The sequence below is a fragment of the Streptomyces glomeratus genome (assembly GCF_021462825.1).
GTDB classification, from domain to species: domain Bacteria; phylum Actinomycetota; class Actinomycetes; order Streptomycetales; family Streptomycetaceae; genus Streptomyces; species Streptomyces glomeratus.
Genome location: NZ_JAKEEB010000006.1, coordinates 1 through 57671, shown reverse-complemented (window position 1 = coordinate 57671; position 57671 = coordinate 1). Strand labels below are relative to the sequence as shown.

Here is a 57671-nt window from a genome sequence, read left to right as displayed (position 1 = left end):
ACACATTGGCCCGCTTCACCTCGGTCCGCAATCAACTGCTCAACCAGTCGCCGGAACTGCGCGACTGCTGAGACACCCGAAGCCGTACGCTTGCCGCTCTGTACACGGGAGGTGCATCTGTACCGGAGCGGCAAGCTCCCGCCGGGCCCGGGGCCCGGCCCGGCGGGCTCATCGGAGCTGGGGGAGCACCTCGGCACCCAGCCTGCGCACGTTCTCCTCCGTCGCCGCGAGGTCCCCGGAGCCCTCGACGAGCAGAGCGAAGCGGTTGATGCCCGTCCGCTCGGAGGTCGCGGTGAGCCGGTCGGCGCACAGCCGTGGGGTGCCCACCGGGTGCAGCCCGCAGAGCAGTTCGGTGTACGCCAGCGGGTCCCGCATCGTCCGGGCCCGGCCGTCGACCGTCACATGCGCGTCGAGTCCCTGCTTCAGCCAGCCCGGCATCGCCTTCGTCAGGGTCTCCACCGCGTCGGTGCGGCGGTCGGCGATCTGGCAGACGCCGGCCGAGACATGAGCGGCGCGGGCGACCACGTCCCCGTCGATCCCGGCCGCGTGCGCGCAACTCCGCCACAGCGCGACCATGTCCGCCTTCTCCTCGTCCCCGACATGCATGCCGAGGAGCATCGGCAGACCCCGCTCCGCCGCCAGCCGTACGCTCGCGGGTGAGGTGCAGGCGACGACGACCTCGGGGCCCTCGGTGTCGGTGAGCGACTCGGACGGGCGGGGCACGACCGGGACTTCACGGAAGGTGAATCGTTCCCCCTGAGCGGCGACGGACGGTTCGCGCAGCCAGCGCACCAGCAGATCGAGTGATTCGGGGAAGTCCGTCTCGTACGCCCGAAGGCCCGGGCCGAAGACCTCCAGGTCGACCCAGGGGCCGCCGCGCCCCACCCCCAGGGAGAAGCGCCCGCCCGTGGTGAGGTGCAACAGAGCGGCCTGCTCGCCGAGCGCCACGGGGTGGGAGGTGGGCAGGACGCTCACCGCCGTGCCGACCCGGATCCGGTGGGTACGGCCCAGCAGGAGGGCCGCCAGAGTGATCGCGGACGGACACGTCCCGTACGGCACGAAGTGGTGCTCGGCCAGCCACACCGTGTCCAGGCCCGCCTCCTCGGCGACCTCGGCCGACCGCACCGCGCGGTGCAGCGCCTCCCCTTGGCCCTGGCCCGGAAACTGGGCCGCCAGTACAAAACTTCCTACCTGCATGGCACTTCCTGCTTTCCTGGCTCCGACGCGGAGCTCCCCCACCCGGCATAACTGCCTGACATGTGCCCAAGTCACGGCCTCGAGGAGAGATTTGCGGATTGTCTGCAGAATCAGTCGGTGGGAGGGGGTTCTGTCAGGGTTGGGGACGTACGCGTACCCCGACCCGCGCCGCGTAGGCTGGATACGGCCCCTGCTCCCTGTATAGCCCGTGAGGTGATCCGTGTCCCCGCGTCGCAACCGCCCCAAGGGCTCAGGCTCGTCCGGTCGGAGCGCGGAGGAGGACGACAGGTCCCGCTACGGCGGTCGGCAGACCACCGAGAGCTGGGGCGGCGAGGAGTGGAGCGTGCGCCATGTCGCGGGCGCCGCGGCCGAGGGCAAGACCTACCGCTGCCCAGGTTGCGACCAGGTGATCCCCTCCGGCGTCCCGCATGTGGTGGCCTGGCCCGAGTACGCGGGCGTGGACGACCGACGGCACTGGCACAGGGCGTGCTGGAACGCGAAGGACCGCCGCACCACGCGGGTGCAGCGGTCCCGTAACGCGCCGAGGCACTGAGGCCGGGGCGGGCGGCCTACACGTCCCGCCGCTCCAGCAGCAGCCAGGCTCCGGCGAAGACGACGGCGGTCACCCCCGCCATGATCCACAGCGGGTCCCAGCCGGACGGGCCCGACCGGGTCAGGGAGTTGGAGTAGAAGACGCTGAGCTGGTTCGGGATCGAGTACTCGAACAGGGCCGTGCGCACGCGGTCGAGCGACTCCGAGAACATGAACAGCGCGATGACCAGCGGGGCCAGTACAAGGCCGATCATGATGGTGATGGCGCCGGCCGAATGCCGGATGACCGAGCCGACGGCGAGCGACAGCAGCCCGAGCAGCGCGAGGTAGAGCGAGATACCGAACGTGCCCTTCAGCCACTCCATGCCCGAGGGCTGCCGGGCCCCGTCGAGCAGGGCCGCGTCGGCGAAGGCCACGAGGCCGACGGAGAGCAGGCTCACCGTGAACGCGACCGCGAAGAACACCACCGCCTTCGCCGCCAGCACCCGGCCGCGGGAGGGGCACGCGACCATCGTGGTCCGGATCATGCCGGTGCCGTACTCGGAGGCGGTGGTCAGCACCCCGAGCGTGATGAGGCAGATGCTGCCGAGCAGCAGCCCGAACACGCCGAACGACAGCGGGTTCTCGCCGGACAGGTCCGCGTCCCCGGACTTCGCGGCCACCAGCAGGGCGACCAGCAGACCGATGCCGACGACGAGGAGAAGGAATACGCCCAGCGTCCACATCGTGGAGCGCACCGACCTGATCTTCGTCCACTCCGAGGAGATGGCGTGCCCGAGGTGCGTGCGCACCACGGGGATCGGCGAGGTGTAGGTGGGGTACGCGGAGCCGGGGGCCGCCTGCCAGGCGGGCGCGGCCTGCGGCATCGGGGGCTGGGGCGTGCTCATCGGGCGTCCTCGGACTTGGTCAGGTCGGCAGCAGGGGCAGGGGCAGGGGCGGGTGTGGGGGCAGGGGCAGGCGCGGGGGCGGCGGGAGCGGCCGGCGCCTGCGGGGCGGCCGCGGGGCCGGGCGAGGTGGCCGGAGCCGGCGCCTGCGGGGCCGGCTGCGCGTAGGGGTTCGGCCCACCGTTCGTGCCGGGCGCGCCCGGGCCGCCGTAGGGGCCCGCGGGCGGCTGTCCGGGCAGCGCGAACGGCTGACCGCCCTGCTGGGGCGGCGGCGGGGCGTACCAGCCCGGCTGGCCCTGCCCCGGCACCGGCACCGGAGGCTGGACTCCGGGCGGCAGCGGCTGCATCAGCCCGGCCTTCTGGTCGATGGTCGAGCGGTAGTCGACCGCGGCCTGCGTCATCCGCATGTACGCCTCCTCCAGCGACGCCTGGTGCGGAGACAGCTCCCACAGACGTACGTCGGCTTCGTGCGCGATGTCGCTGATGCGCGGCAGCGGCAGCCCGGTGACGCGCAGGGCGCCGTCCTGCTCGGGCAGCACATGCCCGCCCGCCTCGGTCAGCGCGGAGGTGAGCTTCTCGCGCTGCTGCGACTCGGTGTCGGGCGTGCGCACCCGCGCGAAGTCGGCGGAGTTCGCCGAGATGAAGTCCTTGACGCTCATGTCGGCCAGCAGCTGCCCGCGCCCGATCACGATCAAGTGGTCCGCGGTGAGCGCCATCTCGCTCATCAGGTGGGAGGAGACGAAGACCGTTCGGCCCTCGGCCGCGAGCGCCTTCATCAGGTTGCGCACCCAGAGGATGCCCTCGGGGTCGAGGCCGTTGACCGGTTCGTCGAACAGCAGCACCTGGGGGTCGCCGAGGAGCGCGGCGGCGATGCCGAGGCGCTGGCCCATACCGAGGGAGAAGCCCTTGGACCGCTTCTTGGCCACGTCCTGGAGCCCGACGACGCCGAGCACCTCGTCGACCCGGCGGGCCGGGATGCCCGACAGCTGCGCCAGGCACAGCAGATGGTTGCGGGCGGACCGGCCGCCGTGCACGGCCTTGGCGTCGAGCAGGGCGCCGACCTGGCGGGGGGCGTTCGGCAGCTTGCGGTACGGGTAACCGCCGATGGTCACCTGCCCGGCGGTGGGGTTGTCCAGGCCGAGGATCATCCGCATGGTCGTCGACTTGCCCGAGCCGTTCGGCCCGAGGAAGCCGGTGACGGCACCCGGCCGCACCTGGAAGGAAAGGTTGTACACGGCCGTCTTGTCGCCGTAGCGCTTCGTCAGGCCGACTGCCTCGATCATGCTCCGCACCCATCGAAAGGTTCAGGACGTCGGGGCCCACACTGCCCCCGTAAGGGTTAGGAGGATATCCGGGCGCTGACGGTTCCACTCAAGAGAACGTAAAGCCCCGCAGGTCACAACCGGACGCTCAGGCGTCCCGTCGCCTCAGCAGGACATACCCCCCGGCCAGCGCCGCGGCCACCCACAGCACCATGATCCCGAGCCCGCCCCAGGGGCCGTACGGGGTGTCGTCGCCGAAGCTCGGCACGACCTGCAGGATCCTGCTTCCGGCCTGGTCGGGGAGGAAGCGGCCGACCTTCTTCGTCGCCGAGACGCTCCCCAGGACGGTGGAGATCAGGAAGAAGAACGGCATCAGGATGCCGAGCGACAGCATCGGCGAGCGCAGCATCGCGGCGATGCCCATGGAGAACACCGCGATGAGCGTCATGTAGAGCCCGCCGCCGAAGACCGCGCGCAGAACGCCGGGATCGCCGAGCGACGCCCGGTAGGGCCCGAGCATCGCCTGCCCGAGGAAGAAGGCGACGAAGCTGGTGACCACGGACACGACCAGGGCGAGCGCGGCCGCCACGGCGATCTTGCCGAACAGGAACGTGCCGCGTCGGGGGACCGCTGCCAGCGAGGTGCGGATCATGCCCGTGCTGTACTCGTTCGACACCACGAGCACCCCGAACACGATCATCGCGAGCTGACCGAGGCTCATCCCGGCGAAGCTGACGTAGGTCGGGTCGAAGAACAGCCGGTCGGCCGGGTTCGCCCGGTCGAACTCGTTCCGGGTCAGGGCCGAGATCAGCACGCCGAGGACCACGGTGACGACCAGGGCCAGGGACAGCGTCCACAGCGTGGACGCCACCGACCGGATCTTCGTCCACTCCGAGCGCAGGACCTGGGTCACCGCCGTCACGGCTCAGGCCCCCTTCCGCCGGCCGGCGCCCCACCCGGTGCCCCACCCGGCGCGCGAGGCCTGCCGCGGCCAGGAGCCGCCGGGGACATCGGAGTGCGCGTGGTACTCCACCGCCTGCGCCGTCAACCGCATGAATGCCTCCTCCAGCGAGGCATGCCGGGGACTCAGTTCGTGCAGCACGATCCGGTGGCGGGCGGCCAGCTCGCCGATCAGCTCCGCCTTGCCGTCGTCCACCTCCAGCGCGCCGCCGCCGCACTCGACGACCGTGATGCCCGCCTCGTGCAGCACGTGGAGCAGCCGCTCGCGCTGCGGGGAGCGGATCCGGACATACGACCGGGAGTTCTGCCGGATGAAGTCGGCCATGGAGGTGTCGGCGAGCAGCCGGCCCTGACCGATGACCACGAGATGGTCGGCGGTCAGCGCCATCTCGCTCATGACATGGCTGGAGACGAACACGGTCCGCCCCTGCGCGGCGAGGGACTTCATCAGGGTGCGGATCCAGTGGATGCCCTCGGGGTCGAGTCCGTTGGCCGGCTCGTCGAACATCAGGATGCGCGGATCGCCGAGAAGCGCGGCGGCGATGCCGAGGCGCTGGCTCATGCCGAGCGAGAAACCCTTGGCCTTCTTGTGCGCGACGGACGTCAGGCCGACGGTGTCCAGCACCTCGTGCACGCGGGTGAGGGGGATGCCGTTGCTCTGCGCGAGGCACAGCAGATGGTTGAAGGCGCTGCGCCCGCCGTGCACGTCCCCCGCGTCGAGCACGGCCCCGACACACGTCAGCGGATCTTTCAGCTCGTCGTAGTGCCTGCCGTCGATGCGGACGTCACCGGCGGTGGGGTGGTCGAGTCCGAGCACCATCCGCATGGTGGTGGACTTCCCGGCGCCGTTCGGCCCGAGGAAGCCGGTGACGAGGCCCGGTCTGACGGTGAACGTGAGGCCGTCGACCGCCAGTTTCCCGCCGTACCGCTTGGTCAGCCCCTCGAGCTCGATCATGTGGTCACGCTAGAACGGCACAAAGCCCCCCGCCACCGGAGTGGCAGGGGGCTTCCCGGACGTCGGGACGCCGGACGTTACCGGGACTGCTGCGCCGGAACCCCGCGGGAGATCGGCTCGTCCTCGGCGGGCGAACCCGCCGCGGCCACAGCCGCGCCCGTGAGCGTCGCGAGCATCTCGCGCACGTTCGTGAGCTGGGCGTTGATGGAGTCGCGACGGTTCGTCAGCGCCGCCAGCTCGCGCTCGGATTCCGAGCGGATGCGGTCGGCCTTGGCGTTCGCGTCGGCCACGATGTCCTCGGCCTGGCGCTGGGCCGTCTCCACCGTCTGGCGGGCGCGGCGCTCGGCGTCCGTGCGCAGCTTCTCCGCCTCCAGGCGCAGCTGCTCGGCACGGTGCTCGATCTCCGCCAGGCGCTTCTCGGCCTTCGCCTGACGGGAGGCCAGGTCGCGCTCGGACTGCTCGCGCCGCTTGGCGAGGTTGGTCTCGAAGTCCGCGGCGGCCTGCGCGGCCTTGGCGCGGGTCTCCTCGAAGAGGGCGTCCGCCTCCTCGCGCTTGGACTGCGCGTCCTTCTGCGCCTCGGAACGCAGCTGCGAGGCGTCGCTCTTGGCCTTCTCGACGATGCGGACGCCCTCGTCCTCGGCCTTGGCCTTGCGGTCCGCAGCGAACGATTCCGCGTCGTTGCGCACCTGCTGGGCCGCCGACTCGGCCAGCTCACGGTGCTGCTCGGCGGCGCGGCGGGCCTCCTCGCGCAGGTCCTTGGCCTCTTCCTCGGCGAGTCGGAGGATCTTCTCGACGCGCGCGCCGAGACCCGCGTACGACGGCTCCGCGTCGCTTACCTGGGCCTGGGCGTTCTGCGTCTCGAGGTGGAGCTCCTCGATGCGCTTTTCCAGAGCGGTGATGCGGGCTAGAGCACTGTCACGGTCGGAGACGAGCTTGGAGATCCGTTCGTCCACCTGAGCGCGGTCGTACCCACGCCGCACAAGCTCGAAGCCGTAGGGGGAAGTGTCGCTCATGGGGTTCCTGTCGAATGAGACCGGTGAGGTGATAGGGGAATCCTAGGGGCCGAAGCGGTGTGTCATCGAGCGGATGCGTGTTTGATCTGGAGAATGACACTCCTTTCGGGTGGCTAACTGTCTGAGGGCTTGCCAGGACCTGCGTGAAACGCCCGACAAGCACAGAATCCTCACTACTTGCTAGCCGTCCGAGCCCTTGCCACTCGAACGGGGCGCCCCCACGGCCGCGCCCGCCTTGACACCTCCGTCCTTCCCGCCGGACGGGGCCTCGAAGGACTCCAGCGCCTCCAGGACGTCCTGGACCCGGGAGATCTCCGCGTTGATGTCCTCGCGCCGGCGCACCAGGATCTCCAGCTCCCGCTTGCCCTCCTCGACCGCCTTGCGGGCCTCGCGGATGGCCTCGGCCTTGATCTGCTCGGCCTCGGAGACCAGCGTCGCCTTCTTCTGCTCGGCCTCCTTCAGCAGGCCCTCGGCCTTCTTGACCGCGGCGATACGGACCTTGCCCGCCTCGGAATTGGCCTCCGAGATGGTCTCCTTGGCCTGTGCCCTGGCCTTCTCCAGCTGTTCCTCGGCGGCCTTGACCAGCGCGTCGCACCGCTCGCCCGTCGACTTCATCGCCTCGGCGGACTCGCGCCGGGCCCGCTCGTGCAGCTCCTCGATCTCCGCCGTGATCCGCCGGCGCAGCTCCTCCGCGCGCTCCCGGATCGCGGTCGCGTCCCGCCGAGCGCCGACGAGGAGTTCGTCCGCGTCCGACCGGGCCCGCTCCACCAGCGAGTTGCCCTCGACCGTCGCCTCGGCGACCAGGCGCTCGGCCTCCTGGCGCGCGGCCCCCACCATCGTGTCGGCCTGCGCCTCGGCGTCCGCCGTCGTCTTGTGCGCGGTCTGCTGGGACTCCGTGAGCAGCTTGTCGGCCTCGGCCGCGGTCTCCGAGATGAGCTTGTCCACCTGCTCGGCAGCCTCGGAACGCCGCTTGTTGGCCTCCTTGCGGGCCTCGTCCAGGGTGCGCTCGGCCTCCTCGCGCGCGGCCGTGGTGACCCGCTCGGCCTCCGCCTCCGCGTCGGCCTTGAGCCGCTCGGACTCGCTGCGGATGCGCTCGGCGTGCGCCTGCGCGGATCCGACCGTCTCGGCGGCCTCGGCGCGCAGCCGCTCCGCCTCGTCGGTGGCCTCCGAGAGCAGCGCGTCGGCCTTGGCCACGGACTCGGCCCGGACCCGCTCGGCCTCGGCGGCGGTCTCGGCGGCCAGCCGTTCGGCCTCCGCCGTCGCCTCGTTGACGAGGGTGTCCGCCTGCGCGGCCGCGTCCGAACGGATCCGGTTCGCGTCCTCGCGCGCCTCCGCACGCGTGCGTGCCGCGTCCTGATCCGCGGTCGCGATGGTGTCCGAGGCCTCCGTCCGCACGCGCTGGGCGTGTTCGGCGGCGTCGGAACGGACCCGCTCGGCTTCGGCGATCGCCTCCGTGACCGTCCGCTCGGCCAGCGCCTTGGCGGCCTCGGTCTCCTCGGCGGCCTCCCGGCGGATGCGGCTCGCGTCCTCGGAGGCCCGCTCCCGCTCCGCGTAGGCGTCGGCGCGGACCCGGTCGGCCTCCTCCTGCGCCTCGGTGCGCGTACGCTCCGCCGCGTGCTCGGCGGCCGAGCGCAGCCCGGTGATCTCCTCCTGGGCCTGCTCGTGCAGCCCGGCCACGGAGTCCCGCACCTGCTGGGCGTGGAGCTCGGCGGCCGACACCATCTCGGTGGCGCGCCGGTCCGCCTCCTCCACCAGGCGTACGGCCTCGGCCTGGGCCTCCTCGACCCGGGAGCGTGCCACGGCGAGCAGTTCCTCGCTCTGCTCACGGGCCCGCTCGCGCTCCTGGTCGGCCTCCTGGCGCGCGGAGCCGAGCAGCTCCTCGGCCTCGCGCCGGCGCCGGACGGCCTCCTCCTGTGCGGCGGCGAGCGTCTCCGTGGCCTCGACGGCCAGCCGCTCGGCGGCGGCCTGGGCCTCGGCCCGCACCCGGTCGGCGGTGTCCTGCGCCTCCGACTTCAGCCGCTCGGCCTCGGCCGCGGCGTCCGTGCGCAGCCGGACGGCGATGGCCTCGCCCTCCGCGCGGGAGGCGGACGCGTCGGCGGCGGCCTCCGTGCGCAGCCGGTCGGCCTCGGCCTCGGCCTGCGTCTGGAGCGTACGAATGCGCTCGGCGGCCTCCGTGCGCAGCCGGTCGGCCTCCTCGACCGACTCGCGGCGGATCCGCTCGGCCTCCGCCCGTGCGTCGGCGAGCGCCTGCTCGGCGGAGACGAGCCGCTGCTCGGCCTCGGCCTGCAGACGGGTCAGCTCCTCGGCGGCCTCCGTCCGGCGGGCCTCGACGGCCCGTTCGGCCTCCTCGCGCAGGGCGCGGGCCGCCCGCTCGGCCTCCTCCTTGATCGCGTCCGCCAGCTCGACGGCCTCGGCGCGCTGGGTCTCGGCCTCCTTGCGGGTGCGCTCCAGGGTCTCCTCGGCCTGGCGGCGCAGCGTCGAGGCGCGCTCGATGGCCTCGGTGCGCACCTTCTCGCTGTCGCTGGTGGCGGTCTGGCGCAGCTCGTCCGCGTCGGCCTTCGCCTTGGCGAGCAGCTCCTCGGCGGTCTTGGCCGCCTCCTCGATCTGCTGGACGGCCTCCCGCCGGGCCTCGGCGCGGATCCGCTCGCCCTCGGCGACCGCCTCGGAGCGCAGCTGCTCGGCCTCGCCGCGCAACCGCCGGGCCTCCTCCTGAAGCTCGACGGTCTTGGCCCGGTACTCCTTGGTGTCGTCCTTCGCCGCGCCCTTGAGCTGCTCGGCGATGTCGTGCGCCTCGGCGCGCAGCCGGTCCGCCTCGGTCTCGGCCTCCCGGCGGATCCGCTCGGCCTCCTCGGTGGCGGCCTTGGTGGTCGCCTTGGCGTCCTCCGACGCCTTGGTGAGGACGTCCTCGGCCGTGCGGGCGGTCTTGGCGAGCTGGGAGGCGGTCTCCTCGGCGGTGATGCTGCGGGCCTTCTCGGCGGCCTCGGCGACGATCTTCTCGGCCTCGGCGCGCGCGTCGGCGACCACCTGCTCGGCCTCGGCCTTGGTGGACTCCGCCTCCTTGGTGGCCTCGCCGACCAGGCGGGCGACCTGTTCCTTGGCGGTGCGGGTGCGCTGCTCGTTGGCCGACTCGGCGTTGGCGAGCGCCTTGGCGGCGGCCTCCCTCGCCTCGGCGACGACCTTGTCGGCCTCGGCGCGCGCCTCGCGCAGCGCCGCCTCGGCCTCGGCCATCCGCTGCTCGGCGGCCCGGCTCAGCTCCGACGCCTGACGACGGGCGGCGTCGGACTCGCTCGCGGTGGAGGAGCGCAGCTGCTCGGCGTGGTCGGTGGCCTCCTGGGCCTGGGTCGACGCGGCGTTCAGCAGCCGCTCGGCGTCCGCGCGGGCCCGGCGCAGGAGCTGGTCGGCCTCGGCGCGGGCGGCCTCGGCGTCGCTCTGGAGGCGCTGCCGGGCCTCGGCGGTGAGCCGCTCGGCCTCCGCGCGGGCGGCGGCGAGCGCCTGTTCGGCCTCGGCGCGGGACTCCTCGACCAGCCGGCGGGCCTGCGACTCGGAGCGGGCGCGCAGCTGCTCGGCCCAGGCGACGTTCTCGTTGACGTGCGACTCGACGGTGGCCCGGCGCTCGGCGAGCTCCTGGTCCAGCTGCTGGCGGCGGGCGACGGCCTCCGCGTGCAGCTCGGCCTGGAGGCGGGCGGCCTGCTCGGCGTGCTCCTGGAGGATGCGCTGGGTCTGCGCGCGGGCCTGGCTCAGCTCCCGCTCGGCGTCCGCGCGCAGCTGGTCCGCCTGCATCTGCGCCGTACGGAGCATCTGCTCGGCCTGGTAGCCGATGTCGGCCCCGTCGTAGGCGGGACGGGTCATGAGCGTGCGCCGCGCCTCGTGCAGCTTGGCGCGCAGCACCTCGACCTGGTAGCCGAGGTCCTCGGCGTGCTGGATCGCCTTTTCCCGCTCGGTCTTCAGCCGCTCCATCTCGGCCTCGAACCGAGAGAGGTGGTCGACGTCAGCCGCCGGCTCTCGCTCCTGGCGTTCGTAGCCCCGCACTGCGCGGTCCCATCCGTCCCCTGGTCGCAAGTCTCTCCAAACGAGCTCCGTCCATCCGCCGAACGGGGCCCCCGGGGAATGGTGTCAGATCAACGGCGGAGCATGGGCTGCTGCCCCGACGCTCGTCCCCCGAAACCCGGACCCCGGTCACGTGTCCCGCCGCTCACGGAGGGACACGGTCGCCCTGGTGGAGCGGCGACCGCCCCCAACCCTACCGGCCCTTATGTACGGGAGTCAGTGCTCAGGTGACTCAACAGCCGCCGATGTGACGAGTTCTGTCAGCACACCATGGCAGTCCTTGGGGTGCAGGAAGGTGATCCGCGACCCCATGGAACCACGGCGCGGCTCCTCGTACAGAACGCGTACGCCCTTGTCCCTGATGGCCTCGGAGTCCCCGTCGACATCCGCCGTACCGAAGGCGATGTGGTGCACGCCCTCGCCGTTCTTGGCCAGCCACTTCGCCACGGTGGAGTCCTCGCGGACGGGTTCCAGCAGCTGGAGGTAGGAGGCGCCGCCGTCGTCCGTGTTGTTGATCTTGAGCATGGCCTCACGCACGCCCTGCTCTTCGTTGACCTCGGTGTGGAACACGGTGAAGCCGTACGTCGAGGTGTAGAACTCGACGGTCTTCTCCAGGTCGAAACAGGCGATCCCGATGTGGTCGATTCGCGTCAGCATGGAATCAGTGCAGCGCTCCGGGCGTGGTTACGCAACGTGCGCGCGATCACACTGACGGCCCGATGACGGGGTGCACTACCCCTCAGTACATTCGAAGTAAACCCTCGTTCACTCCTCGGCCTGTGCAGGCCGGAAGGGGATCGCCGCTCATGTCTGGAACCAACAGCACGACCTCCGTCATCGTCGCGGGTGCCCGCACCCCGATGGGGCGGCTGCTCGGCTCGCTGAAGTCCTTCTCCGGAGCCGACCTCGGCGGCTTCGCCATCAAGGCCGCCCTCGACCGTGCGGGGATCGGCGGCGACCAGGTGCAGTACGTGATCATGGGGCAGGTGCTCCAGGCCGGGGCGGGGCAGATCCCGGCGCGTCAGGCCGCGGTCAAGGCGGGCATCCCGATGAACGTCCCGGCCCTGACGATCAACAAGGTGTGCCTGTCGGGTCTGGACGCGATCGCGCTCGCCGACCAGCTGATCCGCGCGGGTGAGTTCGACGTGATCGTCGCGGGCGGCCAGGAGTCCATGACCAACGCCCCCCATCTGCTGCCGAACTCCCGCGAGGGTTTCAAGTACGGCGCCGTCCAGATGCTCGACGCCATGGCCCACGACGGCCTGACCGACTCCTTCGAGGGCGTCGCCATGGGCGAGTCCACCGAGCGTCACAACACCCGTCTGGGCATCGGCCGCAAGGAGCAGGACGAGATCGCCGCCCTGTCCCACCAGCGGGCCGCGGCCGCCCAGAAGAACGGCATCTTCGAGGCCGAGATCACCCCGGTGGAGGTGCCGCAGCGCAAGGGCGAGCCCGTCGTCTTCAGCAAGGACGAGGGCATCCGCGGCGAAACGACGGCGGAGACGCTGGCGAAGCTGCGCCCGGCCTTCAGCAAGGACGGCACCATCACGGCCGGCTCCTCCTCGCAGATCTCGGACGGCGCGGCGGCCGTGGTCGTGATGAGCAAGGCCAAGGCGCAGGAGCTGGGCCTGGAGTGGATCGCCGAGATCGGCGCCCACGGCAATGTGGCGGGCCCGGACAACTCGCTCCAGTCGCAGCCGTCGAACGCGATCATGCACGCGCTGAAGAAGGAGGGGCTGGAGGTCTCGGACCTCGACCTGATCGAGATCAACGAGGCGTTCGCGGCGGTTGCCGTGCAGTCAATGAAGGACCTGGGAGTTTCCGCCGAAAAGGTGAACGTCCATGGCGGTGCCATTGCCCTGGGTCACCCGATCGGCATGTCCGGCGCCCGGATCGTCCTCCACCTCGCCCTGGAGCTGAAGCGCCGCGGCGGAGGCGTCGGCGCCGCCGCGCTGTGCGGTGGCGGCGGTCAGGGTGACGCGCTGATCGTGCGGGTACCCAAGGCCTGAGCGCACTCGATCCGACCTCTTTACGCGAGCACGTGAACGGAGCTGTGATGCAGGACGTCTCCTCGCTGGTGGCCCAGGCCAGGGAAGGCCGGCCGCGCGCCGTGGCCCGGCTGATCTCCCTGGTGGAGGGGGCGTCCCCGCAGCTCAGGGAGGTCATGGCGACACTGGCCCCGCTGACGGGCAACGCCTATGTCGTGGGTCTCACCGGCTCCCCGGGCGTCGGCAAGTCCACGTCCACGTCGGCGCTCGTGACGGCGTACCGCAAGCAGGGCAAGCGGGTCGGCGTGCTCGCCGTGGACCCGTCCTCGCCCTTCTCGGGCGGCGCGCTGCTCGGCGACCGGGTCCGGATGTCGGAGCACGCCTCCGACCCCGGCGTGTACATCCGGTCCATGGCCACGCGCGGCCACCTGGGGGGCCTCGCCTGGGCGGCCCCGCAGGCGATCCGGGTGCTGGACGCGGCGGGCTGCGACGTGATCCTGGTGGAGACGGTGGGCGTGGGCCAGTCGGAGGTGGAGATCGCCTCCCAGGCGGACACCTCGGTCGTGCTGCTCGCCCCCGGGATGGGCGACGGCATCCAGGCCGCGAAGGCGGGCATCCTGGAGATCGGTGATGTCTACGTGGTCAACAAGGCCGACCGCGACGGCGCGGACGCGACCGCGCGCGAGCTGAACCACATGCTGGGGCTCGGGGAGGCGCGGGCTCCGGGCGACTGGCGCCCACCGATCGTGAAGACGGTCGCGGCGCGCGGCGAGGGCGTCGACGAGGTCGTGGAGGCGCTGGAGAAGCACCGGGCGTGGATGGAGGAGCGGGGCGTGCTGGCGGAGCGCCGGCTGGCCCGCGCCGCCCACGAGGTCGAGACGATCGCGGTGACGGCCCTGCGGGAGCGGATCGGCGATCTCCACGGCGACCGCCGGCTGAGCGCGCTGGCCGAGCGCATCGTGGCGGGCGAGCTCGACCCCTACCGGGCCTCGGACGAACTGGTGGCGGGGCTGACGAACGGCTGACGGCCCCGCGCCCGTACCGGGACCCGCACGGGCCGTGCCCGTGCGGTGGGCTCGTGCGGGTCGCGTCCGTGCCGTGGGCTCGTGCGGGTCGTGCCCGTGCCGGGACCCGCACGGGCCGCGCCCGTATCGCAAACCCGTACGGGCCGCGCCCGTGCCGGGGTCCCGGGGGCCGGAAATCCCGTGGCCCGCTCCGGCACCCGCTGATACCTTGATCCACGTGTTCCTCCTCTTGGCATAGGACCCGCCCCGGCCCGCGATCGGCGTACGGCAGTCGGCCGTGACGCGTCGCGGCACTCAGGCGTCCCGTCCATGCCTCATGCCGAGGAATTCCTGTGTCTGCGCCCTCTTCCGCGCGGCCTTCCTATGCCGCCGTTCTGCGTGTCCTGTATGCCCGCCGCACTTTCGCCGCCGCACTGGCCGGCCGGCTGTCGTACGGGACGGTGCCCCTGGCCGTCATGCTGTCGCTGGCCCGGGCGACCGGGTCCTACGCCCTGGCCGGTACCGTCATGGCGCTCTTCGGGGCCATGACGGTCCTCCTTTCGCCGCCACGGGCGGCTCTCGTCGACCGCTACGGACCGCGGCGGGCCCTGGTACCGATGGCGCTGATCCATTCGGGGCTGCTGGCGGCGTTCGCCGCCGCGAGTCTGCGGCCCGGCGCGCCGCCGCTGCTGCTGGGTGGCCTCGCGGTCGCCGCCGGCGCCTTCCCGCCTCCTCTGGGCCCCACCATGCGGGCCGTGTGGAGCGAACTCGTCGACGACCCGCGGCTGCTGAGGCGTGCGTACGGCCTTGACGGGGTGGCCGAGGAGCTGCTGTTCGTGTCCGGACCGCTGCTGGTGGGCGCGGTGGTGCGCTGGGCTCCGCCGGCGGCTGCGGTGGCGCTCGGCGCGCTGCTGCAGGCGGCCGGGACCGTCGCCTTCGTCTCGTCCCCGGCGGTGGGCGGCGCGCACCCCGACGCCGGGGAGCCGGAACGTCCCACGGGAGGGCCGCGGCCGGGGCGGGTGCCGGCGGCGCCGGTGCTCGTGGCCGCCGGAGTGGGACTCGCGGTCGGCGCCCTCGAGCTGCTGGTCCTGGCCTTCGCCGAGGAGCGGCGCTACGGCGACGACGCCGCGGCCTGGGTGCTGGCGGCGCTGTCCGCGGGCAGCGCCCTCGGCGGGCTGGTGAACGGGGCGGTGGACTGGCGCACGAGCGCCCGCGTCCGGCTGCCGCTGCTCGCCATGGCCCCCGGGCTGGCGCTGGCCGTGGCGGGACTGGCCTCCGGCCTGGCCTTCCTGACCGTGACCGTGGTCTGCGCGGGCCTGTTCATCGCCCCGGTGCTGACGACGGCGTATCTGCTCGCGGACGAGTCGGTACCGCCGGGCATGCGCACCCGGGCCGGAGCCTGGGTCAACATGGCGGTCAACGCGGGCGGTTCGGCCGGTTCGGCGGCGGTGGGGGCCCTGGTGGGCCGGCTGCCGCTGGGGCTCTGCTTCGTGGTGTCCGGGGCGGTGACCTGTGCGGCGGCACTGGCCGCCGTGCCCTTCGGGCGCCGCCGGAGGCGGCCGGCGATGCCGCAGCAGTCGCCGGCCGCCCCCGCGGCACCGTGAGGCCAGGCGTGCGCCGGGGCAGCCCTACGGCTTGCCCCGCTGCCCTCTGAGGTGCTCCGCGATCGGGCGCAGAGACTTGTGCAGCTGCTCCAGCTCGTCCGGGGAGAGCAGATCCATGAAGTGTCTGCGCACCGACGCCACATGGTGGGGCGCGACCTTCTTCATCGTTTCCAGGCCGTGGTCCGTCAGCACGGCGAACAGGCCCCGTCGGTCGGACTCGCAGTTCTCGCGGCGTACCAGATTCGCGTTCTCCATGCGGGTGATCTGATGCGAGAGGCGGCTCTTGGACTGGAGGGTGGCGGCCGCGAGGTCGCTCATGCGCATGCGCATGCCCTCCGACTCCGAGAGGTTCACCAGAATCTCGTAGTCGTTCATCGTCAGGCCGAACGGCTGCAGATCCCTTTCGAGTTGGTACGTCAACAGCCTGTTGACCTCCAGGTGGGTGCGCCAGGCGCACTGCTCCGCATCGGTCAGCCAGCGCGTGGCCGTCTCGGTCTCCATGAATGAAGTCTACCTAAAAGGTTGAAAGGCGAACTAGTGAGGGTGGTGTGACAGTGCGCACGCGTTCGACGTCACACTCCGCAGACTACCGCTCACAGCCCGAAGCGACGCTGGAGGTCTCCCAGCTGTCCGGGAAGGCGCGGTGTCCCCGGCTGTCCCTGATGACCGGGTACCCCTCCGCCGCCCGGTACGCCGGGCTCGTGTGGAACCGCTCCCGTCGCCTGCTCCGCCATAAGTGTCTCCGACGACTGGAGCAGGACCGTGCCCGCCCCGACGAACTCGAACTGGTGCTCCTCCCCGGAGGCCCCGCCCAGGCCCGTCATCGCACGTAGACCGCCCCATACGCCCGTCAGATACCCATGGTCGTAATGGTGGCAGGGGGACGGGCAGTCGGCCCAGCCGACCAGGGCCTGCGGGTCCACCCGGATCGGGGGTTCCATGAACACCACCGGACCGTTGGACGCGGCCACGAACTTGCCGGTTCCGATCAGCGTGAGGAAACCCGGAATGATCGACTGCTTGAGTGCGAGACTTGGCTGAAAAGCGAGCAGGTTGCCCGAGCGAATGGTCAGATTGCCGTCGTCCAGGTCGTAGGAATTCACATCGAAGGCCCGGTCGGCGAGGAGCATCTTGCCGGAGCCGTCCGCCACCACCCAGTCGCTCGCGTGCAGTGGCGAATGGAACGACGTACGGACCAGACGGTCGAGTCGGCCGTTCCCGATGCCGTTGAACTCGATCGAGCCGTAGTAGGCGATCATCTTCCCCTTCTGCAGGAACCACTGGCTCCCCTTGAGCTCCACGCAGAAGGTGTACTTGTCGACGTTGTCGTCGGCCGGCAGCGTCATCGGGTCGTGCACGACGGGGCCGGCGCCCGGGTAGGTGGTCACAGTTTCTCCTCCGACGCCTGCACGTACACCGCACCACTGCCGCTCAGCTCCAGCTGGAACGCCTCGCCGGAGCCGCGGCCCACCATGTCGCGCCAGCCGAGCGCCGTGGACAGCTTGTTGCGCACGTCACCGTGGTGCGCGACGTACGCCTGAGGGTCGACGTGGACCGGGCGCTGCGGGGTGATCGGCACCTCGAAGACGCCGCCGTGCGCCATCACGGCGACCGCGCCGTGCCCCGTGAGAGTGGTGGTGAACAGGCCCTGGCCCGTGACCTGGCCGCGCACCAGTCCCATGACGCCGCCCTGCGCGCCCAGGAACACGGTGCCCTGCTGGAGGGTGCCCTCGAAGGCGAGCAGCCGGTCCGCCTCGACGTAGAGCGTGTCTCCCGTGAGGTTGATCACCTGGATGTGGTGGCCGCCGTGCCCGAAGAGCACCGTGCCGCTGCCCTCGACCGTCATCAGGGGGGTCGCCTCGTTCGCGATGCGGCGGCCGATCATCGACATGACGCCGCCCTGGCCGCCCTGGATGTTCGGGGTGAAGGAGACCTCGCCCTTGTAGGCGAGCATCGCGCCCCGCTGGCTGTACAACCGCTGTCCCGGCGTGACCGTCGCCTCGATCACCTTGGAGTTCACCTCGCGGAAGCCCATGTCAGAGGTCCCCCGCGATCGTGTTGCGCTCGCTGGGCTGGACATAGACCAGTCCGTCCCCCTCGAAGCGGATCTGGAAGGCCTCGCCGCCGCCCTCGCCGAGGAACGTGCGGAACGTCACGCCCGACTGGAACGACTGCCGCAGATTCCCCTGGTGCGCCACATACGCGCCCGGGTCGACGGTCAGCGGGTACTGCGCGCTCACCCGCAGCACCACCGCCGGGCCGTCTGACATGATCGCGGCCTGGCCGTGGCCCTCGACGGTCGTGGTGAACAGGCCGTTGCCCTGGGAGGCGCCGCGCAGGCCGGTGAACGACGTGCCCGTGCGCAGCCCGGCGTCCGTCGCGAGGAGATTGCTCGACTCGACGTACAGCTTGTCCCCCTGGAGATTCACGAGGTTGATCTCGGAGGCCCGGTCCGCGAACCAGCAGGTTCCGTGTCCCTTCACCTCCATCACGGTCATCTGCTCGCCGGTGAGCCTGCGGGTCACCATCCCCCGGATACCCTCGCCGCCGCCGGTGAGCTTCTTGAAGGCCATCTGTCCGTCGTACGCGACCATCGAGCCGTTCTTCGCCTTCACGGCGTCCCCGGTCATGTCGACGGCCAGCACCTTGCTGCCTTGGAGTCGGAACATCGCCACGATGCGACGGTAGCGGCCGGGCGGGTGGAGCGGACAGAGCCTGGAGGTGGACTGGAACCCTGACCGGGCCCCTAGGGGACCCGGTGCGGGGTCCGTCGCCGACACCCCCGCCCCCGCTCCCGGCCCACCGCGTCCCTGATGTCACAATGGGGGCGCTTGTGCATGCGTTCACAAAGCACCGCGTCGTCAGTGAATCTCCCACCGAAGGTGACCCGTGGACATAAAGACCGCCACCGCCCTCCGCCGGCTCCGACTGGTCTCGGCCCCCGAGGCCGTCTCCTTCCTGCTGCTCCTCGTCTGCTCGGTACTGAAGCGCACCACGGACTTCGACGCGGTGCCCGTCATGGGCTCGATCCACGGCGTGCTCTTCATCCTGTACGTGATCTTCTGGGCGGACGCCTGGAACCGCGCCAAGTGGTCCGTGCGGACCGCCGCCGTCTACTTCGTCCTCTCCGTGCTGCCGACCGGCGGCTTCTTCGCCGAACGCAGGCTTCGCCGTGAGGCCGAGGACGCCGTGATCGCCGCCCGCGCCCGCAAGGAAGGGATCGTGAACGCGTGATCGTCGCCTTCTCCGTGACGCCCCTGGGTGTAGGCGAGGACGTGGGGGAGTACGTCGCCGACGCCGTGCGCGTGGTGCGGGAGTCGGGTCTGCCGAACCGCACCGACGCGATGTTCACCTCCGTCGAGGGCGAATGGGACGCGGTGATGGAGGTCGTGAAGCGCGCCGTGGCGGCGGTCGAGGAGCGCGCTCCGCGTGTCTCCCTGGTGCTGAAGGCGGACATCCGCCCGGGTGTGACGGACGGCCTGACCGCGAAGGTGGAGACGGTGGAGCGGCACCTCTCCGCGGGGTGAGGAGCCCCCAGGCGACCGTGAACCCCGGCCCGGGCGGCCGGGGTTCTCTCGTCCCGGCCGTTTGAGCGATCGCTCAAACAGCGGTACCGTCAGGGCAGTTGGTTTGAGCAGTCGCTCAAGCAGGGCCGTTGACATGGGGGATCGGCGATGGGGCTCTACGTAGAGGCGCACATACGGGGCGACCTCGACGAACTGTGGGCACGCACCCAGGACCCCGCGCAGCACCAGCGCTGGGACGTCCGCTTCACCGAGATCGACTTTCTGCCGTACGCGGAGGGCGAACCGCGCCGCTTCCGGTACACCACTCGGCTCCTGCCGTTCCTGACGGTCTCCGGAACCGGGGTGTCGGCCGGGGAGAAGACGCGTCCGGACGGCACGCGCACCTCCGCACTGCGGTTCTCCTCGCCGCATCCGCTGTCACTGATCGCCGAGGGCAGCGGCTACTGGCGGTACGTGCCCGACGGCGACGGCGTCCGCTTCCTCACCGGGTACGACTACCGGCCGCGCTGGGGGGCCTTCGGCTGCTTCGCCGACCGGCTGGTCTTCCGGCCCCTCATGGGCTGGGCGACGGCCTGGTCCTTCGACCGCCTCCGCCTGTGGGTGGAGCGGGGGGTGGCACCGGAGCGCGCACTGGCGAACTGGTGCGCGGAGCTGGTCGTCCGCGGACTCGTCCTCACCGTCGCCTGCACCGGTCTGGGACTCGGCTCCTCCCTCCGCCTGCTCGGCCCCCTCGCGGCGACGACGGCGTATCTGTGCCCGCTGCTGCTGGCCCTCGCCATCTGCCTGGCCCTGCTCAAGGCGCCCCTCGCCTGCACCCCGGCGGCGCGCCGCTGTCTGCGCACCCCGCCCACGCGGGTGCGCGCGCCGCGCCTCCTCGCAGCCCTGGAGCGACTGTCATGACCTCGATCTTCCGCACCGTGATGGGCGCCGACTTCGAGCGGCTCCACCCCCGGCTCCAGCGCCGCTTCTCCGTGGGGACGGCGAGCGGTCGGGCGTGCACGGGGCGCGGGGTGATGGACCGCGTCTGGCACGGCAGGAGCTTTGCGAAGCCGTTCCTCGCGCTCGGCGGCACCCGCAACATCCTCGTCCCCCGCCAGGGGCGCGACGTTCCCTTCGTCATCGAGAACGTGCCCTACACCGACACGTTCGGCCGCGAGACGGTGTCGTTCGTGCGCACCTTCCGCTTTCCCTCCCGGGCGTGCCGCTTCGACGCCCAGATGGTGCTGAGCCCCAAGGGCGACCGCGTCCTGGACTACCTCGGAACCCATCAGCACCTGGCGAGCGAGCTGCACTTCCGTGCGGAGCCGGACGGGTCGCTGCTGATCCGTTCCGGAGAACACCGCTTCCGGGAGGGGCCGGTGGATGCACGGGTGCCCGAACTGCTGGGCGCCGAGGCGGAGGTGCGGGAGTCGTTCGACGAGTCGACCGGAGGCTTCCGGATCCGGGTGCGCGTGGTGAACCGGTACCTCGGGCCCCTGTTCGGCTACGAGGGACGGTTCACCGTGACCTACGCGGACGTCGGTGTGTGCGGGGTGCGGCCCGGGCTGCGGCCCGTCCGGGAGGAGGTGCGGGCGTGAGCGAGGCGACGAAGACGAAGCTGCTGGAAGGGGCCTTGCGGACGCTCACCGAGCAGGGGATCGCCAAGACCTCGGCGCGCACCATCGCGGCGACGGCGGGCGTCAACCAGGCGCTGGTCTTCTACCACTTCGGCTCGGTGGACGAGCTGCTGGCGGCCGCGTGCCGGTACGGCGCGGAGCAGCGGGTGGCGCGGTACCGGGAGCGGCTCGACGGGGTCGGCACGCTCGGCGAACTCCTCGCCTTCGGCCGGGAGATGCACGAGGAGGAGAAGGCGGCGGGGCATGTGGCGGTGCTGGGCCAGCTGCTGGCCGGTGCCCAGGCACATCCCCGGCTCGCGTCGGCCACGGCGGCGGGGCTCGACCTGTGGATCGCGGAGATCGAGCGCGTGCTGGTACGGGTGCTGGCGGTGACACCGGTCGGCGAGTTCGCGGACCCGGCCGGCCTCGCCCGCGCGGTGTCCGCGTCCTTCGTCGGTATCGAGCTGTACGAGGGCGTGGACGCGGCGGGGGCACGCGCGGCCCTGGCCTCCCTGGACCAGCTGGCATCCCTGGTGGCAGCAGTGGGCGACCTCGGCCCGGTGGGGCAGCGGGCGGTACGCCATGCACTGCGGCGGGCCTCGCGCGGCTAGGTGCGGCGTCTGGGCGGTGGCGCGGCTTCCGGGGGCGCGGGCGTGCGCGCCGCGCACCGGCCGCGCCTGCTGTGCCTGCCGCGCCTGGGTCGGCAACGCCTGACGCCCGCGGGGTTGCGTGGCCCCTGCCTGCCCCGCTCCGGGCCGGCGCCCGCCGGGGGAGAGCCCGGCACGGCGGGCGTGGGGCGGCTGCTCCTCGTAGAGCGTGTCTCTCGGTCTCCGGCAGGGTTTTCCGCGCGAGGGGGCGTGCCGGTGGCGCGGGGTGTTGCCTGTCCGGCGTCGGCGGCCCTGTTGCGTGTGGGTGGGGGCCGTGCCTGCCGTGCTGTGGTGCGCCGCGTGGCCGTAGGGCTTGTCGTGCGCGGGTGCGGCAGTGTCCCGCGCCCGGTGGGGCCCTGCCTACGGACGCCGGGCAGCGTGCCCGTTAGGCGCGGGGCGAGCCTGGCCGGGTGCAGGGCGCCGTGGGGTCGCGTGTGCGGTCGTGTGTCCCGGGCCGTGGCGTGCCCCGTGCCCGGTGGGTGTGCTGTCGATCGGGAGGCTGCCCGTGTGCCGGGGCAGCCTCCCGGGGCTCAGCGTTGCTGTTCCAGGTACTCCTTGAAGTGCTCCAGGTCGCCGCGGACCTGGCGTTCGATCGCGTTGGCCTGGGCGAAGCCCTTCGGCCCGCCGAAGGCTTCCCTGACGGTGCCGGGGTCGTACTCCAGTCGCGCCTGGAGGCGGGTGTGACCCTGGTCGATCGGCTGGAGCGAGAACGACCCCGCCAGCCGGGGATCGCCCGTGGTGCGCCACTCCATCACGCGCCGGTCGTCGTGGTCGGAGACCTCGGCCTCGAACGACCGGGACCGGCCGCCCGCCTCGACGTCCAGGTGTGCCCGGCCGCCCGTCTCCGTACGGGCGTCGCGCACCCCGTCCAGGAAGCGCGGATAGTGCTCCGCGTGGTGCAGGCTCTCCCAGGCCGCGTCGATCGGGACCGCGATGTCGACGTGTTCCTCGAGGGTGCTCATGGCTCACCTCCACGTTCGGCCCGTGCACGGGGCCTCTGTCTCCAGTGTGCGCCCGGTGCCCAAGCGCCGACCGAAGGGCGAGACGGGGCTGACCACCATGTGACCGGCCGGTAAGGTCGGTGGCGTGCCGAAGCCGCTCAGTCTGTCCTTCGATCCCATCGCCCGCGCCGACGCACTCTGGAAGCAGCGGTGGGGAAACGTGCCGTCCATGGCCGCCATCACCTCGATCATGCGGGCGCAGCAGATTCTGCTCGCCGAGCTGGACGCGGTCGTGAAACCGTACGGACTGACCTTCGCGCGGTACGAGGCGCTGGTGCTGCTGACCTTCTCCAAGGCCGGTGAGCTGCCCATGTCCAAGATCGGCGAGCGGCTCATGGTCCACCCCACGTCCGTCACCAACACCGTCGACCGTCTGGTGCGGTCCGGCCTGGTCGCCAAGCGGCCGAACCCCAACGACGGCCGCGGCACTCTCGCCTCCATCACCGACAAGGGCCGCGAGGTCTGCGACGCCGCCACCCGTGATCTGATGGCGATGGACTTCGGGCTCGGCACGTACGACGCCGAGGAGTGCGCCGAGATCTTCGCGATGCTGCGCCCGCTGCGCGTCGCCGCGGGCGACTTCACCGGCGAGTAGGGGGCGGCCGGGCGTCCCGGGGGCACCCGAAGATCGCCCGATACGTGCCGTTACGCTCGTAGCCATGAAAAAGAGCGTGCTGACCCGCTACCGCGTCATGGCCTACGTCACCGGCGTGCTGCTGGTCCTGCTGACCCTCGGTGTCATCGCCAAGTACGTGCTCGATGTGAACGGTGCCGCGGACTTCACCCGTGTCGTCGGCATCGCCCACGGCTGGCTGTACGTGATCTACCTGGTCTTCGCCTTCGACCTGGGCTCCAAGGCCAAGTGGCCGGTCGGCAAGCAGCTGTGGGTGCTGCTGGCGGGAACCATCCCCACCGCCGCCTTCTTCGTGGAGCGCAAGGTCACGCACGAGCTCGAGGCACGGATCGCGGAGGACGCCCCCGCGGTCGCCGAGGCGTAGCGGACACCGCCGTACGGAAGCCGTACGGCGGTCTGCCATCGACATTTACTTGGACGTCCTAGTAAATTTGAAGGTATGGACGCTGACGCCATCGAGGAGGGCCGCCGACGCTGGCAGGCCCGCTACGACGCTTCACGCACGCGTGAGGCCGACTTCACCACGCTCTCCGGCGACCCCGTTGAGCCGGTGTACGGGCCGCGGGCCCACGACAGGTACGAGGGCTTCGAGCGGATCGGCTGGCCCGGTGAGTACCCCTTCACCCGCGGTCTGTACCCCACCGGCTACCGGGGGCGCACCTGGACCATCCGGCAGTTCGCCGGGTTCGGCAACGCCGAGCAGACCAACGAGCGCTACAAGATGATCCTGGACGCCGGCGGCGGCGGCCTGAGCGTCGCCTTCGACATGCCCACCCTCATGGGCCGCGACTCCGACGACCCCCGCTCGATCGGCGAGGTCGGGCACTGCGGGGTCGCGATCGACTCGGCCGCGGACATGGAGGTCCTGTTCAAGGACATCCCGCTGGGCGATGTCACGACCTCGATGACGATCAGCGGTCCGGCCGTCCCCGTCTTCTGCATGTACCTCGTGGCAGCCGAGCGGCAGGGCGTCGACCCCGCCGTGCTGAACGGGACGCTCCAGACCGACATCTTCAAGGAGTACATCGCGCAGAAGGAGTGGCTCTTCCAGCCCGAGCCGCACCTGCGCCTCATCGGCGACCTGATGGAGTACTGCGCGGCCGGCATTCCCGCCTACAAGCCGCTGTCCGTCTCCGGCTACCACATCCGTGAGGCGGGCGCGACGGCCGCGCAGGAGCTGGCGTACACGCTGGCGGACGGGTTCGGCTATGTGGAGCTCGGTCTCAGCCGCGGCCTCGACGTCGACGTCTTCGCCCCCGGTCTGTCCTTCTTCTTCGACGCGCACGTCGATTTCTTCGAGGAGATCGCAAAGTTCCGGGCGGCGCGCCGCATCTGGGCGCGGTGGATGCGGGACGTGTACGGGGCGAAGACCGCCAAGGCGCAGTGGCTGCGCTTCCACACCCAGACGGCCGGGGTCTCGCTGACCGCGCAGCAGCCCTACAACAACGTCGTCCGTACGGCGGTGGAGGCGCTGGCGGCGGTGCTGGGCGGGACCAACTCGCTGCACACCAACGCGCTGGACGAGACGCTGGCGCTGCCCAGCGAGCAGGCCGCGGAGATCGCGCTGCGCACCCAGCAGGTGCTCATGGAGGAGACCGGCGTCGGCAACGTCGCCGATCCGCTGGGCGGTTCCTGGTACGTCGAGCAGCTGACGGACCGGATCGAGGCGGACGCCGAGAAGATCTTCGAGCAGATCAAGGAGCGAGGGCTGCGGGCGCACCCCGACGGGCAGCACCCCATCGGCCCGATGACCTCCGGCATCCTGCGGGGCATCGAGGACGGCTGGTTCACGGGTGAGATCGCCGAGTCCGCGTTCCGCTACCAGCAGGCGCTGGAGAAGGGCGACAAGAAGGTGGTGGGCGTGAACGTCCACACCGGATCGGTCACCGGGGACCTGGAGATCCTGCGGGTCAGCCACGAGGTGGAGCGCGAGCAGGTGCGGGTGCTGGGCGAGCGGAAGGCCGGGCGGGACGACGCGGCGGTGCGCTCGGCGCTGGACGCGATGCTGGCCGCCGCGCGCGACGGCTCGAACATGATCGATCCGATGCTGAACGCCGTACGCGCGGAGGCGACGCTCGGCGAGATCTGCGGGGCGCTGCGCGACGAGTGGGGGATCTACACCGAGCCCCCGGGGTTCTGACCCGGGCGTTCGAGGACGATGACCTCGTAGCCGGATCCGACCACCAGCTCGTCCGCCGGGCCGAAGGCCACCGCATTGGCGGGGTGCGGCAGGACGTGCTGGTGGAGCAGCCGGGTCGTGGTCAGATCCCAGAGACGCAGGAGGTTGCCACCGACGGCGGCGGCCGTCGGCACGCCGTCCAGCACCGCGCACGCGAGGTCGTGGGCCCACGCACGCCCCATATCCAGGGTGCAGCGCAGGGAGAACGTCGCCATGTCCCAGACCTGGACTCCCTCTTGGTTCGTGGCCAGCAACGCGACCGGAACGCCTCCGACGCTCGTGCAGGCGATCGCGACCACGTGGTCACTGCATCCTTCGAACGACCCCAGACGGCTCATGGTGGTGAGGTCCCACACCTGGACGCGGGGCTTCGCCGCACGGTCGGTATTCCGGAGTTCGTCGTCTCTGCCGGCGATCACCACGGTGGGCCGGCTCCCCACCGTCGTACACGCGAGAGCCGTGACCGTGGGGAAGGCCGCCGTCAGCGGGCCACTGCCGTCGAGGGCTTCGAGCGAGGAGGCATCGCGGACCACCAGGCCGCCGGGTGTCGACGAGCGATAGGTGAACTCGGAACCGATGAGTACCGCGGGCACTCCCTCGATCCTGGTGGTGTCGACATGGTTCCACTCCCGGCGCAGGTCCGGTGCGGTCGAGACCTCCTCGCACCGGGGGAGGGACCACAGCCGCACCGAGTCGTCGTGGCCGCTCGTGACCGCGACGGGGACCCCGTCCAGGACGGTGTGGGCGACGGACATGATGCGCTCGCTGTGACCTGTGCCGGTGCCCAGCGCCACGCCGGTGCCCAGATGCCAGGCCCGGACCGACAGGTCTCCGCCACTCACGGCGATCGGCATGCCGTCCGCGACCAGGCACGTCAGTGCGTGGACCTGGCTCGTGTGGCCGGTCGTAGGGGAGACGGTCTCCTCGGGCAGGTCCCACAGCCGCAGCGTGCCGTCGCTGCTGGACGAGACGATCACAGGTGATCCCTCCACGACCGTGGTCGACAGGGCGTGCACCCACTGGTCGTGGCCGCTCAGTCTGCCGAGAAGGGAACCGCTCCGCGCGTCACAGAGATGGATCATCCCGTCCGCGTGGCCTACGACGACGACATCGCCGGTCCGGCGGGGGACGACCGCGACGGCGGTCACCCAGCTGCTGTGGGCGGGGAAGAGGCTGCGCACCTTTCCCGTGGCGGGATCCCAGTGGAGCAAGCCGTCCTGCCGCTCACCCAGAAATCCGGTGAGTTGCCCGTTCACCGTGCCGGTCCAGTTGACCTCGACATCCGCGGTATCCCGATCGTGGATCCTGCTCAGATCGCCGGTCAGCAGATTCCAGGCCAGAGCCGGCCGGTCTCCACTGGTCACGATGGCGTGGGCGGTTCCGCCCAGCTCCGTGCAGCCGATCATGGAGTCGACCCTGAGCGTCGACGGCGCGGTGTCCACCTGCCGTATCAGGTCACCCGTACGCAGATTCCACAGCCAGGCCGTGCCGTTGAAGCCGTAGCCGGCCACCGCCGGTACGCCGTCCAGGACGGTCGGGGCCAGTGAGACGACGTAGTCGGGATCGGCCTTGTCCTCGGCCGAGGTGGTGATGACCCGTCCTCCGCCGGAGCGGCGTCGCTTCCGTTTCCCGGCGGGCTGCGGCACGCTGAACCGGAGCCTGATCGTGCCCTCGGCGATGTCCCAGACCCGGAGCTCGCCTTCCATGTCGGCCGTCACCACGATCGGGTCGCCGTCCACTTCGGCGCAGCACAGTGCGGACAAGTCCGCCCGATGCCCGTCCCAGGAGGAGTGGAGGGACTCGGTCCGCAGGTCCCACAGCCATACGGCCTGCGCGGGGCCGGAGGTCACGAGGAGCGGAACTCCCTCCACCGTCAGGCAGTCCATGACGGAGAAGCTGCCGCTGTAACTGTCCAACGTGGCCCGCAGCGCATTGCTGGTCTGAGCCTTGGTCGCCCAGCGCGGCGACCAGCCCTGGCCCCGTCTCAGAGCCCGCCGGTGCCCCTCTTCGCCGAACCGTGAGGCGTCGATCGCGAGGAGCTGCGCCCGCTGCTCGCCGGAGAAGGCCTTGTGCAGATGGGCCGAGGCCCGGTACATGGCGCGGGTTCGCCTGACCGCCGGATCGGCGCTTCCGTCCATGGCGGAGAGCAGGGCGTCCGGCTCGGCGTGCGTGAGGAAGAAGGAATCCTCCAGCACCCTTGCCAGTTCGCCGGCCGCCGCCGCGTGTCCCGCGAGGTGCCGCAGGACGTACGGGTGCGCACGCGCCCAGTCGCGCTCCCCGCCCCGGTGGTGCGGGACCGCCCCCAGCAGGGTCTCCGTGAGGCGCCGCTGGTTCTCGGTGTCCCGGCGCGGGTTGCGCAGGTGCTCCGCCAGGGCCTCGTGGTACAGCCGGAAGACCGACCGCTCGTCACCGGAGGGCACCTCCACGACGTAGGCCCCGGCATACCGGAACAGCCACTCGATGTCGTCGTCGGAGCACGGCACCCCCGACAGCGCCGTGGCCAGCGACGCCCACAGCGAGTCCCAGGGCAGCCCGTCCCCCTCCGCGTACGCGAGCGGGGTGAGAAGACGCCTGACCTTGGCCTCGTCCGTGCCGTAGCGCGCCAGGTACGCGTCGAAGGCCTGCCCGGCCTCCGTCGGCAGCCGTTTCCGCCAGTCCGGGTCGGTGAGGTCGACCGTCAGATCGCCGTGCGCCACCGCCCGCACGGTCATCCTGGCGACCAGGAAGGACTGCCCGGCCCGCGCGGCCACGGCGGCCGCGATCGTTCTCAGGGCGTCAGCCGTGTGCCCGCGCCCGGACAGACCCGATGTCCGCAGAATGCCGTACGCGTACTCCTCGACGTCCGCCTGCCGGGAGTAGCCCTCGGTGTCCAGGTCGATGACCTCCACCGCGCTGCCCAGCGCGGGGAGGGCCTCCCGGCGGGTGCCCACGATCAGCCGCAGGCGGGGCAACGTGGTGAGTGGGCGCAGCAGTTCACGGGCGATGCGCAGCGGCTCGGTGCCGCTCACACCGGTGCCGGCCTCGTCCAGGGCGTCGATGAGGACCGTGTGCGGGGTCGTGCGGTCGGCGAGCTCGGCGAGCAGTTGGTGCGGCGTGTCCGCGTCGATGTCCACAGCCGCGGCCAGCCGGCTCGTGAGCGATTCGAGGTTCGTGCCGCGTGCGTGGACCGCGGTGGTGACGCACCCGGCCGGCGGCACCATGTACTCCGGAGTGGCGGAGCGTGCCGTCGCGTCCGGATCGGACAGTGTCAGCAGGCGGCCCAGTAACGCGGACTTGCCGGACCCGGGACTTCCCGTGACCACGCGGGCCCGGCCGTCGTGCTGCGGTTCGCGCAGCCATCCGGCCAGGGTGGCCAGGGCCTGGTGCCGGCCCGTGAAGAAGTCTCCCTTTTCGCTGGCGTATTCGACGCCGCGGCTTCGCGGATCGAAGTGCGCGGTCCACTCGCGAGCGGTCTGCACGTCCACCAGGGACGGGGACAAGTCCGGCCGGTGGTCGGGGTTCGGGAAGAACGGCGGCGGCGTGCGCACCTCCGCGGCATGGCAGCGGGCGCTCTGATGGGGGTGGTGCTCGTGCAGATAGGCGTCGATGCGGTTGGTGATGTCCAGGAAGTCCAGATGGGGCTGGCGCATTCCGGCCCGGCTGTGGCGGACGGCTTCCTCCAGGGCCGAGACGAAGGCGTGGTCCACGGCCTCCTCCCGGGCCCGCGCCGAGGCGAGAAGCCACAGCCCCTCACTGTCGTCCCCGCGCAACGCGGTCAAGTCCAGTGCGGCCGCGCCCATTTCGGCCGTACCGGCACCGGCATGACAGGTGTCGAGGATCAGCAGGGCGTGGCCGACGGGGGACGCGGTGACGATACCGGCGAGGTCGCTCGACCGGATCGCCGTGCCCTGAGGACGCTCGACGCGGCTGCCCCCGCACATGAGGTAGTGGTCGTGCCGCCGAGGGGGCCTCATGCCGTGCCCCGCGTAATAGACGACGAGCACGTCCCGGTCGCAGCGTTCCGGATGCCCCAGCCAGTCCTCCAACTCGCCGAGCAGTTGCTGTGAGCGGGGCGCGCTGCTCAGATGCGGCAGGATCCGTGTGTAGCCGAAGCCCTCGAACAGGGCCGCGACACGTTCGACGTCCTCGTCGACGCCCGGCAGTTCCATCAGATGGGGGTCGTCGGGGTAGTGCCGGGTGCCCGCCACGAGGATGTGGCGGCGGAACCCCGGTTCGCGGTGCGCCGCCTCGCCGGTGCCGTTCACCGCGCCAGGCCGCCCGCGATCGCCGACCCCGTCTCCACCGCGGTCAGGTACGCCGTCATCTCGTGCATCGTCGTCCCGTTGTGCACCAGGTGATCCGTGACCCGGGGACCGAAGCGCGGGGCGAGTTCATGGACGAGGGCGACGATGTCGGAGGCGTCGGCGACGTTGTGCCAGTGCCCCACCGCCCTCGGCCAGACACCCGTGCCGTCGGCGGGTGCCGGGTCGAGTCGGTCGAAGGCGAGATGGCGGATGCCCAGCGGGGAACCGAGCGTCACCAGTGTCAGCGGCCGCGGCGCGGTCAGGGAGCACAGGGCCTCGTAGGCGACCACCGAGCCCAGCGAGTGGGCGACCACGACACGGGTGTCCGGGGCGATGAGCTCGAGGATTCGTGAGCGCGCCGCCTTTCGGAGGGCGGGCTCCTCGAAGTACCGACGGAACTGCTTGAGCGCGGCGATCAGGAACGCGTCCGAGACCGACTTGAAGAAGCGGGTACGGGTCAGCGCGTCCAGCGCCCGCCGAACGGCGGCGATCCGTAAAGGCCGGGAGGCCGCGTAGCCGAGCACGCCGCGTCCGGAGTCCTGCGGGCCGAGGACCGCGGGGTCACGGCGCGAAGCCTCCTGCCACCAGGCGAGGAGCAGATCGGTCTCCAGCCCCTCGGCGACGTCCTCCGCCTCGTACTGGAGTGCTCCGCCACGGGCGCCGGGCCGCCGGAACAGGTCGCCGTAGCCCGCGCAGAGGATGTCGTCCGGCGTCAGGGGGTTGATGTGCGCCGCGAGTTCACCGTCTCCCCGCAGGGCGAGATTCACCCCGCCTTCGAGGGCCGGAGCCAGTGAGGTGTGCAGCGTCTCCCCGGTTTCCAGGTGCTTGCCGACCCCGTGCACCACCACGACACGTGCCACTCTCGCCCCCCAACTCCTCGACGAACCGCGCGATCACCTTAGATCCAGGGCGCCACGGTCGTGGCGGGATTCACCGGACCGAGGACGGCCCGCGTCTGTTCCGGCGCGGGTGACGGGTCGCGTGGGGTCAGGTGCCGGTCGCCGCGAGGCCGCCGAACAGCATCGCGGCGAAGCGCCGCGCCCAGTCCTCGTCGACGGGCTCGGCGCTGACCAGGGTGCGATGGACCACCGCCCCCGCGACCACGTCGAAGATCAGATCGGCCGTGCGCGAGGCGGCCTCGGGGTCCGTCTCGGGGGGCAGCTCCCCGCGTTGCGCGGCGCGTGCCCGGCCCTCGACGACCAGACGCTTCTGGCGGTCGACGATCGAGGCGCGGATGCGTTCGCGCAACGCCTCGTCCCGTGTCGCCTCCGCCACCACCGCCATCAGGCCGCTCTTCGCCTCCGGGCGGTCCAGGATCGCCGCGAACTGCAGCACCACGCCCTCGATGTCCGCGGCGAGGCTGCCCCGGTCGGGCAGCTCCAGCTCGTCGAACAGGGCCGCCACCGCGTCCACCACCAGCTCGTTCTTGCCCGCCCAGCGCCGGTACACGGTCGTCTTCGCGACTCCCGCGCGGGTCGCCACGTCCCCCAGGGTGAGCTTCGACCAGCCGAGCTCGACGAGCGCCTCCCGGGTCGCCGCCAGGATCGCCGCGTCCGCGGCGACGCTGCGAGGGCGCCCCGTACGGGCGGCGGACGTGCGGCTCTCCATGGCAGTGACCCTATCCGGCGCTGTGTTCCCGCCATATCCGTGCGTTGTGTGAAGTCGTGAGGGAGATCACCGGTGTACTGGTCACAGCGACCCCCGCGGGCAGTTACGCTACGACTCGTAGCGAAAGCGCGTCCATGCGGCGCGCCCAAGAGCGACGACCACATGCGCCAGGTGGGGACCCGGCGCGGATCACGACCGGCCCGGCACGGCTTTCACAGCGCTTTTCACAGCGGCGTTTCGGAGGGGGGAGGATGTACTCATGCAGCCACGGAACATGTCCATGAGCGGAGTCGTCGACCTTGCCGCGGTGAAGGCCGCCCAGGAGGCCAAGGTGAAGGCGGAGCAGGCGCGCGCCGAAGCGGCCCGGCAGGGCGGGGGAGGGGCGGTCTCCCCGGCCGACCTCGTCATCGACGTCGACGAGGCGGGGTTCGAGCGTGACGTCCTGCAGCGCTCCACCGAGGTGCCGGTCGTCATCGACTTCTGGGCCGAGTGGTGTCAGCCCTGCAAGCAGCTGAGCCCGATCCTGGAGCGGCTGGCCCTCGAGTACAACGGCCGCTTCGTCCTCGCCAAGATCGACGTCGACGCCAACCAGATGCTGATGCAGCAGTTCGGCGTCCAGGGGATCCCGGCGGTCTTCGCCGTCGTCGCCGGTCAGGCGCTCCCCCTCTTCCAGGGAGCCGCTCCCGAGGAGCAGATCCGCGCGACCCTCGACCAGCTCGTCCAGGTCGCCGAGCAGCGCTTCGGCCTGACCGGCCTGACCGTCGACCCCGACGCCGAGCCGGGCGCGACCCCGGTGGCCGCCGAGGTGCCGGCGGGCCCCTACGACGCGCTGCTCGAAGCGGCGGTGCAGGCTCTGGACGCGGGCGATCTGGGCGGTGCGATCCAGGCGTACAAGAACGTGCTGACCGACGACCCGGGCAACACGGAGGCCAAGCTGGGGCTGGTCCAGGCCGAGTTGCTCAAGCGGGTGCGCGATCTTGACCCGCAGCAGGTGCGCAAGGAGGCCGCGGAGAAGCCCGGTGACGTGCCGGTGCAGATCGCCGCGGCGGACCTGGACCTCGTGGGCGGACATGTGGAGGACGCGTTCGGGCGGCTCATCGACACGGTGCGCCGCACCGCGGGGGAGGACCGGGACGCCGCGCGGCTGCGGCTGCTGGAGCTCTTCGAGGTGGTCGGTGCCGAGGACCCACGTGTGACCGCCGCGCGGCGGGCGCTCGCGAGGGCCTTGTTCTGACCAGTCGTTAAACACCCGGGCATGTGATGCCCGGGTGAAAGATTCGCCCACAGAGGCGCACAGCGGTCGCGCTTTACCAAATCTTGGTAATCGCGGCCGCTGTTACTTGGAGTAAGCCGGACCCCTTGTTCTGTCGGGTTCTGTCCGCACTTCAACCGTTTCGTCATCTCCTTTTGTGCCACTGAGAGTCGCCGGACGAGACCGGCAGGCCGTTGTTCGGTTATCCGGCCGTTACTAGTGAGTAACGAACCCCCTTGCGGGGGCGGCGAGAATGCACCACGATCGGCCACGCTCGGTCCATCGCCGTACCCGACAGCCAGCCGGGGCAACGGGTTTCTCGTGGGTCCCCACCGAGCAGGAGCCGGCGGCAGTGGCGTCGGCTCCTGGACAGGGGGGTCTCCGCCTCGGCGGAGCCTGTCCGGCAGGTTGTGCGTGATGCGTGTCAGGCGCGACCAGTGGTTGTCGCTCGGGGGTGATCGCCGGTGATTCGGGCGCAGTTCGCGCCGCCGAGCGCGGGCGCTCTCCTTCCCGAGGACGTAGCACTTCTCCCATCCCTGCCCGGTCGAGCCGCCGAGAGGTAGCGAGCTGGGGCCAGGAGATGTACGTCCGAGAAGGAGGAAATATGGAGTCCCAGGTGCGTGGCGGGACCAGATGGAAGCGGTTCGCTGTGGTCATGGTGCCCAGCGTTGCCGCGACGGCAGCGATAGGTGTGGCCCTGGCACAGGGCGCTCTGGCCGCTTCGTTCAGCGTGTCGGGCCAGCAGTTCAAGGTGACCGCCGACCAGCTCGAGGGCTGGGGCTTCGAGCAGTACGGGGCGGTCGACAGCGGCTACACGCTCGACGGCAAGCAGACGGCTCACCCCGTCGCCGTCTCGGCGTTCAAGGACGCCAAGATCACCAACCTGTGCCAGTCCGTGGTCACTCCGATCCCGGTGATCGGTGACGTCACGCTGACGCTGAGGGCCGGCGGGGCGGGTCAGCCCAAGGTCGAGGCCCACAACATCTACATCGATGTTAACGACCTCAAGGCCGACGCGACGTTCGACGACATCGACATCGGCGTGGCCGCCGGCCAGACGGGCCCCAACCAGGGTGGCAAGGGCCCGGGCATGAAGGGGGGCGGCGAGCAGGCCAACCCCTACGGATTCGCGCAGCAGGCGAAGCACGCGGTGCTGAGCGACGTCGACCAGCACGCCTGGGCGACCACGGCGGGCACCTTCACGCTGAGCGGGCTCAACATGAGCCTGTCGAAGGGCGCCAACGAGTGCCAGGTCAAGCACTGAGCACTCGGTGACGGGCGGGGGAGCCGACGGCGCCCCCGCCCGTTCCACCTTCAACCGCTCCTTCACACACCCCCCACACCCCTCGCACCACCACCCACAGCAACGCTGCACCAGGGAGCTGTTTTCCATGAGCGCCGAGACTTCTGCTGCCGAGCCCGGTCAGTTCACCCGCCGGAGGCTGCAGTTCCGCGCCTGGCGGGGCACGAGGCCGTTCTGGGCCGGACTGCTGGTCCTGCTCGGTGGCTTCCCGATCCTCTACTTCCCGTACGCGCACCTGCAGCTCGGTCACCTGACGCTGGCCATGGCCACCACCGGGGGCGCCGGTTCCCTGATCATCGGTGTGCTGCTGATAGTCCTCGGCATCAGCCTCTGGTTCCAGAAGCACGTCCGCACGTTCGCGGGTGTCGCGGCGATCCTGCTGGCGCTGGTCTCCCTCCCGGTGTCCAACTTCGGCGGCTTCGTCGTGGGCTTCCTGCTCTCCCTGGTCGGCGGCGCGATGGCCGTGTCCTGGGCGCCGGGCGTCCCGCCCGCGGAGCAGCCGGCGCAGGCGGCGGATGACGGCGATGCCGCCGAGGCGGTCCCGGGCGGGGTGAACGAGCCGCAGGACCTGACCAAGACGACCCCGGTCAACGGGACGAACGGGAGGCACAGTGCCGGCTGACGAGGTGACCCACGGGACGGACGTGGACACGTCCCGTGCGAGAACCGGGCCGCGCCACGCGGCCCCCAGGAAGCCGCTTTTCACCAGGTTCCACGTGCCGGCGGGCAAGGCGATAGCCCTGGCGGCGATGCCGACGGTCCTCATGGGAATGGGGCTGACGCCGACGCTCGCCCGCGCCGACGACCACCCGTCGTCGAAGACGCTGACGGCCGACGAGTACCAGAAGTGTGTCGAGGTCCTGGACAAGTCCAAGGATTCGAAGGACTCCAAGGACGCGTCGGCCACGCCGTCGCCGTCCGCCTCGGCGAGCGCGTCGAAGTCCGCCGACACGGCGGAGCCGCAGCCCTCGGCCTCCTCGGACAAGGCGTCGGACAAGACGTCCGACAGCACGTCGGGCACGTCCTCTTCGTCGGATTCAGGTTCCGACGACAAGGCCGCGCCCGCGCCGTCCTCCGCCAGCGGCTCCGGCACGTCGTCGGGCGGCGGATCCACGCCAAGCCCGTCGGCCTCCGCGAGCCACGGGGGTGTGCTGGACGACATCGGCAGCGCGCTCAAGAACGTCCTCACGCCCGGCGGCACCTCGTCGGGAAGCGGGGATGCGAGCTCCACGCCGTCGCCGTCCGCCTCTCCGTCCGCCTCGGCGTCCGCGAACCAGGGCACCAAGGACACCGGCGGCACGTCCGCGTCGTCCTCCGTCACCAAGACGACCGAGAAGGTCACCGACACGGTCAAGGACACCGTGAAGGACACGACGGACACGGCGACGAAGGCGGTGTCCGAGGCCACCAAGGCGGCCGACGACGCGGTGAAGGCGGCGGAGTCCGCGACCCCGAGCCCGTCCGCGAGTTCCAGTCCCCCCGCGGACTGCGTCGCGGCCACGGATGACGAGGGCGGCGTCGAGAAGATCGTGGCGCTGCCCGACCGGCCCTGGCACCTCGAGGCCAGCTCGCTGACCCTCAACGGCGCCGACTACCAGGGCGTCGTCAAGGTGCGCACCGCCAACGGCACGGTCAAGAGGGTCCTGAAGTACGTCATCTCCAACGGCACCGACATCGGGGACCTGCACCAGCTCGTCGACGGCCAGAAGGGCGAGACGTACCACGTCCAGGCCGCCAAGGGCTCCACGTCGACCATCACCGGGGGCAAGACGGTGATGTACACCGAGAGCATCTCCGGCAACCTGCTGGGGCTGATCCCGGTCACGTTCAGCCCGGACAGCCCGCCGCCGCTGAACATCCCGTGGATCTACTTCACCCATGTGAAGGTCACCCAGGCCGGCCAGTTCGGCGGCACGCTGACCATCCCGGGCATGCATCAGTACATCACCGGCGGGAGCTGAGCATCTCTCAAGGCCTTTCCGGGAGCCGCAACAGATGAGGGCGCCCCCTGTCACAGGGGGCGCCCTCATCGCCGTCATGCCGTCGGCGCGGCGTCAGCGGCGGCCGTCCTCGCCCAGGTGGTGGACGCGGACCATGTTCGTGGTGCCGGGGATGCCGGGCGGGGAGCCCGCGGTGATGACCACGATGTCGCCGTCGTTGAACCGCTTGAGCCGCACCAGGTGATGGTCGACCAGGTCCACCATCTCGTCGGTGCTGTTGACGAACGGAACGACGTGCGACTCCACGCCCCAGCTCAGCGTCAGCTGGTTGCGGGTGGACTCGTCCGTGGTGAACGCCAGGATCGGCTGGCAGGCCCGGTAGCGGGACAGCCGGCGGGCGGTGTCACCGGACTTGGTGAAGGCGATCAGGCCCTTGCCGCCCAGGAAGTCGGCGATCTCGGCCGCCGCACGCGCCACCGAACCGCCCTGCGTCCGCGGCTTCTTGCCGGGGACCAGCGGCTGGAGGCCCTTGGCGAGCAGCTCCTCCTCGGCGGCCTGGACGATCTTCGACATCGTCTTGACCGTCTCGACCGGGTACGCGCCGACGCTGGACTCGGCCGACAGCATGACCGCGTCGGTGCCGTCGAGGATGGCGTTGGCCACGTCGGAGGCCTCGGCGCGGGTCGGACGGGAGTTGGTGATCATCGACTCCATCATCTGGGTCGCCACGATCACCGGCTTGGCGTTGCGGCGGCACAGCTCGATGAGCCGCTTCTGCACCATCGGGACCTTCTCGAGCGGGTATTCGACGGCCAGGTCGCCGCGGGCGACCATCACCCCGTCGAACGCCATCACGACGTCCTCCATGTTCGCCACCGCCTGCGGCTTCTCCACCTTGGCGATGACGGGGACCCGGCGTCCCTCCTCGTCCATGACGCGGTGGACGTCCTTGACGTCGTCGGCGTCCCGCACGAAGGAGAGCGCGACCATGTCGCAGCCCATCCGCAGCGCGAATCGCAGGTCGTCGACGTCCTTCTCGGACAGGGCCGGAACGTTCACCGCCGCGCCGGGCAGGTTGATGCCCTTGTGGTCGGAGATGACGCCGCCCTCGATGACGATCGTCTTGACCCGGGGGCCCTCGACGTCCACGACCCGCAGCTCGACGTTGCCGTCGTTGATCAGGACCTGGTCGCCCATGGAGACGTCGCCCGGCAGGCCCTTGTACGTGGTGCCGCAGATCGACTTGTCGCCCGGCACGTCCTCCGTGGTGATGGTGAACTCGTCACCGCGCACCAGCTCGACCGGACCCTCCGCGAAGGTCTCCAGACGGATCTTGGGACCCTGCAGGTCGGCGAGGACGCCGATGGCCTTGCCGGTCTCGGCGGACGCGGCACGGACGCGGTCGTACCGCCCCTGGTGCTCTGCGTGGGTGCCGTGGCTGAAGTTGAAGCGGGCCACGTTCATGCCGGCTTCGATCAGAGCGACGAGCATCTCGTGGGAGTCGACCGCGGGGCCGAGAGTACAGACGATTTTCGAACGGCGCATGGGGCGATCCTATCGGTTTGTTTCGGCGCGGAATATTCCGTCTGGCGGAAAATACAAATGGGCGGGCCGGCGCTCAGTCGAGACCGCTCGAATTGCTAGTCGTCCTTTCCGACCAGTGCGTAGGTCTGCGTGGCGATCTCCAGTTCCTCGTCGGTCGGCACCACCGCGACCGCCACCCGCGCGGACGCGGGCGAGATCAGCCGGGGTGCGTCGCCGCGTACGGCGTTCAGGCCGTCGTCCACCGCCAGGCCCAGCTCCTCCAGGCCCGCCACGGCGGCCGCGCGCACCGCGGCCGCGTTCTCTCCCACGCCCGCCGTGAAGGCGACCGCGTCCACCCGGCCGAGTACCGCGTAGTACGCGCCGATGTACTTCTTCAGCCGATGGATGTAGATGTCGAAGGCGAGCCGTGCCTCCCGGTCGCCCTCGTCGATCCGGCGCTGAATCTCCCGCATGTCGTTGTCGCCGCACAGGCCGAACAGACCGCTCCTTTTGTTGAGAAGAGTGTCGATCTCGTCCATGGACATTCCGCCAACACGCTCCAAATGGAAGATGACGGCGGGGTCCAGATCGCCCGAGCGTGTCCCCATCACCAGCCCCTCCAGGGGGGTGAGCCCCATGGAGGTGTCCACGCACCGTCCGCCCCGGACCGCCGAGGCGGACGCCCCGTTGCCCAGGTGCAGCACGATGACGTTGAGCTCCTGCGGCGCCTTTCCGAGCAGCCCGGCGGTCGCCCGGGACACATACGCGTGCGAGGTGCCGTGGAAGCCGTACCGCCGGATGCGGAGCCGGTCGGCGATCTTCGGGTCGATCGCGTAGCGGGCCGCCGACTCCGGCATCGTCGTGTGGAACGCGGTGTCGAAGACGGCGACCTGCGGCAGGTCGGGCCGCAGCGCCATGGCCGTACGGATGCCGGTCAGATTGGCCGGGTTGTGCAGCGGCGCCACCGGGATCAGCCGCTCGATCTCGGTGAGCACGGCGTCGTCGATGACGGTGGGCTCGGTGAAGAACATCCCGCCGTGCACCACCCGGTGGCCGATGGCGGCCAGCTCGGTGGACTCGAGACCCAGCCCGTCCCTGGCCAGCTCCTCGGCGACCGCCTTCAGTGCGGCCTGGTGGTCGGCGATCGGCCCGTTGTACTCGCGGGTGTCGCCCGTGGTGAGCGCCGTGTGCTTGAGCCGGGATGTCTGCTCGCCGATGCGCTCGACGAGGCCCGTGGCCAGCCGGCTGTGGTCTCGCATGTCCAGCAGCTGGTACTTCACCGACGACGAGCCGGAGTTGAGGACGAGGACGCGGGAGGGGCTCACTGGGTGGTTGCCTTCTCGTGCGGGGTCTGGGCCTGGATCGCGGTGATCGCCACCGTGTTGACGATGTCCTGGACGAGGGCGCCGCGGGACAGGTCGTTGACGGGCTTGCGCAGGCCCTGCAGGACCGGGCCGACGGCGATCGCGCCGGCCGAACGCTGCACGGCCTTGTACGTGTTGTTGCCGGTGTTGAGGTCCGGGAAGATCAGCACGGACGCCTGCCCGGCGACCTCCGAGTCCGGCAGCTTGGTCGCCGCGACGGAGGGCTCGACCGCGGCGTCGTACTGGATCGGGCCCTCGGTCTTCAGATCGCCGCGGCGCAGCCGCACCAGCTCGGTGGCCTTGCGGACCTTGTCGACGTCGGCGCCGGAGCCGGAGGTCCCGGTGGAGTACGACAGCATCGCGATCCGCGGCTCCACCCCGAACTGCTCGGCGGTCGCGGCCGACTGGATGGCGATGTCGGCGAGCTGCTCGGCGTCGGGGTCGGGGTTCACCGCGCAGTCGCCGTAGACGAGCACCTTGTCGGCGAGGCACATGAAGAACACCGAGCTGACGATCTTCGTATCGGGATTGGTCTTGATGATCTCGAACGCGGGCCGGATGGTGGCGGCCGTGGAGTGCACGGATCCGGAGACCATGCCGTCGGCGAGGCCCTGCTCGACCATGAGGGTGCCGAAGTAGTTCACGTCGGCGACGACGTCGTACGCCAGCTCCACCGTCACGCCCCTGTGGGCGCGCAGCTTCGCGTACTGCTCGGCGAAGGCGTCACGCAGCTCCGAGGTGGCCGGGTCGATCAGCTGTGAGTCGCCGAGGTCGATGCCGAGGTCGGCGGCCTTCTTGCGGATCCGGTCGACCGGCCCGAGCAGCGTCAGGTCGCACACGCCGCGGCGCAGCAGCACCTCGGCGGCGTGCAGCACACGCTCCTCGGTGCCCTCGGGGAGGACGACCCTGCGCTTGTCGGCGCGGGCCCGTTCGAGCAGCTTGTGCTCGAACATCATCGGCGTGACCCGGTCGCTGCTCGGCGCGGACACCCGGGTCAGGAGGCCGGCGGTGTCGACGTACCGCTCGAAGAGCCCGAGCGCCCGCTCCGCCTTGCGCGGGGTGGCCGCGTTCAGCTTGCCCTCCAGGGAGAAGAGCCGGGCGGCGGTGGGGAAGCTGTTGCCGGACACCGCGATCACCGGGGTGCCCGGCGCGAGGCGGGCGGCGAGGGTGAGGATCTCGTCGCTGGGCACCTCGTCCAGGGTGAGCAGCACACCGGCGATGGGTGGAGTGCCGGCACTGTGGGCGGCGAGCGAGCCGATGACGAGGTCGGCGCGGTCGCCCGGGGTCACCACCAGACAGCCCGGGGTCAGGGCGCTCAGGAAGTGCGGCAGCATGGCGCCGCCGAAGACGAAGTCGAGGGCGTCGCGGGCCAGCCCCGACTCGTCGCCGAGCAGCACCCTCGCGCCGAGCGCGTGGGTGATCTGGGCGACCGTCGGCGCCGAGAGCGCGGGCTCGTCGGGAAGGACGTAACAGGGCACCGGCAGGCGGGAGTCGAGCCGCTCGGCTATCTCGTCCCGGTCCTCGCGGGCGACCCGGTTGGCGACCATCGCGAGCACGTCGCAGCCCCGTCCGTCGTAGGCGCGGTAGGCGTTGCGCACCTCGGCCCGCACCGACTCGGGGGTCTGCTTCCGCCCGCCCACGACGGGGATCACCGACGCGCCGAACTCGTTGGCGAGCCGGGCGTTGAGGGACAGCTCGTCAGGGAGCTGGGTGTCGGCGAAGTCGGTGCCGAGCACGAGGACGACGTCGTAGTCGCGCGCCACCGCGTGGAAACGCTCGACGAGGGTCGCCACCAGCTCGTCCGTGCCGCGTTCGGCCTGGAGCGCGGACGCCTCGGCGTAGTCCAGGCCGTACACGGTCGCCGGGGCCTGGGACAGCCGGTACCGGGCGCGCAGCAGCTCGAAGAGGCGGTCGGGGCCGTCGTGGACGAGCGGGCGGAAGACACCCACCCGGTCGACCTGCCGGGTCAGGAGCTCCATCACCCCCAGCTCGACGACCTGGCGGCCGTCGCCGCGGTCGATCCCGGTCACGTACACGCTGCGCGTCACGTGGGCTCTCCGTTTCGTCTCTCGGGTGGGGGTTCTTGACCGTTCCTGCGTTGATTTGTGGGGTTCTGCGAGCCGCAGAAAAATCCTCCGCGGGGGTGAGCAGAACCCTCTTGACAATACCTCTGTGCCTGGATAAGGCGCCCGTCAGGCTCGGGGATCGACGGCTAGGTCGAGGCGGGCGGAGTGAGCGCGGCACCGGCCTGTGAGCCGTGAAACAATCGGATTGGCTCACCGGTATCGACAGCAAGCAGGAGACACAGCACGATGCGCATCGGAGTCCTCACCGCGGGCGGCGACTGTCCCGGCCTGAACGCAGTGATCCGGTCGGTCGTCCATCGAGCGGTGGCCCAGTACGGCGACGAGGTCATCGGCTTCGAGGACGGCTACCGCGGCCTGCTCGAGGGTCACTACCGCACCCTCGACCTCGACGCCGTCAGCGGCATCCTGGCGCGCGGCGGCACCATTCTCGGCTCTTCCCGCCTGGAGCGGGACCGTCTGCGCGAGGCGTGCGGGAACGCCTCCGACATGATCCGTGACTTCGGTATCGACGCCCTCATCCCGATCGGCGGCGAGGGCACGCTCACCGCGGCCCGGATGCTCTCGGACGCGGGTCTGCCGGTGGTCGGCGTGCCGAAGACCATCGACAACGACATCTCGTCCACGGACCGTACCTTCGGCTTCGACACCGCCGTGACCGTGGCCGCCGAGGCCATGGACCGCCTGAAGACGACGGCCGAGTCCCACCAGCGGGTGATGGTCGTGGAGGTGATGGGCCGCCACGCCGGGTGGATCGCGCTGGAGTCGGGCATGTCGGCCGGCGCGCACGGCATATGTCTGCCCGAGCGTCCCTTCGACCCCGCCGACCTGGTCAAGATGGTCGAGGAGCGCTTCGCCCGCGGCAAGAAGTTCGCGGTGATCTGCGTCGCCGAGGGCGCGCACCCCGCCGACGGCACCATGGACTACGGCAAGGGCGAGATCGACCAGTACGGCCACGAGCGCTTCCTGGGCATCGGCACGGCGCTGGCGTACGAGCTGGAGAGGCGGCTCGGCAAGGAGGCCAAGCCGGTCATCCTCGGCCACGTCCAGCGCGGCGGCACGCCGACCGCCTACGACCGGGTGCTCGCGACCCGCTTCGGCTGGCACGCCGTCGAGGCGGCGCACCGCGGCGAGTTCGGCATGATGACGGCGCTGCGCGGCACGGATGTGGTGATGGTGCCGCTGGCCGAGGCGGTGACCGAGCTGAAGACGGTGCCCAAGGACCGGATGGACGAGGCGGAGTCGGTGTTCTAGCCGCTCGGCGGCGTCAGGAGGTGTTCCTCTCGACCGTGGACCAGAAGGTCCCGACGATGTGGTCGAGGTAGTCCCGGCCGGCCTCGCCGGAGTCCGTCGCGGCCGCCGTGGCACCCCAGTTGAGTGTGGCGACCATCTGCCCCTGGTAGTCGGCGTGCATCTCCTCGAGGACGTCCTCCAGCAGGTGCCGGCCCAGGGAGAGCAGCTTGCCGAGCGGGCGGACGTACGCCTGCCAGCGGGTGGTGACCGCGCTGCGCAGCAGTTCGGCGAGCCGGCCGTCGCGTCCGGTGACGGTGATGAAGTCGGGCAGGGTCAGTTCCAGCACGTCGGCGAGGGCGGCGGACTGCCGGTCGTTGCCGCGCCACTCGCCCGCCTCCTCCATCCTCACGTAGGCGAGGAGTTCGATCCCCACGGCGCGCGCGACGTCCTCGGGGGCGAGCCCGCGCGCGACACGGTGCTCGCGCAGGGTGCGTGGCGCGCCGATGAGTTCAGCGGGTGAGCACCACAACATGCCTGCCAGCGCGGTGAGTTCGGGGACGCTCGGGGCGGTGATCCCGCGCTCCCAGGCGATCACGAGGTCGACGGTCACATAGGGGAGCCCGTACGAGGAGCGCATGCCGTAGGCGACGTGCTCGGGGCTCATTCCGAGCGCCGCCCGCAGTCTCCGGGCGGCCAGGGCGTTGAACGGGGGAGTGGGGGGAGTGGGCTGCTGAGCCTGCGGTCGGTGCACGCGGCACAACGTAGGGCCGCGGGGCTGCGATGACTACGGTCTGTTCGGCCACACTCACGGATTGTAGGAACATACGGTTTCGGTCGTCGGGGGTTTGGCGGCCGCAGCTCGTCGTCGGCGCGAGGCGCGAAGGCCGGGAGGGCGGAGCGATCCGGGCCGGGCTGCACTTCCGTGGGCGGCGCGGAGGACGTCGGGCATGGTGACGGGGCATATGCTCACGCGGCGCGGCGATGACCGGCGGCCCGCACCGCTCGTGCCCGGTGATGGCGGGACCGGACGGGACGGCCCGGGGAGGCGGGGTTTGGGTGGGGTTGGGTGGACACGGGGAGCCCGTACGTCAGGCCGGAGGCGGGGGACGAGGGGCGCGGGCGAGCGGCGCGGGCGGCGCGAACCCGTCGGTGCCGCGCCGTGCCGGGCTGCGGGACCGCCTCGATACCGCCGCCACGTGGTGACTGGCTCAGCGCGGTCTCCGCTGACCCGCTCGGTGAAGAGCGGCCGGGGCAGCTGACCCCCACCCCGCCCTCGCCACCGTAAGGCCGGACGGCGTGCATGACGCCCTCCCATGGACGCCCTTACCCTTCCCCCGGCTTCCCCGGCTCTCCCGGCTTGTGCGGCGAGTCGGGTCGCACGGCACCCCGGGCGTTCGCCGTCCCGCTCACCGCGTCGCGCCCGCCGCCCGGACCCAGCGGTACACCAGCTCCGGTCGCCCCACCTGCCCGTACAGCGGACTGCGCCCCGCCCGGCCCGCCTCCACCAGATGCTCCAGGTAGCGGCGGGCGGTGATCCGGGAGATGCCGACGGCCTCGGCGACCCCCGCGGCGGTGAGCCCCTCCTCGCAGTCCCGCAGCGCACCGGTCACCCGCTCCAGCGTCGGGGCGCTCAGTCCTTTGGGCAGCGCAGCCGGTCCCGGTGCCCGCAGGGTGGCCAGCGCCCGGTCAACCTCCTCCTGGCCGCTCGCCTCACCCGCCGCGCCCCGGAACTCCGCGTACCGCACCAGCCGGTCCCGCAGCGTCGCGAAGGTGAACGGCTTCAGCACGTACTGGACCACTCCCAGCGACACCCCCTCCCGCACCACCGCCAGATCCCGCGCCGACGTCACCGCGATCACGTCCGCGTGGTACCCGGCGGCCCGCAGGGAGCGCGCCAGCTGAAGGCCGTGCACATCCGGCAGATGCAGATCCAGCAGGAGCAGGTCCACGGGCGTCCGGTCCAGCAGGCGCCGCGCCTCCGCGCCCGTGCGCGCCTTGCCCACCGCGGTGAAGCCCGGCACCCGGCCCACGTACATCACATGGGCGTCGGCGGCGACCGGGTCGTCCTCCACGACGAGGACGCGGATGGGCGCGGTCATGTGTCACCTCCGGGCACAGCGGGTTCGGCGGAAGCCCCGGGAACCTCCTCGGTCCTCCCCGAGGCCGCCCCCACGGTAGGCAACGGGATCCGCACCTCGAACTCGGCCCCGCCTCCCGCGGCCCCGGACACGGTCAGCGCGCCCTCGTGGCGGCGTACCGTCTGGCGGACCAGTGCCAGGCCGAGGCCCCGGCCGCCGGATGCGGTCGCCGGCTTGGTGGACCAGCCGCGCCGGAACACCGCCTCCGCGTGCGCGGGATCGACTCCGGCGCCCGTGTCCGACACCCGCAGGACCAGCTCCGCCTCCCCCGCGCAGGCGGTCACCGTGACCCGTGCTCTCCCGGAGCCCTGCGCCGCGTCCACCGCGTTGTCGATCAGGTTGCCGAGGATCGTGACCAGGTCCCGGGCCGGGAGCGACGGAGGCAGCAGCCCGTCGTCGATGCGGCTGTCCCGCGATATCACCAGCTCCACGCCCCGCTCGTTGGCCTGCGCCGCCTTGCCGAGCAACAGGGCCGCGAGCACCGGCTCGTTCACGGCGGCGACCACCTGGTCCGTGAGCGCCTGCGCCAGTTCCAGTTCGGCCGTGGCGAAGTCGACGGCCTCCTGCGCGCGGCCCAGCTCGATCAGCGAGACGACCGTGTGCAGACGGTTGGCCGCCTCGTGTGCCTGGGAGCGCAGCGCCTGGGTGAAGCCGCGCTCCGAGTCCAGCTCGCCCGTCAGCGACTGGAGCTCGGTCACATCGCGCAGGGTGACCACGGTGCCCCGGCGTTCGCCGCCGGAGACCGGGGAGGTGTTGACGACCAGAACGCGGGTCGCCGTCAGATGGACCTCGTCGACCCGGGGCTCGGAGGACAGTAGCGCGCCCGTCAGCGGTGCCGGCAGGCCCAGGTCGGCCACCGAGCGGCCGACCACCTCGCCGGTCACCCCGAGCAGCTCCCGGCCGCCGTCGTTGATCAGCGCCACCCGGAACCGGCCGTCCAGCATCAGCAGGCCCTCGCGCACGGCGTGCAGCGCGGCCTGGTGGTAGTCGTGCATACGGCTCAGCTCGGTGGCGTTCATGCCGTGCGTGGAGCGGCGCAGCCGGGCGTTGATCACATAGGTGCCGACGGCGCCCAGAGCCAGCGCTCCGCCCGCCACCGAGACCAGGGTCGTCACCTGTTGCCGGACCCGGGCCGAGACGGTCTCGACCTTGATGCCCGCGCTCACCAGGCCGACGATCCGGCCGCCGTCGCGGATGGGTGTGACCGCGCGCACCGACGGGCCCAGGGTGCCGGTGTAGGTCTCGGTGAACGACTCGCCCTTCAGTGCGCGGGCGGTGTGGCCGAGGAAGCGCTCGCCGATCAGTGCCGGGTGGGGGTGGGTCCAGCGGATGCCCCTCGGGTTCATGATCGTGACGAAGTCGACGCCCGTGTGCCGCTGCACCTGGGACGCGTACGGCTGGAGCGTCCGCGTCGGGTCCGGGGTGCGGATCGCCGTCCGCACGGAGGGCGCGTCCGCGACCGAGCGGGCCACGGCCATCGCCTGCCGGCCGGCCGCGTCCCGGGCCTGGCCGCGGTCGCTGACGTAGGAGAAGAGGGCGTACCCGGCGACCAGCACCGCGATCAGCACGGCCTGCATCGCGAAGAGCTGACCGGCCAGGCTGCGGGGTCTCGGAAGTCTGGGCAGGCGCATGCGTTCAGTCTGCCTCGCGGTCCCGGATCGCCGTATCGCCGTACACCCGTCCCGCTCGCCGTATAAGCGTGAACTAAATGAACGGAAGGGTGACCGCCCTCACAGGGCGGGAGATAGTCACACCGCATCCCCCGGGGGCGTGCCGCCTCCCGGTCACCGGGAGCACACCCCCGGTTTTCCCCGGACGTGAGCCGCACGCCGGATCGATCCGACAACGTCGTCGAGGAGGGGCAGCCGTGGCCAGCACAGCCCGAACGGCACCTGCCGAGCCCGCCGCCAGGCGGGACCGCACCCACTATCTCTATCTCGCGGTGATCGCCGCGGTGCTCCTCGGCATCGCCGTGGGGTTCGCCGCGCCCGATGCCGCCAAGGAGCTGAAGCCGCTCGGCACGGGCTTCGTGAACCTGATCAAGATGATGATCTCGCCGATCGTCTTCTGCACGATCGTCCTCGGCGTCGGCTCCGTCCGGAAGGCCGCCAAGGTCGGCAAGGTGGGCGGGCTCGCCCTCGGCTACTTCCTCGCGATGTCCGTCGTCGCGCTCGCCATCGGGCTCGTCGTCGGCAACGTCATCCACCCCGGCAGCGGGATGCATCTGACCGAGGCCGTCAAGGGCGTCGGGCACGAGCAGGCCAAGGCCGCCGCCGAGGGACCGGTGGACTTCGTGCTCGGGATCATCCCGACCACCTTCGTGTCGGCCTTCACCGAGGGAAAGGTGCTCCAGACGCTGCTCGTCGCGCTGCTCGTGGGCTTCGCGCTGCAGGCCATGGGGCGCGCGGGCGAGCCGGTCCTGCGCGGGGTCGAGCACATACAGAAGCTGGTCTTCCGGGTGCTCGCCATGATCATGTGGGCGGCTCCGGTCGGTGCCTTCGGCGCCATGGCGGCCGTGGTGGGCGAGACCGGTGTGGACGCGCTGAAGGCGCTGGCCACGATCATGGTCGGGTTCTATGTCACCTGTCTGCTGTTCGTCGGGATCGTGCTCGGCACGCTGGTGCGCGTGGTGGCCAAGGTCAACATCTGGTATCTGCTGAAGTACCTCGGCCGTGAGTTCCTGCTGATCGTGTCCACCTCCTCCTCGGAGTCCGCGCTGCCGCGGCTCATCGCGAAGATGGAGCACCTGGGTGTCGGCCGTCCGGTCGTCGGCATCACCGTGCCGACCGGCTACTCCTTCAACCTCGACGGCACGATGATCTATCTGACGATGGCGTCCCTCTTCATCGCGGACGCGCTGGACCAGCCCATGGGGATCGGGCAGCAGATCGGCCTGCTGCTGTTCATGATGGTCGCCTCCAAGGGCGCGGCCGGTGTCTCCGGTTCCGGTGTCGCGGTCCTGGCCAGCGGTCTTCAGTCGCACAAGCCCGCCCTGGTGGACGGCGTGGGCCTGATCATCGGCATCGACCGGTTCATGAGCGAGGCCCGCGCCGTGACGAACTTCGCGGGCAACGCGGTCGCCACCCTCCTCATCGGCACCTGGACGGGTGAGGTCGACAAGGAGCGGGTGCAGCGGGTGCTCGCCGGCGAGATCCCCTTCGACGAGCGGACGCTGCTGGACGAGGACGGCCACGCCCGCACCCCGATGCCCGAGCAGGGCGGCGAGAGGGAGCCGGTCAAGGCCTGAGCCTCCCGCATCCCCCGTACCCCGGGCGGCTGGACCGTTCCCCCGTCGACCAGCCGCCCGGTCCGCGACCTCGCGGACCCCGAGCGGCCGGGCCCCCCGTGGGCCCGGCCGCTCGGTTCTCCTTGGGCCCCGGAGCAGCCGGTCACGGCGCCCGAGGGCCCGTCAGCCGGTGAGCTTCGCCACCAGTTCGGTGGCCCGGGGAGCGGGTACGCCCACCGCGGTCAGCAGGGTGACCGCGGCCGAGGGTCCCGCCTCCCGGGCCGGGAGCAGTCCGTCGTTCACCGCCTCCATCAGGGCGAACAGCATCTGCTCGTGGACGTACGCCAGCGCCTTGGGCGGCAGCGGCGAGAGGAACACGCCCTGCTCCAGGCCGTCGGCCAGGACCGCGGCACAGGCCGCGCGGACCGGCGCGAGACGCTCGCGGATTCCCTGCACGGTGACGCTGCGCTGGGCCAGCGCCACCAGGATCCGGTAGCGGTCGGCGACCTCCCACACCGCCAGCGTCGAGCGGGCCACCGCCTCCACCGGGTCCGCCAGGCCTTCGCGGCCCGCCGCGTGGGCCGCGGCGACCGCCTCCACGGCGCCGTCGACGAGCGTGCCGATGAGCGCCTCACGGCTCGGGAAGTGCCCGTAGACCGTGCGCCGCACGACACCGGCGGCCCGGGCGATCTGGTCCATGGACGCGTCGGGGTCGCGCAGCAGCTCGGTGAGCGCGACCTCGAGGATGCGGCGGCGGTTGGCATCGGCCCGGCTGGCGTTACCCGTGGTCATGGCTGCCATTCTGCACGGCCCCGAGGCGCGCCCGCGCGCCTGGACGGGGCCTTCACCTCCTTCATTTGCACAGCAGTGTGCAACGCCGTACATTGCACATGGTTGTGCAAGTTCACAACTCTGTGCAACTCATCGGCGGGTGAAGCCGCCGACCTGCGCACCCCGCTCGGCAACGGAGAAAGAGGAAGGCCCGCACCCATGCGTCTCGTCATGAACGAACCGGTCGAGAGGATGGACCGGCCCTACGCCCGGCGCTGGTGGGCGTTGGTGGTGCTCTGTCTGAGTCTGCTGATCATCGTGATGGCGAACACCGCCCTCACCGTCGCCGCGCCCGACATGACCCAGGACCTCGGCCTGTCCAGCGCTGACCTTCAGTGGGTCATCGACGGCTACACCGTCCCGTACGCGGCCCTGATGCTGCTGCTCGGCGCGATCGGCGACAAGTACAGCCGGCGCGGCGCGCTCGTCCTCGGGCTCGTCGTCTTCGGCGGGGGCGCCGTCTTCGGCTACCTCGCCGACAGCGCCGCGACGGTCATCGCGGCCCGCGCCGTGATGGGCGTCGGTGCCGCGCTGATCATGCCCGCCACCCTCTCCCTTCTCGCCGCGACCTTCCCGCGCGCCGAGCGGGCCAAGGCGATCACCCTGTGGACCGCCACCGCCGGTCTCGCCATCGCGGCGGGACCGCTGGTCGCCGGGGCGCTCCTCAAGGGCCACGGCTGGTCGTCCACGTTCCTGATCAACGTGCCGGTCGCCGCGGTGGCGCTCGTCGCCGCCTTCGTCCTCGTGCCCCCGTCCCGGGCCGCGCACCACGAGCGAATCGACTACGTCGGCGGAGCGCTGTCGGTCCTCTGGGTCGGCTCCCTCGTCTACATGATCATCGAGGGGCCGCACTTCGGCTGGGGCACCAAGGCCGTCACGGCGGCCGTCGTCGCGGGCGTCTCGCTCGTCCTGTTCGTCGCCTGGGAGCTGCGCCACCCGCGCCCGGTCCTCGACGTGCGCCGCTTCGCACACCGCCGCTTCGCCGGTTCCAACCTCGCCGTCGCCCTGTTCTTCCTCGCCGTCTTCGGTGCCTTCTACTACCTCACCCAGCACCTCCAGTTCGTGCTCGGCTACGACGCCCTCCAGACCGGGGTGCGGATGCTGCCGCTCGCCGGCGCGGTGTTCGTCGGCTCGGCGCTGACCGGCTACCTCACCCCCCGCATCGGCATGAAGATCACGGTGACCGCGGGCATGGTGGGCGGCACGGCCGCACTCGCGCTGCTCACCCGGATCGACTCCGCCTCGACCTACGGCGACTTCGTACTGCCCCTGGTGATCCTCGGTCTCGCGATCGGCCTCGCGCTCTCGCCCTGCACGGACGCGATCATGGGCGCGTTCCCGGAGTCCGAGCTGGGCGTCGGCGGCGCGGTGAACGACACCTCCCTGGAGCTCGGCGGCTCGCTCGGCATCGCCCTCCTCGGCTCGGTCCTCGCGAACGCGTACTCCTCGCATCTGACCGACGCCACGGCCGGCAGCGGGCTCCCGCCGCGCGCCCTGTCCACCGCCCAGGACTCCGTCGGTGCCGGATACGCGGTCGCGCAGGGCATCGGGGACAAGGCCAGGCAGCTCGCCGAGGAGGCCGCGCATGCCCAGAACGCCCGGCAGGCCGCACAGCTCAAGGCGCAGGCCGACCAGCTCGCCCACGGCGCACGGCAGATGGCCGACGCCGTAGGCTCCTCCTTCGCGGACGCCGTCGCCCACACCAGCCTGGTCGGCGCGGTGATCCTCGGCGTCGGGACCGTGCTGGTCGGCGTGCTGCTGCCGCGCAAGCCGGGCGCCGCCGTCGCCGAGGAGCACAATGAGGAGCCGGAGCTGGTGGACGCCGGAACCCGCTGACCTTCCGCGGAACCCCGTCCCCCGCACCGACGTCTCGTAGGACATGCACGGACGTGCCGTGCCGGACCCGACCGGCACGGCACCCTGGTTCGAAAGGCACGGGGGCATGAAGATCGACTGGGACCGGCGCACGTGTGCGCGCCGCGGGCACGTGACCTACGCGCCCGACGACCCCAGGCTGCGGGTGCGGCTGCACGCCCGGACGGCACTCGGGGACGTGTGGCGCTGTCTGCGCTGCGGCGACTTCGTGCTCGGCGAGCCGCACGGCACCGGACCGGCCGACGACGCGCCGCTCGTACCGCGCGGGAAGGTGCTGCGCGACCTGTTCATCCTGCGCTTCCTGGCGGTCGAACGGGCCGTGCGCGGTGTCTTCATCGTGCTGGTCGCGGTGGCGGTGTGGAGGTTCAGCAACAGCCAGGACGCCGTGCGGCGGCTCTTCAACGAGTACCTCGACGTGTTCCGCCCCGTCTTCCGGCACTTCCACTACGACCTCGACCACTCACCGGTCGTCGGCACCATCCAGAAGGCCTTCGGCTACCGGCACTCCACACTGCTCCTGGTGGCCGGGCTTCTCCTGGTGTACGCACTGATCGAGCTGGTCGAGGCGGTCGGGCTCTGGTACGCCAAGCGCTGGGCGGAGTACCTGACCGTCGTCGCCACCGCGGCCTTCCTTCCGCTGGAGATCTACGAACTCACCGAGCACATCAGCGCGCTGAAGATCACCACACTGGTCCTCAACATCCTCGCGGTCCTCTACATCGCCCTCGCCAAGCGGCTGTTCGGGCTGCGCGGCGGCCGCAAGGCGTTCGACGAGGAGCGGCACAGCGCCTCCCTCATCGAGGTGGAGGAGTCGGCGGGCCTCGTGGTCACCTCCTGACCCGCGCCGGCGCCGGACCCAGTGGGCCCGCGCCCTTGACCGTGCGCAGCACCGGCGCGGATTCCAGCGAGCGGATCGCGTCCAGAGCGCCCAGACGCCGGGTCAGATAGGCGTGCAGCCCCGCCGGGTCGGGGCACAGCGCCTGGGCGACCAGGTTCGTGGGGCCGGTCGTCGCAGCCACGAACGCCAGCTCGGGATGGCCTGCGAGGGCGCGCGCCACCTCGTCCAGGCGGGCGGGCGCGACCGACATCCACAGCAGCGCCTGCGCGATCGCGCCCAGCACCGTGTCGTCCAGGTCGACATCGAAGAAGAGCGCCCCGGAGGCCTGGAGCTCGGCCAGCCGGCGCGCGACCGTGGCGGGCGACCAGCCGGTGGCCGCGGCCAGCTCGGCATGGCTCGCCCGGCCGTCCCGCCCGAGCGTCTCCAGCAGGGGCAGATCGGTATCGGCGAGCGGGCGTACGGTCACCGGCCCCTCGCGGCCCGGACGCAGCAGTCGCACCTGATCCGCCGTCAGCACCGCCTCCCGGCCCCGCCAGCCCGTCGGCCCGCCCCGGTAGACGTGCAGCAGACAGTGCGCCGAGACCGCGGTGATCCCGTTCGTGCGCGGCAGGTCGTGCAGCAGCAGTGTGTGCCCGTCGTCCGCGGGGGTCTGCACCACGGCCAGGATCTCCGTGCCGCCCGAGGCGAGCCGCACCCAGGACGTGTCCGGCCGCCGGGCCAGCGCCCGCGCCAGGTCCTGCGCGGTGTGCGGGCCCGCGCCGAGCCGCAGCAGCCACTGGGTGCGCCCGGCGCGCCCCGGCTCCGCCAGCCCCACGACTCGCAGCGACGCCTCGGCCGCCAGCCGCCGGAAGCGCCGTGCCACCGTCTGCGTCGACACCCCGAGCACCGACCCGATGCGGCTGAACGGGGCCCGGCCGTCGACGTGCAGCGCGTGCACCAGTGCCCGGTCGAGCGCGTCGATCATGGATGAATCCCTCAACAGTTGTCTCTGCATGGAAGAAATCCGCAGTCTAGGCCCCCTGAATGGAATGCACAGGGCGCTCGCCCCCACGCTCGTCGGCATGCAGAACAGTCACTCCCTGCGCTGGGCGGCGCTCACCGTCCTTCTCGTCGCCGAGGCGATGAACCTCCTCGACGCCACGATCACCAACGTGGCCGCGCCCGCCGTCCACGCCGATCTCGGCGGCCCGGTCTCCGCGATCCAGTGGTACGGCGCCGCGTACACCCTGCCGTTCGCCGTGCTGCTCGTCACCGGCGGCCGCCTCGGCGACATCGCCGGCCGCCGGCGGGTCTTCCGGGCCGGGACGGCCGTTTTCGTCCTCGCGTCCCTCCTGTGCGCCTGCGCGCCCGCCACCGGAGCGCTCCTCGCCGCGCGGGCCGTGCAGGGCGCCGCCGCCGCGCTGGTGATCCCACAGACCATCGGACTGATACGCGCCCTGTTCGACGGGGACGAGCTGGCCCGTGCCATGGGCTGGATCGGCCCGGTGATGGGCCTGGCCTCGGTCTGCGGACCGGTCATCGGCGGGGTGCTCACCCATGCCGCGTCCTGGCGGGCGGCGTTTCTCGTCGATGTCCCGCTCGGCATCGGGGTGCTCCTCGCCACCCCGCTGCTGAGGGAAGACCGGTCGCTGCGGCGCCCCCGGCTGGACCCGCTCGGGACGGCCCTGGCGACCGCCGCCGCCGGGCTGGTCACCTATCCGCTGATCGAGGGCGCCGGCCCCTTGCGGTACACCGTGACCTGGACCGCGGGCCTCGCTCTGACCGCCGTCTTCGCCGTGCACCAGCGGCGCCGCAACCGCCTCGGCCGCAGCCCTCTCGTCGAGCCCGGCCTCTTCGCCGACCGAGGTTTCCCGGCCGCGCTGCTGTGCTCCGTGCTGTTCTTCGCGGTGGTGACCGGGCTGACGCTGGTCGTGGTCGTCCAGCTGCAGCTAGGACCGCACATCGGGGTGCTTCCCGCCGGTCTGACCCTGCTGCCCTGGTCGTGCGGGATGGCCGTCGCGTCCTGGACCGCGGGGGCGCGGCTGGTGCCGGCGTACGGGGCGCGGGTCCTGCACATCGGGCTCGGTGTGCTGCTCGCCGGGGTCCTGGGCGCCGTCGCCGCGTACGCCGTCGTCCCGGACGGCCGTTACCCATGGCCGCTGCTGCCCGTGCTCGCCGTGTGCGGGATGGGTCAGGGGCTGTTCGCGGTGCCGTTCTTCACCACGGCGCTGCACCGGGTGCGCCCGCACGAGACCGGTTCCGCGGCCGGGCTGCTCAACGCGGTGCAGCAGCTCGGGTCGACGCTCGGGGTCGCCCTGCTCGGCAGCGTGTTCTTCGCCCGGGGCGCCGGGGCCGCGTTCGCCGCGGCGGCCGGGCTGCTGCCGGCCGCCGGGGTGGCCGGTGCGTTGATAACGTCCGGGCCGCGCGGTCGCGCGGCTGACTGGGGTGCCTCGGCGCGGCCGCTGCCGCCGACCGGCCGACGCGTTGCCTTGACGTCGGCGTCAAGGGCTACGGTCGGGCGCATGCGAATCGGCGAGCTGGCGGCACGGGCCGGAACCACCACACGGGCCCTGCGGTACTACGAGTCGCGGGGGCTGCTGACCGCGCGGCGCACAGGCAACGGGCACCGCGCCTACGACGAGCGCGATCTGAAGCTGGTGCGGCAGATCCGCACGCTCCGGGACTTCGGGTTCGACCTGGAGGAGACGCGGCCCTTCGTGGAATGCCTGCGGGCCGGGCACCCCGAGGGCGACTCGTGCCCGGCGTCGCTCGCGGTCTACCGGCGCAAGCTGGACGAACTCGACGCGTTGATCGACGAGTTGCGGGCGGTGCGGGCGACGGTCGGGGCGCAGCTGGAGAAGGCGGAGGAGGCGCGCGACGCGCTGGCGGCCGAGGCGGGGGTTCCGGGTGGTCCGGAACCGGTGTGCGAACTGGGAGGGCGACAGCGGTGATCAGGGCGGCAGGAGTGGCCGAGGTGACGGACGCGGACTTCCGCGAGGAGGTGATCGGGGCGGAGCTGCCCGTCCTGGTGGAATTCACCGCCGACTGGTGTCCGCCGTGCCGGCAGATGGGGCCGGTGCTCAGTGCGCTGGCGGCCGAGCAGGAGGGCCGGCTCAAGGTGGTGCAGCTGGACGTGGACACCAATCCGGCGACGACGAACGCGTACAAAGTGCTGTCCATGCCGACCTTCATGGTGTTCCGCGGCGGCGAGCCGGTGAAGGCGATGGTGGGGGCCAGGCCCAGGCGACGGCTCCTTGAGGAGCTGTCCGACGTGCTCTGACCCGTCATCACGAAGAAATCCCCCGGGCAATTGCGCCCGGGGGATTTCTTTGCGTATATTCAATGATTCGCGACTTCAGCGAAATCGGGGCCGCGAAGAAGTTCAGTGAGCACAGTATATCGGGTCGGGAGCGGAATTGTCAAACACCGAATTTCCGGACGATGAATTGCGGCATGAGCAGGAATTCATCGACGGGCTGTACGCGCGCGTGGACGTGCTGCGCGGCGACACCGAGAGTTCCGTGGCGGATGCGCTCGGGCAGGGTGACAAGCCCATGCAGGCCCGGCTGGAACGGGACATCCTCGTCGCCGAACGCTCGGGGCTGCTGGCGGCGCTGAACGCCGTGGACGGTTCGCTCTGCTTCGGCCGTATCGACCTCGCCTCCGGGCCGAGCCACCACATCGGCCGCATCGGGCTGCGCGCCGACGACGCGGACCGCACGCCGATCCTCATCGACTGGCGGGCCGAGGTCGCGCGCCCCTTCTACCTGGCCACCGGCCACACCCCGTTGGGGCTGCGCAGGCGCCGGCACATCGCCACCGACGGGCGCCGTGTCACCTCCCTGCACGACGAGATCCTCGACCTCGCCGACCACGAGCGCACCGGCCACGAGGACCCGTCCGGTGACGCCGTGCTGCTGGCCGCGCTCACCTCCGCCCGCACCGGCCGGATGAGCGACATCGTGCAGACCATCCAGGCCGACCAGGACCGGATCATCCGCGCACCGCACCGGGGCGTGCTGGTCGTGGAGGGCGGCCCCGGCACCGGCAAGACCGCCGTCGCTCTGCACCGGGCGGCCTATCTGCTCTACGAACACCGGGAGTTGCTCGCCCGCCGTGCCGTGCTCATCGTCGGCCCGAATCCCGCGTTCCTCGGCTACATCGGGGAGGTGCTGCCCTCGCTGGGCGAGACCGGCGTGCTGCTGGCGACCGTCGGCGAACTGTTCCCCGGGGTCAGGGCCACCGCGGCCGACAGGCCCGAGGCGGCCGCCGTCAAGGGCCGCGCGGAGATGGCCGACGTGCTGGCCCGGGTCGTGCGCGACCGCCAGGCGCTGCCCGACCCGGTCATCGCCATCGAGCACGACCGGGACGTACTGCTGCTCGACGACGGGCTGGTGAACGTGGCCCGCGAGCGCACCCGGGCGGCGAAGCTGCCGCACAACGTGGCGCGCGAGCACTTCGAGGGCCACATCCTCAACACCCTGACGGACATGGTCGCCGAGCGGATCGGGACCGACCCGTACGACGGCTCGAACTTCCTCGACGCGAGCGACATCACCCAGATCCGCGACGAACTCGCGGAGAACCCCGAAGTCTGGTCGGCGATCGACCGCTTGTGGCCGCGGCTGACCCCGCAGCGGCTGGTCGCGGACTTCCTCGCCGACCCGGCGGGATATGTGTCCGACGAGGACGCCGCCGCCATCCGCCGCCCGGTCACGCGGGCCTGGACCGCCGCCGACGTGCCGCTGCTCGACGAGGCGGCCGAACTCCTCGGCGAGGACGACCGGGTGGCGCGCGCCCGCGCCGAACGCGAGCGCGAAGCACAGGTGTCGTACGCGCAGGGCGTGCTCGACGTGTCGTACGCCTCCCGGACCTATGAGTTCGAGGACAAGGAGGACGGCGACCCCGACGCCTCCGAGGTGCTGTCCGCACACGACATCATCGACGCGGAGCGGTTCGCGGAACGGCACGAGGAGGCGGACCACCGCAGCGCCGCCGAGCGCGCGGCGGCCGACCGCACCTGGGCGTTCGGGCACATCATCGTCGACGAGGCACAGGAGCTGTCACCGATGGCGTGGCGGCTGCTGATGCGGCGCTGCCCGACCCGCTCCATGACACTGGTCGGGGATCCGGCGCAGACGGCCGAGGCCGCCGGGGTCGGCTCCTGGTCGCGCATCCTCACCCCGTACGTCGAGGACCGCTGGGAGCACACGCGCCTCGGTGTCAACTACCGCACGCCCGCCGAGATCATGGAGGTCGCGGCGGCGGTCGTACGGGCCGAGGACCCGGACTTCGAGCCGCCCAGCTCGGTGAGGTCCACCGGGGTGCGGCCCTGGGTGCGCGCCACCGACGACCTGCCCGGCGCCGTGGCCGAGGCGGTCCGGGAGCTGACCCCCTCCGAGGGCCGGCTCGCGGTGATCGCCCCGCGCGATCTGCACCGGTCGCTCGCCGCACGGCTGGACGGGGTGACGGCGGGCGCGGAGCCCGACCTGACGCGGACCGTGGTCCTGCTCGACCCGCGCCAGTCCAAGGGGCTCGAATTCGACTCCGTCCTGGTGGTCGAGCCCGGCCGGTACGGCACGAGTGACCTCTATGTGGCCCTGACCCGGGCGACACAGCGGCTGGGCGTCCTGCACCGGGCGCCCCTGCCACGGGCCCTGGCCGAGGCGCCGACGGCATAGCGGTGGCCGCCTCCGGGGGCCGCCGCCCCCGGAGGCGACGCAGGGGCCGAGAAGTGTCAGGCGGGCCGCAGCCACACCGTCGCCAGCGGCGGCAGCGTCAGCCGGATGCTCGCCGGGCGGCCGTGCCAGGGGGTGGGTTCCGGTTTCAGCGGGTCCGGGTTGTGGACGTCGCTGCCGCCGTAGCGGGCCGCGTCGGTGTTGAGGACCTCGTGCCAGGCCGGCACGTCGTCCGGGACGCCCAGGCGGTAGTCCTGGCGGGCGACCGGCGAGAAGTGGGACACCGCCAGCAGGGGTGTGCCGCCCGCGTCGAAGCGCAGGAACGCCAGCACGTTGTCGTCGGCCGCGTCCCCCACCACCCACTGGAACCCGGACGGTTCGGTGTCACGCTGCCACAGGGCGGGAGTCCGGCGGTAGACGGTGTTCAGCTCGCGTACCAGGTCGCGCACGCCCCGGTGGTCGGCCGCGGCTCCGTAACCGGTATCCAGCAGCCACCAGTCGGGGCCGTGCGCCTCGGACCATTCGGAGCCCTGGGCGAACTCCTGTCCCATGAAGAGGAGTTGCTTGCCCGGGTGGGACCACATGAAGCCGAGATAGGCGCGGAGGTTGGCACGCTGCTGCCACCAGTCGCCGGGCATCTTCGACACCAGCGACCGCTTGCCGTGCACCACCTCGTCATGGGAGATGGGCAGCACGTAGTTCTCGCTGTAGGCGTACACCATCGAGAACGTCATCTCGTGGTGGTGGTACTTGCGGTGGACCGGCTCGTGGGTCATGTACTGGAGCGAGTCGTGCATCCAGCCCATGTTCCACTTCAGGCCGAAGCCCAGGCCCCCGAAGCCGCTCGGGCCCCGATGGTGGGTGGCGCGGGTGACGCCGTCCCAGGCGGTCGACTCCTCGGCGACGGTCATCACACCGGGATTGCGGCGGTAGACCGTGGCGTTCATCTCCTGGAGGAAGGCCACGGCGTCCAGGTTCTCCCGGCCGCCGTGCTCGTTCGGCCGCCACTGGCCGTACTCGCGTGAGTAGTCCAGGTAGAGCATGGAGGCGACCGCGTCCACGCGCAGGCCGTCGATGTGGAACTCCTCGCACCAGTACACGGCGTTGGCGACGAGGAAGTTGCGCACCTCGCGCCGTCCGTAGTCGAACTCCAGCGTCCCCCAGTCCGGGTGTGCGGCCCGCAGCGGGTCCTCGTGCTCGTACAGGGGGCGCCCGTCGAACTCGGCCAGCGCCCAGTCGTCGCGCGGGAAGTGCGCCGGTACCCAGTCCATCAGGACGCCGATGCCCGCCTGGTGCAGCGCGTCGACCAGGTACTTGAAGTCGTCGGGGGTGCCCAGGCGGGCGGTGGGCGCGTAGAAGCCGGTGACCTGGTAGCCCCAGGAGCCGCCGAAGGGGTGCTCGGCGACCGGCATCAGCTCGACATGGGTGAAGCCCAGGTCCTTCACATACGCGGGCAGCTGTTCGGC

General features: G+C 71.5%; 49 protein-coding genes (1 of these 49 running past the window's edge). 24 read left to right on the top strand and 25 right to left on the bottom strand.

From position 1 onward, the window contains the following. Positions 1-71, top strand: the final stretch of a protein-coding gene (locus tag LZ604_RS09265; protein ID WP_234514067.1) for an SCO5389 family protein. The gene continues 322 nt to the left of window position 1, outside the view; 71 of the gene's 393 nt are visible here — the last part of the coding sequence; its start codon lies off the left edge, out of view; its stop codon occupies positions 69-71. 97 nt (positions 72-168) lie between these two features. Here the strand turns inward: LZ604_RS09265 and LZ604_RS09260 are convergent, their stop codons facing one another. After that, a complete protein-coding gene (locus tag LZ604_RS09260) occupies positions 169-1197 on the bottom strand; it encodes an LLM class flavin-dependent oxidoreductase (RefSeq protein WP_234514064.1) in 1029 nt (342 codons plus the stop codon). A gap of 220 nt (positions 1198-1417) precedes the next feature. Between LZ604_RS09260 and LZ604_RS09255 the strand changes: the two genes are divergently transcribed. Continuing rightward, the gene (locus LZ604_RS09255; protein WP_234514062.1) at positions 1418-1750 is read left to right on the top strand and encodes an Rv1322 family protein; all 333 of its coding nucleotides are present in this window, start codon (positions 1418-1420) and stop codon (positions 1748-1750) included. Positions 1751-1766: 16 nt separating this feature from the next. Here the strand turns inward: LZ604_RS09255 and LZ604_RS09250 are convergent, their stop codons facing one another. From LZ604_RS09250 to mce, 7 genes are all read right to left on the bottom strand, one after another. Then, positions 1767-2636 (bottom strand): ABC-2 transporter permease family protein, encoded by an 870-nt coding sequence (locus LZ604_RS09250; protein WP_234514060.1) that lies wholly within the window; start codon positions 2634-2636, stop codon positions 1767-1769. Next, positions 2633-3916 (bottom strand): ABC transporter ATP-binding protein, encoded by a 1284-nt coding sequence (locus LZ604_RS09245; RefSeq protein ID WP_234514058.1) that lies wholly within the window; start codon positions 3914-3916, stop codon positions 2633-2635. Before LZ604_RS09245 ends, LZ604_RS09250 begins: the two co-directional genes overlap by 4 nt. A 127-nt stretch (positions 3917-4043) precedes the next feature. Next, entirely contained in the window at positions 4044-4817 is a 774-nt protein-coding gene (locus tag LZ604_RS09240) for an ABC transporter permease (protein WP_234514057.1), read from the bottom strand. Between the two features lie 3 nt (positions 4818-4820). Further along, complete coding sequence (locus LZ604_RS09235) at positions 4821-5810, bottom strand: ABC transporter ATP-binding protein (protein WP_234514056.1); 990 nt, start codon at positions 5808-5810, stop codon at positions 4821-4823. 77 nt (positions 5811-5887) lie between these two features. Beyond that, on the bottom strand, positions 5888-6823 hold the full coding sequence (locus tag LZ604_RS09230) for a coiled-coil domain-containing protein (RefSeq protein WP_234514055.1): 936 nt from the start codon (positions 6821-6823) through the stop codon (positions 5888-5890). Positions 6824-7003: 180 nt separating this feature from the next. Further along, a complete protein-coding gene (gene scy, locus LZ604_RS09225) occupies positions 7004-10852 on the bottom strand; it encodes a polarized growth protein Scy (protein WP_234514054.1) in 3849 nt (1282 codons plus the stop codon). Between the two features lie 234 nt (positions 10853-11086). Further along, positions 11087-11527 (bottom strand): methylmalonyl-CoA epimerase, encoded by a 441-nt coding sequence (mce, locus tag LZ604_RS09220; RefSeq protein ID WP_234514053.1) that lies wholly within the window; start codon positions 11525-11527, stop codon positions 11087-11089. A gap of 149 nt (positions 11528-11676) precedes the next feature. Here mce and LZ604_RS09215 point away from each other — a divergent pair, with 149 nt between their 5' ends. The 3 genes from LZ604_RS09215 to LZ604_RS09205 all read left to right on the top strand — a co-directional run bounded on the left by LZ604_RS09215 (position 11677) and on the right by LZ604_RS09205 (position 15466). Further along, positions 11677-12879, top strand: a complete 1203-nt coding sequence (locus tag LZ604_RS09215) for an acetyl-CoA C-acetyltransferase (RefSeq protein WP_234514052.1) — start codon at positions 11677-11679, stop codon at positions 12877-12879. Positions 12880-12926: 47 nt separating this feature from the next. After that, positions 12927-13883, top strand: coding sequence for a methylmalonyl Co-A mutase-associated GTPase MeaB (meaB, locus tag LZ604_RS09210; protein ID WP_234514051.1), 957 nt, complete (start codon positions 12927-12929; stop codon positions 13881-13883). A gap of 332 nt (positions 13884-14215) precedes the next feature. Beyond that, positions 14216-15466, top strand: coding sequence for an MFS transporter (locus tag LZ604_RS09205; RefSeq protein WP_234514050.1), 1251 nt, complete (start codon positions 14216-14218; stop codon positions 15464-15466). 24 nt (positions 15467-15490) lie between these two features. Here the strand turns inward: LZ604_RS09205 and LZ604_RS09200 are convergent, their stop codons facing one another. The 4 genes from LZ604_RS09200 to LZ604_RS09185 form a co-directional block, all read right to left on the bottom strand. Beyond that, positions 15491-15967, bottom strand: a complete 477-nt coding sequence (locus LZ604_RS09200) for a MarR family winged helix-turn-helix transcriptional regulator (RefSeq protein WP_234514049.1) — start codon at positions 15965-15967, stop codon at positions 15491-15493. Positions 15968-16059: 92 nt separating this feature from the next. After that, positions 16060-16812: an AIM24 family protein gene (locus LZ604_RS09195; RefSeq protein WP_267971158.1), complete on the bottom strand. Its 753-nt coding sequence runs from the start codon at positions 16810-16812 to the stop codon at positions 16060-16062. Between the two features lie 38 nt (positions 16813-16850). Beyond that, a complete protein-coding gene (locus tag LZ604_RS09190) occupies positions 16851-17501 on the bottom strand; it encodes an AIM24 family protein (RefSeq protein WP_234514047.1) in 651 nt (216 codons plus the stop codon). Between the two features lies 1 nt (position 17502). After that, a complete protein-coding gene (locus tag LZ604_RS09185) occupies positions 17503-18135 on the bottom strand; it encodes an AIM24 family protein (protein ID WP_234514336.1) in 633 nt (210 codons plus the stop codon). Between the two features lie 220 nt (positions 18136-18355). Here LZ604_RS09185 and LZ604_RS09180 point away from each other — a divergent pair, with 220 nt between their 5' ends. The 5 genes from LZ604_RS09180 (at position 18356) to LZ604_RS09160 (ending at position 21199) form a co-directional block, all read left to right on the top strand. Continuing rightward, complete coding sequence (locus LZ604_RS09180) at positions 18356-18700, top strand: DUF3817 domain-containing protein (protein WP_234514046.1); 345 nt, start codon at positions 18356-18358, stop codon at positions 18698-18700. Further along, positions 18697-18993: an MTH1187 family thiamine-binding protein gene (locus LZ604_RS09175; RefSeq protein ID WP_234514045.1), complete on the top strand. Its 297-nt coding sequence runs from the start codon at positions 18697-18699 to the stop codon at positions 18991-18993. Before LZ604_RS09180 ends, LZ604_RS09175 begins: the two co-directional genes overlap by 4 nt. Before the next feature lie 147 nt (positions 18994-19140). Beyond that, entirely contained in the window at positions 19141-19893 is a 753-nt protein-coding gene (locus tag LZ604_RS09170; protein WP_234514044.1) for a hypothetical protein, read from the top strand. Next, positions 19890-20570: a DUF4166 domain-containing protein gene (locus LZ604_RS09165; RefSeq protein ID WP_234514042.1), complete on the top strand. Its 681-nt coding sequence runs from the start codon at positions 19890-19892 to the stop codon at positions 20568-20570. Before LZ604_RS09170 ends, LZ604_RS09165 begins: the two co-directional genes overlap by 4 nt. Further along, positions 20567-21199, top strand: coding sequence for a TetR/AcrR family transcriptional regulator (locus tag LZ604_RS09160; protein ID WP_234514040.1), 633 nt, complete (start codon positions 20567-20569; stop codon positions 21197-21199). Before LZ604_RS09165 ends, LZ604_RS09160 begins: the two co-directional genes overlap by 4 nt. Before the next feature lie 566 nt (positions 21200-21765). Here the strand turns inward: LZ604_RS09160 and LZ604_RS09155 are convergent. Then, on the bottom strand, positions 21766-22197 hold the full coding sequence (locus tag LZ604_RS09155; RefSeq protein ID WP_234514038.1) for an SRPBCC family protein: 432 nt from the start codon (positions 22195-22197) through the stop codon (positions 21766-21768). A gap of 124 nt (positions 22198-22321) precedes the next feature. On the opposite strand from LZ604_RS09155, the gene LZ604_RS09150 reads away from it, so the two are divergent. The 3 genes from LZ604_RS09150 (at position 22322) to icmA (ending at position 25010) form a co-directional block, all read left to right on the top strand. Beyond that, entirely contained in the window at positions 22322-22831 is a 510-nt protein-coding gene (locus LZ604_RS09150) for a MarR family winged helix-turn-helix transcriptional regulator (protein WP_234514036.1), read from the top strand. A gap of 64 nt (positions 22832-22895) precedes the next feature. After that, positions 22896-23234 (top strand): DUF3817 domain-containing protein, encoded by a 339-nt coding sequence (locus LZ604_RS09145; RefSeq protein WP_234514034.1) that lies wholly within the window; start codon positions 22896-22898, stop codon positions 23232-23234. Positions 23235-23309: 75 nt separating this feature from the next. Beyond that, entirely contained in the window at positions 23310-25010 is a 1701-nt protein-coding gene (icmA, locus tag LZ604_RS09140; protein ID WP_234514032.1) for a coenzyme B12-dependent isobutyryl-CoA mutase large subunit, read from the top strand. Here icmA and LZ604_RS36000 read toward each other — a convergent pair. The 3 genes from LZ604_RS36000 to LZ604_RS09125 all read right to left on the bottom strand — a co-directional run bounded on the left by LZ604_RS36000 (position 24986) and on the right by LZ604_RS09125 (position 30940). Next, positions 24986-29293: a caspase family protein gene (locus LZ604_RS36000; protein ID WP_234514030.1), complete on the bottom strand. Its 4308-nt coding sequence runs from the start codon at positions 29291-29293 to the stop codon at positions 24986-24988. The two genes, icmA and LZ604_RS36000, sit on opposite strands and share 25 nt — an antisense overlap. Next, on the bottom strand, positions 29290-30192 hold the full coding sequence (locus LZ604_RS09130; protein WP_234514029.1) for an alpha/beta hydrolase family protein: 903 nt from the start codon (positions 30190-30192) through the stop codon (positions 29290-29292). Before LZ604_RS09130 ends, LZ604_RS36000 begins: the two co-directional genes overlap by 4 nt. 127 nt (positions 30193-30319) lie before the next feature. After that, positions 30320-30940 carry a TetR/AcrR family transcriptional regulator gene (locus tag LZ604_RS09125; RefSeq protein WP_234514028.1) on the bottom strand — a complete coding sequence of 207 codons (621 nt, stop codon included), beginning with the start codon at positions 30938-30940 and terminating at the stop codon, positions 30320-30322. A 259-nt stretch (positions 30941-31199) separates the two neighbouring features. On the opposite strand from LZ604_RS09125, the gene LZ604_RS09120 reads away from it, so the two are divergent. From LZ604_RS09120 to LZ604_RS09105, 4 genes are all read left to right on the top strand, one after another. Further along, entirely contained in the window at positions 31200-32174 is a 975-nt protein-coding gene (locus LZ604_RS09120; protein WP_234514027.1) for a tetratricopeptide repeat protein, read from the top strand. Between the two features lie 622 nt (positions 32175-32796). Beyond that, complete coding sequence (locus LZ604_RS09115) at positions 32797-33456, top strand: DUF6230 family protein (protein WP_234514026.1); 660 nt, start codon at positions 32797-32799, stop codon at positions 33454-33456. Between the two features lie 127 nt (positions 33457-33583). Beyond that, entirely contained in the window at positions 33584-34117 is a 534-nt protein-coding gene (locus LZ604_RS09110; protein ID WP_234514025.1) for a DUF6114 domain-containing protein, read from the top strand. Beyond that, on the top strand, positions 34107-35456 hold the full coding sequence (locus LZ604_RS09105; protein ID WP_234514024.1) for a hypothetical protein: 1350 nt from the start codon (positions 34107-34109) through the stop codon (positions 35454-35456). Before LZ604_RS09110 ends, LZ604_RS09105 begins: the two co-directional genes overlap by 11 nt. 93 nt (positions 35457-35549) lie before the next feature. Here LZ604_RS09105 and pyk read toward each other — a convergent pair whose 3' ends face one another. The 3 genes from pyk to pta form a co-directional block, all read right to left on the bottom strand. Next, positions 35550-36980 (bottom strand): pyruvate kinase, encoded by a 1431-nt coding sequence (gene pyk / locus LZ604_RS09100; protein WP_234514023.1) that lies wholly within the window; start codon positions 36978-36980, stop codon positions 35550-35552. Between the two features lie 95 nt (positions 36981-37075). Further along, positions 37076-38284 carry an acetate kinase gene (locus LZ604_RS09095; protein WP_234514021.1) on the bottom strand — a complete coding sequence of 403 codons (1209 nt, stop codon included), beginning with the start codon at positions 38282-38284 and terminating at the stop codon, positions 37076-37078. Continuing rightward, positions 38281-40371 carry a phosphate acetyltransferase gene (gene pta, locus LZ604_RS09090; protein ID WP_234514020.1) on the bottom strand — a complete coding sequence of 697 codons (2091 nt, stop codon included), beginning with the start codon at positions 40369-40371 and terminating at the stop codon, positions 38281-38283. Before pta ends, LZ604_RS09095 begins: the two co-directional genes overlap by 4 nt. A 264-nt stretch (positions 40372-40635) precedes the next feature. Here pta and LZ604_RS09085 point away from each other — a divergent pair, with 264 nt between their 5' ends. Next, positions 40636-41661 (top strand): ATP-dependent 6-phosphofructokinase, encoded by a 1026-nt coding sequence (locus LZ604_RS09085; protein ID WP_234514019.1) that lies wholly within the window; start codon positions 40636-40638, stop codon positions 41659-41661. 13 nt (positions 41662-41674) lie between these two features. Here LZ604_RS09085 and LZ604_RS09080 read toward each other — a convergent pair whose 3' ends face one another. The 3 genes from LZ604_RS09080 to LZ604_RS09070 form a co-directional block, all read right to left on the bottom strand. Further along, on the bottom strand, positions 41675-42304 hold the full coding sequence (locus tag LZ604_RS09080) for a helix-turn-helix domain-containing protein (protein ID WP_234514334.1): 630 nt from the start codon (positions 42302-42304) through the stop codon (positions 41675-41677). Positions 42305-43046: 742 nt separating this feature from the next. Next, complete coding sequence (locus LZ604_RS09075; protein ID WP_234514018.1) at positions 43047-43739, bottom strand: response regulator; 693 nt, start codon at positions 43737-43739, stop codon at positions 43047-43049. Beyond that, on the bottom strand, positions 43736-45409 hold the full coding sequence (locus LZ604_RS09070; protein WP_234514017.1) for an ATP-binding protein: 1674 nt from the start codon (positions 45407-45409) through the stop codon (positions 43736-43738). Before LZ604_RS09070 ends, LZ604_RS09075 begins: the two co-directional genes overlap by 4 nt. 236 nt (positions 45410-45645) lie before the next feature. On the opposite strand from LZ604_RS09070, the gene LZ604_RS09065 reads away from it, so the two are divergent. Then, positions 45646-47025, top strand: coding sequence for a cation:dicarboxylate symporter family transporter (locus LZ604_RS09065; RefSeq protein ID WP_308283574.1), 1380 nt, complete (start codon positions 45646-45648; stop codon positions 47023-47025). A gap of 162 nt (positions 47026-47187) precedes the next feature. Here LZ604_RS09065 and LZ604_RS09060 read toward each other — a convergent pair whose 3' ends face one another. Beyond that, the gene (locus tag LZ604_RS09060) at positions 47188-47796 is read right to left on the bottom strand and encodes a TetR/AcrR family transcriptional regulator (protein WP_234514016.1); all 609 of its coding nucleotides are present in this window, start codon (positions 47794-47796) and stop codon (positions 47188-47190) included. A 198-nt stretch (positions 47797-47994) separates the two neighbouring features. Between LZ604_RS09060 and LZ604_RS09055 the strand changes: the two genes are divergently transcribed. Together LZ604_RS09055 and LZ604_RS09050 are read left to right on the top strand one after the other, a co-directional pair. After that, positions 47995-49671 carry an MFS transporter gene (locus LZ604_RS09055; protein ID WP_234514015.1) on the top strand — a complete coding sequence of 559 codons (1677 nt, stop codon included), beginning with the start codon at positions 47995-47997 and terminating at the stop codon, positions 49669-49671. 106 nt (positions 49672-49777) lie between these two features. Then, a complete protein-coding gene (locus tag LZ604_RS09050) occupies positions 49778-50548 on the top strand; it encodes a DUF2127 domain-containing protein (protein WP_234514014.1) in 771 nt (256 codons plus the stop codon). On the opposite strand, the gene LZ604_RS09045 is transcribed toward LZ604_RS09050, so the two are convergent. Then, complete coding sequence (locus LZ604_RS09045) at positions 50538-51512, bottom strand: Lrp/AsnC family transcriptional regulator (RefSeq protein WP_234514013.1); 975 nt, start codon at positions 51510-51512, stop codon at positions 50538-50540. The genes LZ604_RS09050 and LZ604_RS09045 overlap by 11 nt on opposite strands. 97 nt (positions 51513-51609) lie before the next feature. Here LZ604_RS09045 and LZ604_RS09040 point away from each other — a divergent pair, with 97 nt between their 5' ends. The 3 genes from LZ604_RS09040 (at position 51610) to LZ604_RS09030 (ending at position 56208) form a co-directional block, all read left to right on the top strand. Next, positions 51610-53478 (top strand): MFS transporter, encoded by a 1869-nt coding sequence (locus LZ604_RS09040; protein WP_234514011.1) that lies wholly within the window; start codon positions 51610-51612, stop codon positions 53476-53478. Between the two features lie 14 nt (positions 53479-53492). Further along, positions 53493-53807, top strand: a complete 315-nt coding sequence (locus LZ604_RS09035) for a thioredoxin family protein (RefSeq protein ID WP_234514332.1) — start codon at positions 53493-53495, stop codon at positions 53805-53807. Between the two features lie 136 nt (positions 53808-53943). Continuing rightward, a complete protein-coding gene (locus LZ604_RS09030) occupies positions 53944-56208 on the top strand; it encodes a HelD family protein (protein ID WP_267971144.1) in 2265 nt (754 codons plus the stop codon). A gap of 56 nt (positions 56209-56264) precedes the next feature. On the opposite strand, the gene glgB is transcribed toward LZ604_RS09030, so the two are convergent. Continuing rightward, positions 56265-57671: 1,4-alpha-glucan branching enzyme (gene glgB / locus LZ604_RS09025; protein ID WP_234514009.1), on the bottom strand; the 1407-nt coding region annotated here is incomplete at its 5' end.

What these genes read in the sequence shown, in the direction of transcription:
- LZ604_RS09230 (WP_234514055.1), bottom strand. Translation starts at nt 6,823, where the DNA reads ATGAGCGACACTTCCCCCTACGGCTTCGAGCTTGTGCGGCGTGGGTAC.
- LZ604_RS09125 (WP_234514028.1), bottom strand. Translation starts at nt 30,940, where the DNA reads ATGGAGAGCCGCACGTCCGCCGCCCGTACGGGGCGCCCTCGCAGCGTC.
- LZ604_RS09185 (WP_234514336.1), bottom strand. Translation starts at nt 18,135, where the DNA reads ATGTTCCGACTCCAAGGCAGCAAGGTGCTGGCCGTCGACATGACCGGG.
- LZ604_RS09145 (WP_234514034.1), top strand. Translation starts at nt 22,896, where the DNA reads ATGAAAAAGAGCGTGCTGACCCGCTACCGCGTCATGGCCTACGTCACC.
- LZ604_RS09075 (WP_234514018.1), bottom strand. Translation starts at nt 43,739, where the DNA reads ATGACCGCGCCCATCCGCGTCCTCGTCGTGGAGGACGACCCGGTCGCC.
- LZ604_RS09215 (WP_234514052.1), top strand. Translation starts at nt 11,677, where the DNA reads ATGTCTGGAACCAACAGCACGACCTCCGTCATCGTCGCGGGTGCCCGC.
- LZ604_RS09110 (WP_234514025.1), top strand. Translation starts at nt 33,584, where the DNA reads ATGAGCGCCGAGACTTCTGCTGCCGAGCCCGGTCAGTTCACCCGCCGG.
- LZ604_RS09040 (WP_234514011.1), top strand. Translation starts at nt 51,610, where the DNA reads ATGCAGAACAGTCACTCCCTGCGCTGGGCGGCGCTCACCGTCCTTCTC.
- LZ604_RS09050 (WP_234514014.1), top strand. Translation starts at nt 49,778, where the DNA reads ATGAAGATCGACTGGGACCGGCGCACGTGTGCGCGCCGCGGGCACGTG.
- LZ604_RS09170 (WP_234514044.1), top strand. Translation starts at nt 19,141, where the DNA reads ATGGGGCTCTACGTAGAGGCGCACATACGGGGCGACCTCGACGAACTG.
- mce (WP_234514053.1), bottom strand. Translation starts at nt 11,527, where the DNA reads ATGCTGACGCGAATCGACCACATCGGGATCGCCTGTTTCGACCTGGAG.
- LZ604_RS09250 (WP_234514060.1), bottom strand. Translation starts at nt 2,636, where the DNA reads ATGAGCACGCCCCAGCCCCCGATGCCGCAGGCCGCGCCCGCCTGGCAG.
- LZ604_RS09235 (WP_234514056.1), bottom strand. Translation starts at nt 5,810, where the DNA reads ATGATCGAGCTCGAGGGGCTGACCAAGCGGTACGGCGGGAAACTGGCG.
- LZ604_RS09165 (WP_234514042.1), top strand. Translation starts at nt 19,890, where the DNA reads ATGACCTCGATCTTCCGCACCGTGATGGGCGCCGACTTCGAGCGGCTC.
- LZ604_RS09080 (WP_234514334.1), bottom strand. Translation starts at nt 42,304, where the DNA reads ATGAGCCCCGAGCACGTCGCCTACGGCATGCGCTCCTCGTACGGGCTC.
- meaB (WP_234514051.1), top strand. Translation starts at nt 12,927, where the DNA reads ATGCAGGACGTCTCCTCGCTGGTGGCCCAGGCCAGGGAAGGCCGGCCG.
- LZ604_RS09045 (WP_234514013.1), bottom strand. Translation starts at nt 51,512, where the DNA reads ATGATCGACGCGCTCGACCGGGCACTGGTGCACGCGCTGCACGTCGAC.
- icmA (WP_234514032.1), top strand. Translation starts at nt 23,310, where the DNA reads ATGGACGCTGACGCCATCGAGGAGGGCCGCCGACGCTGGCAGGCCCGC.
- LZ604_RS09155 (WP_234514038.1), bottom strand. Translation starts at nt 22,197, where the DNA reads ATGAGCACCCTCGAGGAACACGTCGACATCGCGGTCCCGATCGACGCG.
- LZ604_RS09115 (WP_234514026.1), top strand. Translation starts at nt 32,797, where the DNA reads ATGGAGTCCCAGGTGCGTGGCGGGACCAGATGGAAGCGGTTCGCTGTG.
- LZ604_RS09060 (WP_234514016.1), bottom strand. Translation starts at nt 47,796, where the DNA reads ATGACCACGGGTAACGCCAGCCGGGCCGATGCCAACCGCCGCCGCATC.
- LZ604_RS09055 (WP_234514015.1), top strand. Translation starts at nt 47,995, where the DNA reads ATGCGTCTCGTCATGAACGAACCGGTCGAGAGGATGGACCGGCCCTAC.
- LZ604_RS09200 (WP_234514049.1), bottom strand. Translation starts at nt 15,967, where the DNA reads ATGGAGACCGAGACGGCCACGCGCTGGCTGACCGATGCGGAGCAGTGC.
- LZ604_RS09245 (WP_234514058.1), bottom strand. Translation starts at nt 3,916, where the DNA reads ATGATCGAGGCAGTCGGCCTGACGAAGCGCTACGGCGACAAGACGGCC.
- LZ604_RS09195 (WP_267971158.1), bottom strand. Translation starts at nt 16,812, where the DNA reads ATGACGCTGCCGGCCGACGACAACGTCGACAAGTACACCTTCTGCGTG.
- LZ604_RS09260 (WP_234514064.1), bottom strand. Translation starts at nt 1,197, where the DNA reads ATGCAGGTAGGAAGTTTTGTACTGGCGGCCCAGTTTCCGGGCCAGGGC.
- LZ604_RS09085 (WP_234514019.1), top strand. Translation starts at nt 40,636, where the DNA reads ATGCGCATCGGAGTCCTCACCGCGGGCGGCGACTGTCCCGGCCTGAAC.
- LZ604_RS09120 (WP_234514027.1), top strand. Translation starts at nt 31,200, where the DNA reads ATGCAGCCACGGAACATGTCCATGAGCGGAGTCGTCGACCTTGCCGCG.
- pyk (WP_234514023.1), bottom strand. Translation starts at nt 36,980, where the DNA reads ATGCGCCGTTCGAAAATCGTCTGTACTCTCGGCCCCGCGGTCGACTCC.
- LZ604_RS09190 (WP_234514047.1), bottom strand. Translation starts at nt 17,501, where the DNA reads ATGGGCTTCCGCGAGGTGAACTCCAAGGTGATCGAGGCGACGGTCACG.
- LZ604_RS09070 (WP_234514017.1), bottom strand. Translation starts at nt 45,409, where the DNA reads ATGCGCCTGCCCAGACTTCCGAGACCCCGCAGCCTGGCCGGTCAGCTC.